Origin of the sequence: Pseudomonas moraviensis (genome assembly GCF_900105805.1) — a bacterium.
GTDB lineage: Bacteria > Pseudomonadota > Gammaproteobacteria > Pseudomonadales > Pseudomonadaceae > Aquipseudomonas > Aquipseudomonas moraviensis_A.
In genome coordinates this window covers 4058766-4114134 of sequence record NZ_LT629788.1, presented here as the reverse complement: position 1 = coordinate 4114134, position 55369 = coordinate 4058766, and the positions used below count along the sequence as shown (strand labels likewise).

The following is a 55369-nucleotide window of genomic DNA, read 5'->3' as shown; positions in this document are numbered from 1 at the left end:
GCAAACTGTCGCCGAACGTGCAGCTCGAGACCCTGGTCCCGGACTACCGTGGCCGCATGGACATCGCGCTGGAAATCACCGCCGCCGAGCCACCGGATGTGTTCAACCACAACCTGGAAACCGTGCCGCGCCTGTACAAGGCTGCGCGCCCGGGTTCGGATTACCAGTGGTCGCTGACACTGCTGCAGCGCTTCAAGCAGATGATGCCGCACATTCCGACCAAGTCCGGCCTGATGCTGGGCTTGGGCGAGACCGACGAGGAAGTCATCGAAGTCATGAAGCGCATGCGCGAACACGACATCGACATGCTGACTCTCGGCCAGTACCTGCAACCGTCGCGCAGCCACTTGCCGGTGCAGCGTTTCGTGCACCCGGACACCTTCGCCTGGTTCGCCGAAGAAGGTTACAAGATGGGCTTCAAGAACGTTGCATCGGGCCCGCTGGTACGTTCCTCGTACCACGCCGACGAGCAGGCGAAGCTGGTCAAGGCCGAGCTGCTGGGTTCCTGATTCAGCGCCGAGGAAAAATGCCCGCCGAGGTCTGATAGCCCGGCGGGCATTTTTTTGCCCGACTTACATTCGCTGCTGATTTTTCCTTCAATGCACGGCGTGGCTGATCCTCTTCTGTTTGTTCACGTTCCTGACTAATGTGTGAGCATCAATTCACAGGGAGATCCAAGGATGACCGTTCGACCGACCCATACACTCTGCCCGCACACAGCCGTGCCCGCACTGCCCTCGGAAGGGCTGATCGGCGTCATTGCGCCTGCCGGCCCGGGTGCTCTGGACACCGATAAGGCGCTGCAGTGGATGCGCGCACGCGGCTATGGGCTGAAGGTGTTTCCCGGCGTCTACGAGAAGGACGGCTATCTGGCCGGCAGTGATGACGTGCGTCTGCGCGATCTGCACGCGGCGTTCGCTGATCCCGACGTCGACGCGATCATTTGCCTGCGCGGCGGCTACGGCACGCCGCGTCTGCTCGACCGAATCGATTACGACCTGCTGAGCCGTCACGCCAAACCTTTTGTCGGCTACAGCGATATCACCGCGCTGCATCTGGCCATCAGTCGCTACGCCGGATTCGTGACCTTTCACGGGCCGTTGCTCAATGCCGACCTGCTGGGCGACAAGGAGCCGCCGACCGTCACTTCATTCTTCGCCATGCTCCGCGGGCAAATGAAGACGGGCAGTGTGCTGAGCCATCCGGCGGCTTATCCGCTATCAACCGTCGAGCCGGGCGTTGCCCACGGGCGTTTGCTGGGAGGCAATCTGGCGATGATCGCCGCGACCCTCGGCACGCCTTACGAGATCGATGTCGACGGCGCGGTTCTGTTCATCGAGGATATCAACGAGCCGCTGTATCGTATCGACCGTCTGCTGACCCAGATGCGTCTGGCTGGCAAGTTGGCCAGGCTGCGCGGTGTGCTGGTCGGTGATATCGCCGGGGTCGATGTCGAGGCGCTGAATCGCTTGCTCAAGCAGACGTTTGAGCCGTTGCGGATCCCAGTGTTGTCGGGCTGGCGCAGTGGCCATTGTGATCCGAACCTGACGCTGCCGTTGGGCGCGCTGGTGCGGCTGGATGCGGGGAAGCAGGAGTTGATGCTGGAGCAGGATGTGGTCATCCGGTAATTCGGGTGGGGCAAAAAAGATCGCAGCCTTCGGCAGCTCCTACATGGATTGACGAGCATCCTGGAGGAGCTGCCGAAGGCTGCGATCTTTTGATTTGTTCTATTGGCTACGCAGGCTCTCAAGCAACTTGTGCGTCGGATAACCATCCGCCGGCCAGCCCAGCGCTTGCTGCGCGCTGCGAATCGCTTTGCGGGTGTTGGCGCCGATAATCCCGTCAGCCGTGCCGGCGTCGTAATTACGCGCGCTCAACAGCGTCTGCAGTTCGATGCGCTCGGTACGGCTCAGCGGCAGGTCATCTTTCGGCCAGTTGCCATTGATCAGGCCTGCACCTTCGAAACGCTCGGACAACAGACTCACTGCCAGCGCATAGGACGACGAATTGTTGTACTTGAGAATCGCCCGGAAGTTGTCGAGGATCAGAAACGCCGGGCCACGATAGCCGGCGGGCAGCAGCAGGGCGGCGGACAGTTGTTCTGAACCTGCCGGAACCTGAGCGCCGTTCGGCAGGTTCACGCCCAGTTGCCGCCATTCAGCCACGCTTTTACGAATCGCGCCGTCCGCCAGGGTGTAGTTGAAACCGCTCGGCAGCTGCACTTCGAAGCCCCATGGCTGGCCACGCTGCCAGCCCGAGCTTTGCAGGTAATGCGCAGTCGAAGCCAGCGCATCCGCCGGGCTGCCCCAGATGTCGCGGCGACCGTCACCGTCAAAGTCCACCGCATGGGTGTTGTAGGTGGTGGGAATGAACTGCGTCTGGCCCATTGCACCGGCCCAGGAACCCAGCATCTTCTCCGGTGTGATATCGCCCTGTTGCAGAATCTGCAGGGCGGCGATCAATTGCGCGTGAGCAAAGCCCGGGCGACGCCCCTCGTAGGCGAGCGTGGCCAGCGAGTTGATCACCGACTTGCTGCCCTGGAACTGGCCGAAATTGCTTTCCATGCCCCACACCGACACCAACGCCTGGCGATCAACGCCATAACGCTGCTCGATGCTTTGCAGAATGTCGGCGTACTGGCTGATCAACGCCTGGCCTTTGCGTACGCGCAGTGGCGACAGCGCGCCATCGAGGTATTCCCACACCGGGCGGGAGAACTCTGGCTGACTGCGATCGGCGCGAATCACGCTGGCGTCGAAGCTGACATTGGCAAATGCCTGATCGAACAGCTCGGCACGAATCCCCGCGGCGAGGGCATCCTTGCGGAAACCGGCCTGCCATTCGGCAAAGGTCTGGGTCGGTTGAATATCGAGCGGGTCGGTGGACGGCACTACCGGCGGAATGATCGCTGGGGCCGTGGTGACCGGGGCGGCTTGAAGCGGTTGTGCATCGGCGGCGGTGGGTTTTTCCGCGCAGGCGACAAGCAGAATGAAGCTGGAGGCAGCGATCAATTGGCGAACAGGCCAACGACGGGAAAGACTTGGGGGCATGCACAGTTCCAGGGGAAACGAATCAGGTGCAGACCTTAACATGAGCGGGGGGTAGTGCGCTTCAGGCAGCCAGAAAACAAGAAGCCTCCCAGTTGTCAGGCTGGAAGGCTTCGCGGCGGTAGCTGCCTTTGCCCTTGGAAGGTCGTTCCTGGCGGCTGCGGAACAAGGGCTGGGCGACGATGGATTTGGCCTTGTTGGGGCCATGCTTTGCAGGCTTTTTGCTCATGAGGGTTCTCTCGGTGAGGTGAGTTTTGCGGGGGGAATAATCTGCCGATGTCGGGCATCTGTCTATAGGACAAATATGGGCAGTGTTTGTAGGAAAACAAGATCAAAAGATCGCAGCGTGCCGCAGCTCCTACAGGGATCGGTGTAGGAGCTGCCGAAGGCTGCGATCTTTTGATCTTATTCAGCAGGCAATGACAGTCGCTGGCCTGACATCAATAAAGCCAGGCGGCTAAGGCTCATCCACGGCGAACCCGCCGCCTGACCCTTGATCTGCGCATCGATACGCTGGGCTTCGAGCAGCAGTTGCGCCCAGCGTTGCGCCGAATAGCGTTGCAGGGCCTTGCTCATCAGCGGCTTGCGCTTGTCCCAGACCGGCGGTTTCGACTGGCTGAAGCACTTGTCCAGCGGTGTGCCCTGGCTGTATTGCAGGGAAATATTGGCCAGCAGGCGCAACTCCCGCGCCAGCGCCCAAAGGATCACAGGCGGCTCGACGCCTTCACCGCGCAGACCTTCGAGCATGCGCAGGGCGTGAGCCGGTTCGCCGTTGAGCACCGCGTCGGTCAGGCCGAACACGTCAAACCGCGCACTGTCGGCCACGGCGGCCTGCACGGTTTCGACGGTGATCTGCCCACCTTCGGCCATCAACTTCAGCTTTTCGATTTCCTGGGCGGCGGCGAGCAGGTTGCCTTCGACACGTGCGGCAATCAATTCGACAGCGTCCTGACTGGCCGACAGGCCTGCCTGTGACAATCGCTGACGAATCCAGCTCGGCAGCTGATTGGCATCCACCGGCCAGATCTGCACGAACTGAGTTTGCTGGCCTTCGACCAGGGCCTTGCCCCACTTGGTTTTCTGCGCACTGCCATCGAGCTTCGGCAAGCTGATCAGCAGCAGCGTATCTTCGGCGGGGCGCGAGCAATATTCGATCAGCGCGGCCGCGCCTTTGTCGCCCGGTTTGCCCGACGGCAGACGCAGCTCCAACAGGCGTTTTTCGGCGAACAGCGACATGCTGGCACCGGCCTGCAGCAACGTCCCCCAATCGAAATTGGCGTCGGCGGCGAAGACCTGACGTTCGTCAAAACCTTGCTGGCGAGCAGCACTGCGGATGGCATCGGCGGCTTCCTGACACAGCAACGGATCATCGCCGCTGATGATGTAGACCGGCGCGAGTGCGCCTTGCAGGTGTTTGCCGAGTTGCGCGGGGGTGAGCTTCATAAGGAAGGGCGAGCGGGGCGCCTGAGCGCCCCGGCCGTCTTACTGCTGCGGGATTTCGAGCGGCGACTGACGCGGAGTTTCCGCTTCAGCCTTTTGTGCCGCTTCCAGCGCGTCGGCTTCGGCCTTGGCGCGGTCATTGGCGGCTTGCTGCAGTTGCTGCAATTGCCCCGGAGTCAGCTGTTGCAGGCGCAGCATCATGCGCTGTACCAGTTCGCGGCGGATTTCGCGACGGGCATCGTTGGCTTCCTGATCGGAACCGACGAGGTTGTTGCCGTCATGAATGAAGACTTTCTGCACTTCGAGCTTGTCGCTGAGCAGCGACAGGTTCTTCTCGCCGCGGATATCGTAGCTCAGCACTGTGCTGACCTGATATTCGCCTGTACGACCGGCACCGGCGTAGCTGAGGATGCGCTGGCTTTCCTGCTCGTCAGCCAGAAACAGCTTGTACGGCGCGCCGCTGTAGATCTTGACGCCACTGGACTCAAGCACCTGACGCAGTTGCGTCACGGTTTCGCCGTAGGCGTTGCGCGCGCTCAGGTCGAGTTCCTTGATCGACAGTTCGTTGGTGCCGGTACCACGCAACTGGAAACCGCAGGCGCTCAGCAGAACGGCGAGGCCCATCACCAGCAGATTGCGTTTGATCATTGTGTTGCTCCCCTTGAAACCAGGTGAGCCGACTCTGCGGCCCGAAAGGTTTTACTGGGTGCCAGGCGAACCCGACACCCGATCCAATTTAGCTGGCGACGATGTTGACCAGTTTGCCCGGCACCACAATCACTTTGCGAATGGTCAGACCGTCGACAAACCGCAGCACGTTCTCGTTGACGCGCGCGGCGGCTTCGATTTCCTCGCGGGTGGCGCTGGCCGGCATTTCGATCTGGCCGCGCAGTTTACCGTTGACCTGAATGACCAGGGTCAGGTTGTCCTGCACCAGAGCGCTTTCGTCCACCGCCGGCCAGCCGGCATCGATCACCGCATCGGCGTGACCCAACTGTTTCCACAATTCATGGCTGATATGCGGGGTGATCGGTGCCAGCAGCAAAGTGACCGCTTCGAGACCTTCGTGCAGCAGCGCGCGATCCTGTTCGGTGCCTTGGGCGGCTTTTTCCAGCACGTTCATCAGCGTCATGACTTGCGCGATGGCGGTGTTGAATTTGTGGTTCTGGCCGACGTCATGGCTGGCCTGCTTGATCGCCAGGTGGATCGCGCGACGCACGGATTTCTGCTCGTCGCTCAGAGCGCCAACCTCAAGCTTGCCCGGCAAGCCTTGGGTGACGTGGGCTTGCGCCAGACGCCAGACACGCTTGAGGAAGCGGTGCGAGCCTTCAACGCCGGAGTCCGACCATTCCGCACTCATGTCAGGCGGCGAGGCGAACATCATGAACAGGCGGCAAGTGTCGGCACCGAACTGGTCGATCATCGACTGCGGATCGACGCCGTTGTTCTTCGACTTGGCCATCTTCTCGGTGCCGCCGATTTCCACCGGCAGGCCGTCGGATTTCAGCCTGGCGCTGATGACCTTGGCTTTGCTGTCGCGTTCGAGTTCGACGTCGGCCGGGTTGAACCAGGTGTAGGCGCCGTTGGCTTCGCGACGATAGTAGGTTTCGGCGATCACCATGCCTTGGGTCAGCAGGTTCTTGAACGGCTCGTTGGAGCTGACCAGGCCTTCATCGCGCATCAGCTTGTGGAAGAAGCGCGCATAGAGCAGGTGAAGAATGGCGTGTTCGATGCCACCGATGTACTGATCCACCGGCAGCCAGTGATCGGCGGCGGATTTCTCGACCAGACCACCCTCGAAGTGCGGGGAGGCGTAACGGGCGTAGTACCACGACGACTCGACGAAGGTGTCCATGGTGTCGGTTTCACGCTTGGCAGGCTCGCCGCATTTCGGGCAAGTGCACTCGTAGAACTCGGGCATGCGCGCCAGCGGCGAACCGGCGCCGTCCGGCACCACGTCTTCAGGCAATACGACCGGCAGTTGATCTTCCGGCACCGGTACGTCACCGCACGCAGCGCAGTGGATGATCGGGATCGGGCAGCCCCAGTAGCGCTGGCGGCTGATGCCCCAGTCGCGCAGGCGGAACTGGGTGCGCGAGGCGCCCAGCTCTTTCTTGATCAGGGCCACTTCCATGGCGTCGAACGCGCCAGCGAAGTCGAGGCCGTCGAACTCACCGGAGTTGATCAGCGTGCCGTGCTCGCCATAGGCGTCTTGCCACGGCGCTTGGTTGGTGTCACCGGAGCTGGTGCGCACTACCGATTTCACCGGCAGGTTGTACTTGTGGGCGAATTCGAAATCGCGCTCGTCGTGCGCCGGGACCGCCATGACTGCGCCGTCGCCGTAGTGCATCAGCACGTAGTTGGCGACCCACACCGGCAGTTTTTCACCGGTCAGCGGGTGCTCGACGAACAGGCCGGTCGGCAGGCCTTTCTTTTCCTGGGTGGCGACGTCGGCTTCAGCGACGCTGCCGCCCTTGCATTCAGCGATGAACGCTTGCAGCTCGGGGTTGTTTTGCGCGGCCAGGGTCGCCAGCGGGTGCTCGGCCGCCACGGCGACGTAGGTCGCGCCCATCAGGGTGTCCGGACGGGTGGTGAAGACTTTCAGGGTGCCGGCTTCGCCGATCGAGTCGACGTTGTACGGAAACTGCACTTCCATGCCGCGGGACTTGCCGATCCAGTTGCGCTGCATGGTCTTGACCTGCTCCGGCCAGCCAGTCAGCTCGTCGAGGCTCTCCAGCAGCTCGTCCGCATAGGCAGTGATCTTGAAGTAGTACATCGGGATTTCGCGCTTTTCGATCAGCGCGCCGGAGCGCCAGCCGCGTCCGTCGATGACTTGCTCGTTGGCCAGCACGGTCTGGTCGACCGGGTCCCAGTTCACGGTGCCGTTCTTGCGGTAGATCACGCCTTTTTCGAACAGGCGAGTGAACAGCCATTGTTCCCAGCGGTAGTAGTCGGGCTTGCAGGTGGTCACTTCACGGGACCAGTCGACCGCGAGGCCGAGGCTGCGCAGCTGCGACTTCATGTAGGCGATGTTCTCGTAGGTCCACTTGGCGGGCGCCACGTTGTTCTTCATCGCGGCGTTTTCCGCCGGCATGCCGAACGCATCCCAACCCATTGGCTGCAGAACATTCTTGCCTTGCATGCGCTGGTAGCGCGAGATCACGTCGCCGATGGTGTAGTTGCGCACGTGGCCCATGTGCAGCTTGCCGCTGGGGTACGGGAACATCGACAGGCAGTAGTAGGTTTCCTTGCCTGGCTGTTCACTGACTTCAAAGGACTTTTGCTCATCCCAGAACGACTGGGCGGCGGCTTCGATCTCACGTGGCTGATATTGTTCGTGCATGGCTACTTTTGTACTGGATAGGGGTGGCCTAATCCGCTTCGACGGCTGCATTCGGGATCGCCCGAGTGCGCTGGAAGTGGAATGACAGGAAGCGCCGTAGCATACATGACCGCGCTTGGCCGAGGGAAACCCTGATTACAGCTGTTTGCCAGAGGGTTTGCGTGGCGAGGGCCGTTGGTCGCGGCGTGTAGCCGGTTCGTGCAGCGAAGCTAAGCTCTAACTGGGGAGTGAGTCTTATCTTCAATGAGGTGAGGGATGGTGGAGCAACGGAAAAAAAACGTAACGAAACCCGAGTTGTACGAAAGGTTGATCGATCGTCTGGGCATGGCGCTGGACGCCGTGAAAACCGCTGACCGGCTGCGCGACGAGCGCCCCCTGGAACTGGAATTGCGTGGCTTGAGCCCCGCCGAGTTCAAACTGGTCAAGGCCTATCTGGATCGCAGTGAACGTGAAACGCAGGGATGCCTGTCTCAAGCAGTGAAGCAGCTCGATGCAGCACATTCGGCCAAGGTCATCTGGCTCAAGGACAAGGCGCCGCGCAGAGACACCGGCAAGGTTCGCTCTGTGCAGGCCAAGTAAGCGCATGGCAGGTCGGGAACGGATCTTTTGCAACAGGATCCCGCCTATTGGTTGTAACCCTTGATTAACACTCTTAGGCTTCGGGCATCTTTGGAGATGCCCGATGCCCTTTCGATATTTCATCAAACAACTTTTATTGCCGCCCGGCATTCTCTTGCTGCTGTTGCTGGCCGCCTGGTGGCTGCGCCGCTCGCGACCGCGTCTGGCTGGCGTGTGTTTTGCCCTTGGCTTTGGCGGCCTGTGGCTGATGAGCCTGCCGGTGGTGGTGCAATGGAGCGCCAAGGCATTGGAGCGCGAGCCGCCGCTGGCCCGGCAGGAATGGGCGACGCTTGGGCAACGCGCCGAAGCTATTGTGGTGTTGGGCTCGGGACGTGAGCGCGGTGATCTCGCCTGGGGCGAAGACCAGCCAACCGGCGTCGGTCTCGAGCGTCAGCGTTACGCGGCGCGCCTGGCCAAGGCCTCGGGCTTGCCGATCCTGACCAGCGGCGGCCTGCATTACGGCACGCCACCGACCGAGGCGAAATTGATGGCGGATTCGTTGCGTGATGACTTCGACGTGAGCGTGCGCTGGCAGGAAGGCGAGAGCCGCACCACATGGGAAAACGCGCGGTTCACGGCGGATATTCTCTTGCCGCAGGGGATCAAGCGGGTCGTCGTGGTGACACAGGCGTGGCATATGCCGCGCGCGGTGTGGAGTTTTCAACAGGCGGGATTCGAAGTAGTGCCAGCGCCGGTGGGTTTTCTTGGCACCGATAACGCCCGGCCTTTCGGTGGCTGGCTGCCGGAGTTCAAGTCGATCTGGCAGAGCGGGCAGTTGCTCAATGAAGCGGTGGGGCAGGTGGGGTATTCGCTGTTTTACCGAGGTGAAGCCAACCACGATTGACTCGCTGCTGCTAATGCCCTCTTCGCGAGCAGGCTCGCTCCCACATTGAAATGCATTCCAACTGTGGGAGCGAGCCTGCTCGCGAAGCTTTTAAAGGGTTTTCGACATCCGGTTCGCCATCAGCGCCCAGCCAAACAGCAGCAGGCACAGCACAATCAATGGCCATGAACGCCATTGCAGATAAGGCGTCAGGTTATGCATCGGCACCACTTCGCCGTACAGCACGCCCTGTTCGAACTGCGGAATCTGCTCGGTGATCTGCCCGAACGGGTTGATCAGGCCGGTAACGCCGTTGTTGGTCGCGCGGATCATCCAGCGTCCGGCTTCCAGTGCGCGCATCTGCGCCATTTGCAGATGTTGCAGCGGCCCGATGGAAGTGCCGAACCAGGTGTCATTGCTGATCGTCAGCAGCAGATCGCTGCGTGCCGATAGCCCGGCGGCGAATTCCGGATAGACCACTTCGTAGCAGATGAACGGTGCGATCTGGTAACCCTTGGCCTGCAACAGCGCCTGATCGGAAGGGCCGCGAGCGAAGTCCGACATGGGCAGGTCGAAGAACGCGATCAAACCACGCAACACATCCTGCAACGGCACGTATTCGCCGAACGGCACCAGTTTCTGCTTCAGATAAGTGCCGTCGCCTTCGCCGACCACGGTGATGCCGTTGAAGAAGCGTCTCTCTTTATGCACGGTCTGGCGGATCGGTACACCGGTGATCAGCGCTGATTTACGCTCGGCGGCGAAGCTGCCCATCATCGTCAGGTAGCCCTCGGCGGACTCCTTCAGAACCGGCACGGCGGTTTCCGGCCAGATCAGCAGGTCGACCGGTTTGGAACGGAAACTCAAGTCGCGGTACAGCGCCAGTTGTGCGTTGAGCTCGGCCGGGTCCCATTTCATGCTTTGCGCGACGTTGCCCTGAATCGCAGCCACCGTCAGCGGTGCGCCGGACGGGCTGGTCCAGGCGTGGCCTTTGAGGGCGACGCCCGCTATCCAGGGGCCCAGCAGAAGTACCAGGCCGGCAGCGATAAAACCCTTGCGCCGCGCCTGCAACAAGCGCGGCGCGTTGTAGATCAGTGCCGCCGTCAGTGCCAGAACAAATGACACCAGCCACATTCCGCCCAGCGGTGCGAGCCCGGCCAGCGGGCCGTCGAGCTGACTGTAACCGGAGTAAAGCCACGGGAAACCGGTGAGGAACCAGCCGCGAAACGCTTCCTGCCCGACCCACAGCGCAGCAAAAGCCAGGGCATCCGCCAGCGGCGCCTCGTTACGGCGCAACCAGCGCGCCCACAGCCAGGCGGGCAAGGCGAAGAACCAGGCAATCGCCGCTGTGAACAGCAGCATCAGGAACCCGGCGAGCAACACCGAAGCGCCGCCAAAATGGTGAATGCTGTAATAGATCCAACTGGTGCCGGCGCCAAACAGGCCGAAGCCGAAGCACCAGCCACGACCCAGCGCCTGACGAGGGCTCAGCTCACGCAAACCGGCATAGAACAGACCGACCGCCAGCAACGCCAGCGGCCAGATGTTGAACGGGGCGAGAGCGAAAGTGGTGATTGCACCGGCCGCCACGGCCAGCAGGTTACCGGGCCAGCCGGGGCGGGTAGTCCAGCGCATTTCAGTCCTTAGCGAGCAATAGGTGTCAGACGCAGCAAATGAATCCGACGGCTGTCGGCGTTCAGGATGCGGAAACGATAGGCGCCGATTTCAGTGATTTCGTTGCGTTTTGGCAAGTGGCCGAACGCGCTCATCACCAGACCGCCGACGGTGTCGAATTCGTCGTCGGAGAATTCGCTGTCGAAAAACTCGTTGAAGTTTTCGATCGGCGTCAGCGCCTTGATCAGGAAATCACCGCTGGGCAGCGGCTTGATGTAGCTGTCTTCCTCGACGTCGTGCTCGTCCTCGATATCGCCAACGATCTGTTCGAGCACGTCTTCGATGGTCACCAGACCGGCCACGCCGCCGTACTCGTCGATGACGATGGCCATGTGGTTGTGGTTGGCGCGGAATTCACGCAGCAACACGTTCAGACGCTTGGACTCCGGTACAAACGTGGCAGGGCGCAGCAAATCCTTGATGTTGAAGCTGTCGCCGTTCTCTTTGAAGATCAACGGCAGCAGATCCTTGACCAGCAGCACGCCCATCACGTCGTCATGGCTTTCGCCGATGACCGGATAGCGTGAGTGGGCCGAGTCGACCACGGCCGGGAGAAATTCGCGGGGTGTCTGGGTCGCCTTGATGCTGATCACTTGCGAGCGCGGCACCATGATGTCGCGCACTTGCAGGTCAGCCACCTGAATGGCGCCTTCGACGATGGCCAGCGCTTCGCTGTCCAGCAGTTTGTTCTGATGTGCATCGCGCAGCAGCTCAAGGAGCTCCTGGCGGTTCTTCGGCTCGTGGGCAAAAGCCTGGGTCAGTTTACCCAGCCATGACTTCTGCCCGTTGCTCGATCGATCTTCGCTCATAGCGATTACTCTGAATCCTTTGTTGTAACGATGGGGGAGTGTTCGGTTTCGTCGTCCGCGTACGGATCGCGATAGCCCAGTTCGGCAAGCAACTCGCGTTCCAGTGCTTCCATTTCCTCGGCTTCGTCGTCATCTATATGGTCGTAACCCAGCAGATGCAAGCAGCCGTGAATGACCAGATGTGCCCAGTGGGCCTTTAGTTCCTTGCCCTGCTCGGCGGCTTCGCGTTCGACCACGGCCACGCAGATCACCAGATCGCCGAGCAGCGGGATATCGAGAAACTCGTCAGGCACTTCCGCCGGGAACGACAACACATTGGTCGCGTAATCCTTGTGGCGCCAGGTGTGGTTGAGCTCGCGGCCTTCTTGCTCATCGACCAGACGAATGGTCATTTCCGAATCAGCGGTGCGCTGGCGCAGGGCCAGTTCGCACCACTGACGGAACTCGGCTTCACTGGGCGCGCTGGCCTCGGTGGCGATTTGCAGATCCAGCTCAAGCATCGCGCGAGGCTTCCTTCGCGGCTTCGGCACGGGTCTCGAAGCGCTCGTAGGCCTCGACAATCCGCTGCACCAACGGGTGGCGCACGACGTCTTTGGGCTGGAAGTGGGTGAAGCTGATGCCGGGCACGTCTTTCAGCACTTCGATCACATGGTGCAGGCCGGATTTGGTGCCGCGCGGCAGGTCGACCTGGGTGATGTCGCCGGTGATCACGGCGGTGGAGCCAAAACCGATGCGCGTGAGGAACATCTTCATCTGCTCGACGGTGGTGTTCTGGCTTTCGTCGAGAATGATGAAGCTGTTGTTCAGCGTGCGACCGCGCATGTAGGCCAGCGGCGCGACTTCAATCACTTGTTTCTCGATCAGCTTGGCGACGTATTCGAAGCCGAGCATTTCGTACAGTGCGTCATACAGCGGGCGCAGGTACGGGTCGATCTTCTGCGACAGGTCGCCGGGCAGGAAGCCGAGTTTTTCACCCGCTTCGACCGCCGGACGCACCAGCAGGATGCGGCGGATCTGCTCGCGTTCCAGTGCATCAACCGCGCAGGCCACGGCCAGATAGGTCTTGCCGGTACCGGCCGGGCCGATGCCGAAGTTGATGTCGTTGCCGAGGATTTCCTTCACGTAGCGCTGCTGATTCAAGCCGCGTGGGCGAATCATGCCTTTTTTCGTACGCAGGGCGACAGTCGGTTCGGCAGGGGCCGGATTGTCGAGATCCGCGCCGGCCGATTCCTGGATGAACAGGTGCACCAGGTCTGGCGACAGCTCGGTACCCTTGGTTTCCCGGTACAGGCGGCGCAGCAGGTTTTCCGCGGACGTGGTGAGTTTGGGGTCGCCAATCAGCTCGAACTGGTTTCCGCGATTGCGGATCTCGATGGCCAGGCGCTGCTCGATCAAGCGCAAATGCTCGTCGAATTGCCCGCACAGATTGGCGAAGCGGCGAGCCTCAAAAGGCTCGAGGAGAAAACGATGTGGTTCGATGGGTGCGTTCAAGGTCGTATTTAGCCGCCCTGGGGCAATTAGGATGAAATCAAGGATAACGCCAGTGGCGTGGGTGCGAAAGCTCTTAAATATTCTCGGCGTCGAGACCGTCAAGATCGCAGCCTTCGGCAGCTCCTACAGGGGAATGTAATCCATGTAGGAGCTGCCGAAGGCTGCGATCTTTTGCATTTACTGGATCAGCGAGCCGCGCAGCGAGTGCGGTTGCGCCGCGTCGATGTGCACGTCGGCGAACTGGCCGATCAGGGTCGGATTGTCGCAGCGGAAGTTGACGATACGATTATTCTCGGTACGGCCTTGCAGCTCGCCCGGGTCTTTCTTCGAATAATCGGTCACCAGAATGCGCTGGATCGAACCGACCATTTGTCGGCTGATCTCGAAGCCTTGCTGATTCAAGCGATGTTGCAGCGCATTCAGACGTTCTTTTTTCAATTCTTCCGGGGTGTCATCGGCCAGATCGGCGGCGGGCGTGCCCGGGCGCTGGCTGTAAACGAAGGAGTAGGAGAAATCGAAGCCGACATCTGCAATCAGCTTCATGGTCTGTTCGAAGTCTTTTTCGGTCTCGCCGGGGAAGCCGACGATGAAGTCCGAGCTGATGCAGATTCCCGGCACGGCCGCGCGCAGTTTGCGCAGCTTGGATTTGTACTCCAGCGCCGTGTGGTTGCGCTTCATCGCCGCGAGGATCCGGTCCGAGCCCGACTGCACCGGCAAGTGCAGGTGCTTGACCAGTTCCGGCACCTCGGCGTGGGCCTGGATCAGGCTGTCGGAGAACTCCAGCGGATGTGACGTGGTGTAGCGGATGCGGTCGATGCCATCGACAGCGGCGACCACACGAATCAGCTCAGCCAGATCGGCCAGGCGACCGTCGTGAGTCGAGCCGCGATAGCCGTTGACGTTCTGCCCCAGCAAGGTCACTTCGCGCACGCCGTTTTCGGCAAGGTGAATGATTTCCGCGATCACGTCATCGAACGGCCGGCTGACCTCTTCACCACGGGTGTACGGCACCACGCAGAACGTGCAGTACTTGCTGCAACCCTCCATGACCGACACATAGGCACTCGGGCCGTCGATGCGTGGCTCGGGCAGGTGGTCGAATTTTTCGATTTCCGGGAACGAGACGTCAACCTGCGGCAGCTTGCTGCTGCGCGCGGCGTCGATCATCTCGGGCAGACGGTGCAGGGTCTGTGGGCCGAACACCACGTCAACATACGGAGCGCGATCGCGGATCGCCGCGCCTTCCTGACTGGCCACACAACCGCCGACGGCGATGACCATGTCCGGGTTGGCCAGCTTCAGCTCGCGCCAGCGGCCGAGCTGCGAGTACACGCGATCCTGCGCGCGCTCACGGATCGAGCAGGTGTTGAGCAGAATCACGTCGGCGTCTTCCGCGCGGGCGGTGACTTCCAGGGCCTGATGTTCGCCCAGCAGATCGACCATGCGCGAGCTGTCGTACTCGTTCATCTGGCAACCGTGGGTTTCGATGTATAGCTTCTTGGCCATGGATTCGGGTCGTCACGTGATTCAAAGAACCGCGCATTATAGGGAACAAGCCGTCAGGTTCCTACCGCTGTGCGTCCGGTGGCTATGCTATAGTTCGCGCCCTCATTTTTACCCCGATGTTATCCGCCCGCCATGACCAAACGCGAAGCTCCAATCTACAAGGTGATTTTCCTCAACCAGGGCCAGGTGTTCGAAATGTACGCCAAGCAGATCTATCAAAGTGATCTGTGGGGTTTCCTGGAAGTTGAAGAATTCGTCTTTGGCGAGCGCACGCAGATGGTCGTCGATCCGAGCGAAGAAAAGCTCAAGGCGCAATTCGAAGGCGTGGTGCGCAGCTTTGTGCCGATGCATTCGATTGTGCGCATCGACGAAGTGGAACGTCTGGGCACGCCGAAAATCAGCGAAGCCCGCGGCGCGGTCGGCAATGTCATGCCGTTTCCGATGCCGATGCCTGAGAAGTAAAAAACAGATTCAAAGCTGGAATGATGTTGTGGCGAGGGAACTTGCTCCCGTGCGGCTGCGCAGCAGTCGTCAGACCAGAAAATGCATTGTGTCAGCCAGATCGGGATTGCAGGGTTTAGGGCTGCTTCGCACCCCGGCGGGAGCAAGCTCCCTCGCCACAGGGGGCTTACGGAAGAGGTGAAAACGGCGTACGCCCATCAGCGCTCTGCAGTTCCATCAGGTATTTGCGGAAAATCTGTCCGAGCACCTGAGTGGCGGTTTCCAGATCTTCGCGGGACATCTTTTCCGAGACTTCGTCGGCCGTGTCCAATGCCTCTTCGGCACCGTTGACCGCCGCCATCTTCAGCACGATGTACGCCTGGATATTGTTGGCCTGCACGCCTTCACCATGGAAAAACATGCTGCCGAGCTTGAATTGCGCCTGGGCGTGGCCTTGCAACGAGGCCTTTTCGAAATAGCTCAGGGCTTGATTGAGGTCGCGCGGCGCGTTCTTGCCGTCGTAGTAGAACTCACCCAACTCGTACTGCGCTTGCGCATCCCCTTCATCCGCCGCTTTCTGGCAGGCGGCCAATGCCTGCGTGACGTCTTGCGGCTGAGTATTGAGGGTGCAACGACCCATCGCCGGGATCAACAACGAGTTGCCGCCTGCTTGTGCATGCGCGAGCAGGGGCTGAAGGAGCAACAGGCAGCCCAATGCAAGGGTGCGGCCGGTGCGGTTCATGGGAATCGACTTACCTCTGAAGGGCACGCGGACCCGTCGAGGGATCCAATAAGCGCGCATTATGAAATAAGCAGGGCCAACCTTACAAAGTCTTTACTCGTTTTTCTGCTGCGTGGGGAATATATCGCCCGATTCGGGCAGGATTTGCGCAGGCACGTCGGAAAAACCGAGGCTATGTAGGTGAAAGCTGACGCTGGCCATAGCCAACGTCAGCGGTGTGGCGATTATTTCAATGCGGCGAAGGCGCGCTCGGCAGCGTCCAGCGTCAGTTGCAACTCGGCTTCGCCATGGGCGATCGAGGTGAAACCGGCTTCGAACGCACTCGGCGCCAGGTACACGCCACCTTCCAGCATCAGGTGGAAGAATCGACCGAACAGGGCCGCGTCGCTGGCCATCACGTCGTCGAAAGTGACGATGTCGTCGGCCCCACTGAAATACAGGCCAAACATGCCGCCGGCCTGAGTGGTCACGAACGGAATGCCCGCAGCATCGGCGCGTTCTTGCAGGCCATCGAGCAGGCGCGTGGTGTAGTCGGTCAATTCGGCGTGGAAACCCGGGCGGCTGATCAAACGCAGAGTCGTCAGGCCGGCCGCCATCGCCAGCGGATTACCCGACAGCGTACCTGCCTGATACACCGGCCCCAGCGGGGCGATGCGCTGCATGATCTCGCGCTTGCCACCGAAGCAGCCCACCGGCATGCCGCCGCCGATGATCTTGCCGAAGGTGGTCAGGTCTGGCGTCACGCCGTAGTGCGCCTGGGCACCGCCGAGGGCGACGCGGAAACCGGTCATCACTTCGTCGAAGATCAGCACCACGCCGTGTTTGTCGCACAGCGAACGCAGGCCTTCGAGAAAGCCCGGCGCTGGCGGCACGCAGTTCATGTTGCCAGCCACTGGCTCAACGATGATGCACGCCACCTCCTCACCCACTTCGGCGAGCATCGCTTCAACCGCGTCGATGTCGTTGAACGGCAGGGTCAGGGTGTGTTTGGCGAACGCTGCCGGCACGCCGGCCGAGCTCGGTACGCCCTGGGTCAGTGCGCCGGAACCGGCCTTGACCAGCAGGCTGTCGGAATGGCCGTGGTAGCAGCCTTCGAACTTGATGATGCTGTCGCGGCCGGTGAAACCACGGGCCAGACGGATCGCACTCATGGTCGCTTCGGTGCCGGAGCTGACCATGCGCACCATGTCCATCGACGGCACCAGCGAGCAGACCAGATCGGCCATCTCGGTTTCCATCGAGGTCGGCGCGCCATAGGACAGGCCGTGTTGCAGCTGATTGCGCACCGCATCGAGCACATCCGGATGGCTGTGGCCAAGGATCATCGGACCCCACGACCCAACATAATCCACATAACGCTTGTCGTCTTCGTCGGTGACGTAAGCGCCTTCGGCGTGTTTGAAGAACAGCGGGGTGCCGCCGACGCTCTTGAACGCGCGAACCGGCGAGTTGACGCCACCGGGAATGTGTTTCTGAGCATTGGCAAACAGGGTTTCGGAACGAGACATGATCGGGCTCTCAAATCAGATTTTCAGAAGTTCGTTGAAGGCGCGAGCGCGGCGGGTCACTTCAGCGCTGCTGTCAGCACCGAACAGGCCATGGACCACGGCGAGCAGATCGACACCGTGTTCGACCAGCGGCGCGGCGTTATCGAGGGTGATGCCGCCAATCGCGCAGATCGGCAAGTGCAGCTTGCGTCTGGCTTCGTCGAGCAGGTCGAGGCTGCAACTCGGCGCACCGGGTTTGGTGGTGGAATTGAAGAAGCGCCCGAAGGCGACGTAACTCGCGCCTTCTTTGGCGGCTTGTTCGGCCAGGGCGATCTGCCCGTGGCAGGTCGAACCGATGATGGCTTTCGAACCGAGCAGGGCGCGGGTCGGCGAGAGCGGGCCGTCGGTCTGGCCGAGATGCACGCCGACGTTGAGGCGCGCGGCCAATTCGGCGTCGTCGTTGATGATCAACTGCGTTTTATAGCGCTCGCACAAGTTGCGCAGCGCTTCGGCCTCGCGCAAGCGGCGGGCCTCATCACTGCTCTTGTCGCGGTATTGCAGCAGGGTGACGCCGCCGTCGAGCGCCGCCTCCACGTAAGACAGAAACTTGCCGGCCAGCAACTGGCTGTCGGTGATGGCATACAGGCCACGGAGTTTCATCGGGCAGACCTCACGACGTTACGAGCAGAAATCCAGTGGCAGACGGCGCGGCACGAACTGGCCTTTGCCCAGTTGTTCGGCGTCGCGCAGGGTCCGCCAGGTGTAATCCAGCGCAGTGCGCACGGCACTGGCCAAGTGTTCGCCCTGGGCCAGTCGACCGGCGAGGGCGCTGGCCAGCGTGCAACCGGAGCCGTGATAGCTGCCCGGCAGGCGCTGGCAGATAAAGGTTTCGCGCAGACCGTCGCGGCTGTACACGCGGTTGTGGATCTCCGTTTCGTCGCCGTGGCCGCCGGTGATCAGCAGGTTCTTGACGAACGGCAGGAGTTTTTCTGCGCATTCGTCGGCAGTGCCGTCAGGCAATTCGGCGAGGATCCGCGCTTCAGGAAGATTGGGCGTGGCAATGATCGACAGCGGCAGCAGACGCTCGCGCATCGCGTAGCCGACCTCGTCCTTGCCCAGGCGTCCGCCGCCACCGGCTCGCAGCACCGGGTCGCAGACCACCGGCAAGTGCGGGTGCGCCGAGAGCAGCTCGACGACGGTGTCGACCATTTCCAGCGAACCGAGCATGCCCAGTTTCACCGCCGCGACTTCGGAGTCGTTGAGCACGGCATTGGCCTGGGCCAGCACCCACTCACGGTCGAGAACGCGAAAGTCAGTGACGTTGACGGTGTCTTGCACGGTCAGGGCGGTGACGGCCGGAGCCGCATGGCAACCCTGCGCGAGCAGGGCTTCGATATCTGCCTGCAAGCCGGCGCCACCACTGGGGTCGTGGCCGGAGAGACAGAGGACAACGGGGCGGGAGCTGTAGATATTCATGGTGCGCGAGCTTACCACCAAAGCTGATTTGCGGGTTCACTCCTGACTGCGTTTGCGAGCAGATTGTCGGACAACACTGCAGCTACCATTGTGGCGAGGGAGCTTGCTCCCGCTGGGTTGCGCAGCAGCCCCCTGCATTTATTCAGGCGCAGCGCATTTACAGGTTTTACGACTGCTGCGCAGCCGAGCGGGAGCAAGCTCCCTCGCCACAAAAGCGGATCGCATTGATCTTCCTGACCAATGCAACAGCTCTAGGCCGCTGCTTTGCTCTGGAACGCCCGTTCTAGAGCCGTTGTAGGAAAAATTTCCATGGTGCTTAATGGCCATCAACGGCTATGCTAGGCTGGATCCAAACAATCACAGGTAATACCGGTTTTACGTCTACTCAAAGGGAATGGGGGGCTTCCTGACACAACCGGACGAGCCACGCTGGGGCTTCAATGCGCTATTTGCTGATGTTGCTGTTCTGCTTGCCCCTCATGGCGAGCGCTGTCGAATTCGACGAATTCACCCAGAGCCTGCCGCTGGGCCGATCGCTGCAAGTGTTCGAAGACCCGAGCGGTCAGGCGACGATTGCCGACGTCCGTGCGCAAGATGCTACCGGCCAGTTCAAAACCCACGATAAAGCCACGCTCAATGCCGGTTACTCGCGTTCGGCGTTCTGGCTGAAGATCGATCTGCATTACCGTCCGAGCAATCCGGCCGCCCAGCGCACCTGGCTGCTGGAGCTGGCGTATCCGCCGCTCGATCACCTCGATCTCTATTTGCCCGACGCCAGCGGCTCATACCGACTGGTGCGCCAGACCGGCGATGCCTTGCCTTTCGCCAGCCGCGAGATCCGCCAGAACAATTACCTGTTCGACCTGCCGTTCAAACCGAACCAACAACAGACGCTGTATCTGCGACTGGCCAGCGAAGGCTCGATCCAGGCGCCGGTAACGTTGTGGTCAAGTACCGCGTACCTGGAAGACCAACCGGTGCGCCTGTATGTGCTCGGCATTATTTATGGCGTGCTGCTGGGGATGCTGGTCTACAACCTGTTCATCTACCTGAGCGTGCGCGACACCAGTTATCTCTATTACATCTTCTATATCGGCTCGTTCGGCCTTTATCAATTGTCGGTAAACGGTGCAGCGGTCGAGTATTTCTGGCCGGACAACCCATGGTGGGCCAACGCTGCGACGCCGTTCTTCATTGGATGCGCCGGACTGTTCGGCAGCCAGTTCGCCCGCAGTTTCCTGCAGACCAAAACCCACAGCCCTTGGCTGGATCGTTTGCTGATCGGTCTGATTGCCTTCAGTGCAATGGTGATCGGTCTGTCGCTGATGACCAGTTACGCCTTGGCCCTGCGCCTGGCGACCACACTGGCGCTGACCTTCACCGTGGTGATCTTCGCCGCCGGGATCCTCGCCTGGTGGCGCGGCTTGCGCGTGGCGCGTTATTTCATCATCGCCTGGTCGGCATTCCTGCTCGGCGGCATCGTCAATACGCTGATGGTGCTGGGCCTTCTGCCCAACGTGTTCCTGACCATGTACGCCAGCCAGATCGGCTCGGCGATCGAGGTCGCGCTGCTGTCGCTGGCGCTGGCCGATCGCATCAACGCCATGCGCGAACAACAGGCGCAGACCTTATACGACGCCGGGCAGAAGCTCGAGGTGCTCAACCAGCAACTGGCCCACAGCAACAAGCTCAAGGATGAATTCCTCGCCACCCTGACCCATGAACTGCGCACGCCGATGAACGGGGTGATCGGTTCGCTGGAGCTGATGCAGACCGTCGACCTCGATCCCGAACTGGAGCAGTACCAGCAGACCGCCGCCGGATCCGCCCGCGACATGATGCGCATGGTCAATGGCATCCTCACCCTGACTGAATTGCAGGCCGGCAAGCTCAAGGCCACGCCGGGCAGTTTCAGCCTGCGCGCAGTGGTCGAAGCGCTGCGCGTGCAGTTCGAGGGGAATGCGGCGAGCAAGTCGCTGGACTTCAAGGTCGACGTGCTGCCGATCCTGCCGGATCGCTTGCTTGGCGACAGCGCGAAACTGGCGCAGTGCCTGGAATGCCTGTTGGACAACGCCATCAAGTTCACCCGTGTCGGCGGCCTTGCGCTACGCGTCACCGGGCGGCCGTCGATGGATAACCGCATGGCGCTGTCATTCGCGGTGATCGACACCGGCATCGGTTTCACCGATCTCGGCGAGGCGACCCTGTATCAGCGCTTCTTCCAGCTCGACGGTTCGATGACTCGCGAATACGGCGGCCTGGGAGTGGGTCTGGCGATCTGTCGGCAACTGGTCGAATTGCTCGACGGCAAACTCACCCACCGCTCCGAGCCCGGACGCGGTAGCCGTTTCCAGCTCGATGTCGAATTCGAGCTGCCGGTTATCGAAGCTCCTGCGGATCAGCCGCCCCGCGATTGCATTCGTGCGCCGCAGGATTGCACGGTGCTGCTGGTGGATGACAACAGCGTCAATCAACTGGTGATGCGCGGCATGTTGCTCAAGCTCGGTTTCCGCGTGCGCAGCGCTGACAACGGCGCCGCCGCGCTGGACTGCCTGCAACGGGAAAGCTTCGATGCGGTGCTGATCGATTGCCAACTGCCCAGCCACGAAGGCGCATCGTTGTGCTGCCAGATCCATGCGCTGCCGGGCTGTGCGCACCTGCCGGTATTCATGCTGGCGTTGACCGCTGACCGCGAACACTGCACCCCGGGCGCGGCCATCGACTATCTGCCCAAACCGGTGAAATTCGAGGATCTGCAGGCTGCGTTGCAGCGCCGCGTGCTCAGCTGTTGAGGGGGTAAAAGCGCCGCAAAAACGGCGCGTATGACACTTTGTTCAAAAAAGCACCAGTGCTTAACTGGTGCCAATGCTGAACAAGGAGCGCCGTCATGAACCTGCATCAGTTCGCCGAAACCCATGAAGTCACCAACCAGCCACCGTCGCTGGACGGCACCAACCTGTACCGCATCGATCTGCCGCTGCAGGAGTGGTCGCGGCGTTTTGGCGCCGGTTGGGCCGAGTCGCGGATCGATGCCTATGGCGCACTGGCGGGTGGGCCTTTGATGGAGGCGGGGTTTCTCGCCAACCAGAACAAACCGGTATTTGCCAGCCATGATCGCTACGGTCATCGCATTGATCTGGTCGAGTTTCATCCGGCTTATCACGAACTCATGCGCACCGCGATCGAACATGGCCTGACCTCGCTGCCGTGGGCGCACCCGCAGGACGGCGCCCATGTCGCCCGCGCGTCGATGACTTATCTGCACAGCCAGGCTGAAGCGGGCAGTGGGTGCCCGTTGACCATGACCTTCGCCAGCGTGCCGGCCCTGCGCTTGCAGCCGGACCTGGCTAAACAGTGGCTGCCCAAAGTCCTCGCCACCGAATATGATCCGCGCAATGTCGGCATGGCGCACAAGGCCGGCGTGACCATCGGCATGGCGATGACCGAGAAGCAGGGCGGCACCGACGTTCGTGCCAATACCACCAAGGCTTATCCGGTCGGCGCCAGCGGCCCGGGGCAGGCGTACGAACTGGTCGGGCACAAGTGGTTCTGTTCGGCGCCGATGTGCGACGCCTTCCTCACGCTGGCGCAGACCGACAAGGGCTTGAGCTGCTTCCTGCTGCCGCGCCATCGCCCGGACGACACGCGCAATCAGTTCTACATCCAGCGTCTGAAAAACAAACTCGGCAACCAGTCCAACGCCTCCAGCGAAGTGGAATTTCGTGGCGCACTGGCGTGGATGGTCGGCGAAGAAGGGCGCGGCGTGCCGACCATTATCGAGATGGTGGCGATGACCCGTTTCGATTGCATGGTCGGTTCCAGTTCGCTGATGCGCCAGGCGCTGACCCAGGCCAGCCATCACTGCGCTCATCGCAAGGTCGGCGGCAAATTGCTCAGCGAGCAGCCGCTGATGCAAAACGTGCTGGCGGATCTGGCGCTGGAAAGCGAAGCCGCGCTGGCCCTGAGTCTGCGCATGGGCAGGGCGCTGGATAACCTGAATGATCGCCACGAAGCGCAGTTCGCGCGGCTGGTGACGGCGGTGGGCAAATACTGGATCTGCAAACGCGCGCCGGGGATGATCAACGAAGCCGCCGAATGCATGGGCGGCGCCGGCTACGTCGAAGACAGCATCCTGCCGCGCCTGTACCGCGAAGCGCCGGTGAATTCGACGTGGGAAGGTTCGGGGAACGTGCAGTGTCTTGACGTGCTGCGCGCATTGTCGAAAGAGCCGGGCGTGCTGGATGTGCTGTTCAGCGAACTGGGCGACGGCCATGGCGACAAGCGTCTGGCTGCGCATATCCAGCAGTTGCAGGCGCAGTTCAAGGACACCAGTGATATTCAGTACCGGGCGCGACAGTTGACCGAAGACATCGCGCTTGGGTTGCAGGCCAAGCTACTGTTGGAGGCGGGGAATTCAACCGTCAGCGATGCCTTCATTGCCAGTCGCCTGAGCGGTGGAGGCCGCGTCTACGGCGCATTGCCCCGTGGGCTGGACGTCGAAGCCGTCGTCGCCCGCTCGACTCCACAGCTTTTCTGACCCCACGAAACCCTTGTAGGAGTGAGCCTGCTCGCGATAGCGGTGCATCAGTCGATGCAAATGTCGACCGGTAGACCGCTATCGCGAGCAGGCTCACTCCTACAGGGATCGTATGTGACCGACATAATGTGCGGTTGCCAACATGCCACTGTTCCCGTGCGACCACGATGCAGGCAAGATGAAGCTCTGCAAGTCAGAACACAGGAAGCTGATCGTGACCGAAGCGTTTATTGTCGTTCAAACCGCCGAACAAGCCGTGGATCGTCTGGCCGAGCTGCATGAGCGGGCCACCACTGCGCTGAATTCTGCCCTCAAGCGTTACCTCAAGGACCGCGTCGAACCCGACGCCGAACAGCGTGCCCTGTTTCGCTATCCCGAACTGCGTCTGACCTATCACTGCCAGGGCGAAGTGCCGCAGACCACCCGCGCTTACGCCAAAGTGCAGTTGCCGGGCACTTACAGCGTCACCGTCACCCACCCGGCGGCGTTTCGCAAATACCTGCTCGAACAACTGACACCGTTGATGCACGACTTCACCGTGACCGTCGAAGTCGGCGTCAGCCAGCAGAACATTCCGTATCCGTATGTGGTCGAGCAGGGCGATGAACTGGCCGGTTCCGGCGTCACCGCCGCCGTGCTGGCGCGGGTGTTCCCGAGTACCGATCTGTCCGCTGCCACTGATGGCATTGCCGACGGTCTCTACGACTGGGAAAACACCGATCCGCTGCCGCTGGCGCTGTTCGATGCCGCGCGGGTCGACTTCTCGCTGCGCCGTCTGGTGCATTACACCGGCAGTGACTGGCGTCATGTGCAGCCGTGGATTCTGCTGACCAACTATCACCGCTACGTCGACCAGTTCATCGTTCATGGCCTGGAGCAACTGCGCAATGACCCGCGGTTCGTGCGCATGGTCCTGCCGGGCAACGTGATCATCGAGAAGAGCATGGATCACGGCGAAGCGTCAGCCATCGCCGCCGGTGTGGTCTGGCACCGTTACCAGATGCCGGCCTATCACCTGATCGCCAACGACGGCCATGGCGTCACGCTGGTGAACATCGGCGTCGGCCCGTCCAACGCCAAGAACATTACCGACCACCTCGCCGTGCTGCGTCCGCATTGCTGGCTGATGATCGGCCACTGCGGCGGCCTGCGTCAGTCGCAGACCATCGGCGACTACGTGCTGGCCCACGCCTACATGCGTCGCGACGGCATTCTCGACCGCGTGGTGCCGCCGAACATTCCGATCCCGGCCCTGGCCGAAGTGCAGCTTGCCCTGCAACAGGCAGCCGCGAACGTCACCGGCGAGAAGGGCGACGACCTGAAGAAACGCCTGCGCACCGGCACGGTTCTGACCTATGACGACCGTAACTGGGAACTGCGCTGGGCGCAGGAGCGGCCGTTGATCAACCTGTCCCGCGCGGTCGCAGTGGACATGGAAAGCGGCACGATCGCAGCGCAAGGTTATCGCCTGCGAGTGCCGTACGGCACGCTGCTCTGCGTCTCGGACAAACCGCTGCACAGCGAAATCAAATTGCCGGGCTCGGCCAACGCCTTCTATGAGCGTGCGGTCAGCCAGCATTTGAAGATCGGTATCGAAGCGGTGGATCTGCTGCGCACTGAACTCAACTCGCTGCACTCGCGCAAACTGCGCAGCTTCGACGAACCGCCGTTCCGCTAACGGTTATTCGTGGTCATTTGGCGGTCAGGGCACTAGCATTAACAGCCCTGATCGTTAGATGTCCTGTTCGCCATGTCCCGTCCTCCACGTCCACCTTCGCGCCGTCCCGGTGTGAAACCGCAATCGTCCTCGCCACGCCGTGTCGCAAAAGCGCCGCCGGCCGAGCCGAAACTGATCCTGTTCAACAAACCTTTCGACGTGCTGACGCAGTTCAGCGACGGTGAAGGCCGGGCGACGCTCAAGGATTACATCGATGTGCCGGGGATTTATCCGGCCGGACGTCTGGATCGCGACAGCGAAGGTTTATTGCTGCTGACCAACGACGGTCAGTTGCAGGCGCGCATCGCCGATCCGAAACACAAACTGGCGAAGACCTATTGGGTGCAGGTGGAGGGCGAACCGACGGTCGAGCAGTTACAGCGCCTGCGTGATGGCGTTGAGCTGAATGACGGCATGACTTTGCCGGCCGAAGCGCGGCAGCTGGACGAGCCTGAGTTGTGGCCGCGCAATCCGCCGGTGCGCTTTCGTAAAAGCGTGCCGACGAGCTGGCTGGAACTGGTGATTCGCGAAGGACGCAACCGTCAGGTGCGGCGCATGACCGCGGCGGTCGGGTTGCCGACGTTGCGCCTGGTGCGGGTCAGGATTGGTGACTGGACGATTGAAGGGCTGGATCAGGGCCAGTGGCAGCAAGTGCCGGCGCGCTTATAAAGCGCCGGATTCGATCAGGCCGATCACTACGCTTTTGATGATGAACGCGGCCACGCCCAGCCCCAGCACGAAAAACAGAATCAACGAGCCAAACCGCCCGGCCTTGGACTTCTTTGCCAGATCCCAGACGATGAAACCCATGAAAATGATCAGGATGCTGACCAGACCGGTCATCATCCACTCTTCAAATACGGCTGGATCCATTGGGTTTCTCCGGCATGGGCGCGGCTAAAAAGGCGCGGCGAGTATACGTCAAGGTGTGTGGGGTGGCATTGATCTGGGTCTGATCTGACGACTGACCCTCACCCTAACCCGCTCCCGGAGGGAGAGGGGACTGACCGAGGTGTCTGGCGTCTTACATCGACCTGAAATATCGAGTCGATTATGGATTCACAACAGAACTTTCAGGTCGGCGTACTTCTAGAGCATCTCTCGGTCGGCTCCCTCTCCCTCCGGGAGAGGGCTGGGGTGAGGGCTTTTGATCAGCTACGCAAATGAGTCAACGGCAATTCAGTGCTGTTGAGCACCTGATTCAACACAAAGCTCGAGCGCACGCTGGTCACCCCTTCAATCCGGGTCAGATGCCCCAGCAGCAACTTCTGATAGTGATCCATATCCGGCACCACCACTTTCAACTGGTAATCGGCATCCACCCCGGTCACCAGACTGCACTCCAGCACCTGCGGCAACGTGCGAATCGCCGCTTCGAAATTCTCGAAGCGTTCCGGCGTATGCCGGTCCATGCCGATCAGCACATACGCCGTCAGGCTCAAGCCGAGCATCTTGCGATCGAGCAACGCCACCTGACGGGAGATATAGCCGTCGTCCTCCAGTTGCTTGACCCGGCGCGAGCAGGGCGAGGGCGACAGACCGATGCGCTCGGCCAGTTCCTGGTTGGAGATACGGGCGTCACGCTGCAATTCCGCCAAAATACTCAGGTCGTACCGGTCGAGTTTGCTCATCAATCTGTCCTTGGTCGTAACTATTGCGGCGGATTATCTATCCAGGGTTAAAAATTGCGCAAGCAGTGTTTAATTGAGCAATTTTCGCAATCATCTGTCGCGGCCTCAGGCCTATTCTTATCACCAGAATCACTGCTCGGTAACACAGTCCACGCGGCCCGCCCAATCAGGCCCGCCGCGGCCGCCACCCCCACCGGGGATGTGCCGGCCCCCGAGCTGCACACTGTCCAGAAGACGGCGTGAGGTGAGCCGACGTCAAAAGCGTCGAGCCAGGACGAAGTTCTCTAGAAGGGAGGCCGACGGGTCTCCCTTTTTTCTTGCCTGCGATTTCATGTGCGCGCCTCAATAAATAAGTCCCGCGACTGATAACCTGTTGCAGAACCCGGTAGGCCAGTTTCGAGTCTCAGCAACAGGCCCTCCCAACGACTGGCTCCCACAGTGAGGAAAAGCATGAATTCGCGCATCTGGCGTCTGGCCGGTGTTGGTTTGCTGTGTGTGGGGGTCAGTGCGCAAGCGCTGGCCGATGAGCCGCAGAATCGCGGGCCGGGCAACGGGCCGCAGAACGACGGGATCATCCGTGGCGACAACAGCCGTCAGTTCGAACACAACGGCCAGCCGCCCAACAATGACGGGCAATGGCAGAATCGCAACCGTGTCGATGATCGTCCGCAACCGCCTCGGCAACCGGGCAACAACTTGCCGATCCAGCCGCGGCCCGACGCCGTGCGCCAGACGCAGGAGCCGCGTCAGGGTTACTACCGCGACGAACGCCCGCAGAACGGTTATCACAATCAGCAATGGCAGACGCGGCCGCGTCCCGATGACAACCGCTGGCCGGGTCGTCCGAACGGTCACGGCAATGGCTGGGGCCCCGGCCCGCAGTATCGACCGGGTCATGTAATCGACCGCTTCCCGGATCGCGATTACCGCGTGCCGTATCGCGGTCAGGATTACTTCTATTCCGGCGGCTACTGGTACCGCCCGCAAGGCCCGCGCTACATCGTCGTGCAGCCACCGCGCGGGATCCGCATCCAGTATTTGCCGGATTACGCCCGTGAGGTGTGGATCGGTGGTTCGCTGCTGTTCCTCGCCGCCGGCTCGTATTACGCCTATCAGGAGGCGACGCAGGATTACGTGGTGGTCGAGCCGCCGCTGCAGCAACAGCCGCAACCGCAACCGCAATCCCAAGGCTATGACGTCGAAGCCTACCCGGCCAACGGCCAGTCGCCGCAGCAAGTGCAGCAGGACGGTTATCAGTGCTATCAGTACGCCGTGCAGCAAAGCGGTTTCGACCCGCGCACCGCGACTTATCAACCCGCGCCCGAGGTGGTTCAGGCCTATCGCCAGGCGCAGGGCAACTGCCTGAGCAGTCGCGGTTACCAAGTCAATTATTGAGTGCGGGCGGCGAGCACCACTTCCTGTGGGTCGGCGTGCACCAGCACTTCGGCCTTCGGATAAGCCCTGTGAATCGCCGCTGCCGCTTGATCGCTGATGCCATGGGCGACTGACAGGGTCAGTTCGCCCGGCAGTTCCAGATGCAATTGTACGAACCAGTGATTGCCGGAAATCCGCGTGCGCAGGTCATGTGCGCCGAGCACGCCCGGCACGCTGCAGGCCAGTTCGAGCATGTGCTGGCTGACATCGGTCGGCAGTTCTTCGTCCATCAACACCGAAAAACTCTCGCGGGCAATCTGAATCGCGCTCCAGAAAATATACGCTGCGATCCCCAGGCCGAACCACGCATCCAGTTGCGCGAAACCCATTCCGGCCAGCACCAGCGCGATCAGGATGCTGCCGTTGAGCAGCATGTCCGAACGGTAATGCAGCGAGTCGGCGCGTACGGCGTTGGAGCCGGTCTGCTTGATCACCCGATGCTGCAACATCAGCAGCGCCGCCGTCAGCAGCAGCGAAAACACGATCACACCGATGCTCAGCCACGGCGCGCCAAGCGGCTCCGGCGTCTGCAAGCGCTGGTAAGCCTGGAACGCGATCAACACCGCACTGCCACCGATGAACAACGCCTGCGCCATCCCGGCCAGCGACTCGGCTTTGCCGTGCCCATAACGGTGATCGTCATCCGCCGGGCGCAGCGCGTAATGCACCGCCAGCAGATTGAGCATCGAGGTGACGCCATCCAGCGCCGAGTCGGTGAGGCCGGCAAGCATGCTCACCGATCCGCTGAGCCACCAGGCAATGGCCTTGGCCACGATCAACGTGCAGGCGACCGCCACCGAAGCGCGGGTCGCCAGCCGCAGTAGACGGGCGTGTTCGGGGCTGGAGGTCATTGAACGTCCTTTTTCAGGCGGCCGGTTGCAGGCCGAACATCGCCAGTTGCTGAGTGCTGCCCTTGTGCTGAATCAGACGCGGGTCGTCGAGAGGAAAGTCTTTACCCAGTTCGCTCTCAAGAATCGCCTGCAACTTGTGATTGTCGACCTGCCCGTCCGGGCCGATGGCTTGCTTGAGCTTGGCCGGATCGATCTGCGCGGTGTGGCCCGGTTCGAAATAGATCGCCCCGGTGGCGAAGTCGACGGCAAACGCGATCAGCCCGGGAATGATGTAGAACAGCAGGCCGACGGCATCGAGCACGGCAATCGCCGGGTCGATCTTGCCATCGATCTGGCCACGGCGGTCCGGGTAGAAGATCGAACCGCACGCCGACAGTTGCGTGAGCAGGGTGGCAACCAGAACACCGCCAATCAGGCGAGAGGGTAAGCGCATGGAAATGTCTCCTGAGTCATCAAATAACGAAGCTTCGTCTTGTGAAGTTAAGACCCTGACGAACGCGTTGCAGTTCGCCGTTATACTCGCGCCTCTGTTTGGGAGCCAGCATGATTTCTTTGCCGATCGACGATGTTTTACCCGCCCTGCGTGAAGCCCTCGCGTCTCGCCACGAAGCCGTGCTCGAAGCACCGCCCGGCGCCGGTAAAACCACCCGCGTGCCCTTGGCCTTGCTCAATGAAGCCTGGCTGGCCGGGCAGACCATCGTCATGCTTGAGCCTCGGCGTCTGGCTGCGCGGGCGGCGGCGGAGCGTTTGGCCAGCGAGCTCGGCGAGCAGGTCGGTGAAACCGTCGGTTATCGCATCCGCCTCGACAGCAAGGTCGGCCCGAAGACGCGTATCGAGGTAGTCACCGAAGGCATCCTCACCCGGCGCTTGCAGGACGACCCGGCGCTGGAAGGCGTGGGCCTGCTGATCTTCGACGAATTTCATGAACGCAGTCTCGACGCCGATCTGGCGCTGGCCCTCAGTCTGAACGGTCGCGAGCTGTTTCGCGCTGAACAGCCGCTGAAGATTCTGCTGATGTCGGCCACCCTCGAAGGCGAGCGCCTTTCCGGCTTGCTCGATGACGCGCCGATTCTGCGCAGCGAAGGGCGCATGTTCCCGGTGACGATGCGCTGGGGCCGGCCGTTTCAGCCGGGTGAATACATCGATCAGCGCGTCACGCAAACCGTGCTTGAGGCGCTGCACGACGAGACCGGCAGCCTGTTGGTGTTCCTGCCCGGGCAAGCAGAGATCCGTCGCGTGCATCAGCAATTGGCCGACGCCATTGGCGAGCGCGTAGACGTCTTGCTGTGCCCGCTGCACGGCGAACTCGACCTCAATGCGCAACGCGCGGCGATCGATCCGGCGCCGTCCGGTCAGCGCAAAGTGGTGCTGGCGACCAACATCGCCGAGACCAGCCTGACCATCAACGGCGTGCGCGTGGTCATCGATGCCGGGCTGGCGCGCGTGCCGCGTTTCGACCCGGGCAGCGGCATGACCCGTCTCGACACGCAACGAATCTCCAAGGCCAGCGCCACCCAGCGTGCCGGCCGCGCCGGGCGTTTGGAGCCGGGCGTGTGTTATCGCCTGTGGTCGCAGGATCAGCATGAACAACTCGCGGCTTATGGCAGCGCGGAAATTCTCTCGGCGGATCTGGCCAGCCTCGCTTTGCAACTGGGGCGCTGGGGCGTCACGCCGAGCGAACTGGTCTGGCTCGACGTGCCGCCTGCCGCCGCGTATGCCCAGGCGCAGGATCTGCTGCAACGTCTTGGCGCCTTGCACGGCGACACGCTGACGGCCCACGGCCAGGCCATGGCTGAACTGCCGGCGCATCCACGCATCGCGCACTTGTTGTTGCGCGGTCAGGCGCTGGGCCTGGCGGCGATGGCCTGCGATGTGACGGCACTGCTCGGCGAGCGCGATATCCTGCGCGGCGCAGGTGCGGATTTGCACAGCCGATTGGTCCTGCTTTCCGGCGAAGAGCGCGCCGGTCGAGGTGCGCAGGGCGGGGTGCAACGCGCCCGGCAACTGGCCCGGCAGTATCGCGGCTACCTGCGTGGCAAGCCGAGCGAACCGGTAAACGAGCCCGAGCATCCGCGCTGGCTCGGCGCACTGCTGGCGCTGGCCTACCCGGATCGCGTCGCTCAGCAACGGCGCGCCGGTGGTGCCGAATACCGTTTGGCCAACGGTCGCGCTGCGCTGTTCGCCGAGGCCGACAGCCTGATGAAGCATGAGTGGATCGTCATCGCCGACCTCGGAAGCCGTCAGGGCCAGCGCGAAGAACGCATTTATCTGGCGGCGGATTTCGATTCGGCACTGTTCGATTCGGTGCTCGCCGAACAAGTGCGCAGTGTCGATCAACTGGATTGGGATGAGCGCGAAGGCGTGCTGCGCGCCGAGCGTCAGCGCAAGGTCGGCGAGCTGATTCTCAGCCGTGAACCGTTGACCGGTCTTGATGAAAACGCACGCAGTCAGGCCCTGGTCAATCTGGTCCGGCGCAAGGGGTTGGAGTTGCTGCCGTGGACGCCGGAACTGCGCCAGTGGCAGGCGCGGGTGGCGCTGTTGCGCCAGCTCGATCTGAGCACTCAGGACGACAGCCAGTGGCCGGATGTCAGCGATGCGGCGCTGCTCGATTCGCTGGAAGACTGGTTGATGCCGTATCTGGGCAAGGTCTCGCGGCTCAGCCATTTCGCCAACCTCGATCTGTCGAGCATCGTGCGCAACCTGCTGCCGTGGCCGCTGCCACAGAAGCTCGACGAACTGGCACCGCATCATTTGAGCGTGCCGTCGGGCTCATCGATTCGACTGGATTACAGCGAACAGCCACCGATTCTCGCGGTACGTCTGCAAGAGCTGTTCGGCTTGGCTGATACGCCACGGATTGCCGGCGGCCGGCAAGTGGTCAAGCTGCATCTGCTCTCGCCAGCGCGGCGCCCGGTGCAGGTCACTCAGGATCTGGCCAACTTCTGGCGCAGCACCTATGCCGAGGTAAAGAAAGATTTGAAGGGGCGTTATCCGAAGCATTATTGGCCGGATGATCCCTTGGTCGCCGAAGCCACCGCACGGGCAAAACCACGGGGCACCTGACCTGCAATGGCAGCGCGCCATTAGCCCATCCGTGCTAATTGCCCTCGTTAGTTCAGGCTCCCAAAATCGCGGCCTGAACAATAACAAGTGTTGCTGCCTGCAACTTGTGCCCAAGGAACGGAACTGCCCATGACCTCTTTCTTCAAGTTCAAGAAGTTGATCTTCTTGTCGGCTGCGCTATTGGCCGCCTCCAGTTCGGCCATGGCCGAGGAGCCCAATCCGATTGGCGACTGGTGGATTATCTACGGCAACGGCGTGCCCCAAAAAAACATCATGTACGTAGCGGACGCGACGTCGGTGGTGCCTTCGCAGAAAACCAAAGGCGCGACCATGGTCGCGGTGACCCTGGTTTATGAAGAGCCCGGCAAACCGATGATCGACGTCTACAACCTCGAAGCCCAGTGCTCTACCGGCAAGGTTCGGTTTATCAATGGCCAGTCCATCGAGCGTCTCGCTTACACCATGCGTCATCTGAAAGTTGCCAACCAATGGCAGACCCCGAAAGAGTTCTGGGTCCAGCAGGCGCTGAAGTTTGCCTGCGCGCCGGGCAGTCGCGCGAAAAACGACATGGCCGCCGTGGGCAAGATGGAATACCTGCAGATGATCGAAATGCTGCAGCAGATGTTCTTCAAGCTCGCGCCGATTCAGCAAAAGAGCCAGATGATGGACAACATCGACAGTCTGCTCGAACTCAAGAAATAAGCCGGGGCGCCAAATGACTTACACACGTTTATGGTTGGCAACCCTGTTGGCGGGGTTGCTGTTGAGCGGCTGTTCCACCATTGCGCAGAACCGCTGGGAAGGCCGCGATCTTCAGGAAGCACTGGACCTGTTCGGCACTCCCGATTCGATGAAAAAGGAAATCGGCGCGAACGGCGAACCTTTGGCTGTGCTGACCTGGTACAAGTCCGCGAGCTGGACCACCACCGAAGCGGCCGGTACTTCAATGAACCATACCGGCAACGGCATGGTGTACACCGAGCACTACCAACAGGTCGGTCATAGTTCTACCTGCAAGTTGCAGGCGAAGATCAATCAGCAGAAGAAGATCGCCCAGTTCCTGATCGAAGACGGGCGAATACTGCACGGCAAGTGCGCCAATGTTCGCTATGTTCCGGGCTACGTTCCGCCGGGGTTCTGAGCCGACCGCAGGCTATCTCGATGCGAACACAGTCTCGGTCCAGCCCTGCAAAGTGTATTTGCGATAGATCGGCGCGGGGATATCGGCGTATGGGGCAGAGACGAACGAAGCCGGAATGACCGGGTCGGCTTCGTCGATCACCAGTATGTTCGCCGGGTTGTAGAAGTCGTAATCCAGCACATGCCTGTTGGTGGTAATGACTTTCTTGCGCGCGGCCATGGCTTCGAAAAAGCGGAAGCTCAAACCGGCCTGGCCGGGCTTGGAAATGTCGAGAATGATGCGCGAACGCTTCACCAGTTCGCCAACCGATTCGAGTGACATCCGCTGCTCGAAAAAGGTGATTCCCGGATGCGCACCGGGAATCGGTTTGCACTGCACCAGAAATTTGTAATCGGTCACACCCAATTGATCGAATGCTCTGGCCAGACCTTCCAGCGCGGGCACTCGATCTTTCCCCGCCATCACCACAAAAGCTGAATATTCGCCGGGATCGCCATCGGCGACATAGTCGTCGTAAATAAAATTGTGCAGTTTTTTCAGACCGTATTGCTCGGCATTCTCCGGGTCGAACGAAAACACCTCGTCGTACACGGCCAGCGCCTCACGGCTCATGGGCCAGCGACTGAAGCTGTCGTAGAGGTAGGCAATCCTGCGTTCGCTTGCGCTCAGCGCTGTCGTCAGTTGCTTCGGCTCGATTTGCGCCGGGTTGATGATCAGGGCAACGTCGAAGCGCCCCCCAGCCGCCACGGCCTTGCTGAACTGGCGCAACTGCGCCCAGCGATTGAGCGGGCGCCGCAAGATCTTCGGTGCGCGGTCGAAGGGTTTCGCCAGCGCAGCAGTGTCGATGAAGCAAACCTGGTCGGCGATACTCAAGTGCTCCGCGAGTTTGCGTGCGTAGCCACCGATGTCCTTGCATACCAATAAAATCTTCATGCTTTTCCATGTCTTGAATTCGGCGCGGTCGGGCCGTGGATTACCGATTGAGCTAGGGTGCCGCTGGCAGCAGGAACCGCGCAATCACGGGTAAGTGGTCGGAGATGCGCAGGGTATCGTCCTGCCGTACTTGCGCTTCCACGCGCTTGAGTCTGGGGCTGTAGAACAGATAATCGACCGTGCGATCCGGGCCGTTGAGGCCGGGGTCGTTGGGGTAATGGGTGAGCCATCTGGCCCGGTCGATGCCGCCGGCTTCGTTGTTGGTCGGGATCATCGGGTACTTGTCCCACAGCAAGTGCAGTTCGCTGTCGGCGGAGTAGGGCGTGCGGCGCTCGACGGGCAGGCGCCGGTACTGGCCCAGCGGCAACAGATTGAAATCACCACCGATCAGCCAGGGCAGGCCTTGGCTTTCGTATTTGTCGAGCACTTTGGCCACGGCGGCCACCTGCGCCTGCAAGTTGCCGTCCGGCTGGCTGGCGCGCTGCAAATGGGTGTTGAACACGGTCAGTTGTCCGCCATCGCTGAGCGGCAGTTTGACTGCCAGCAAGGCGTCTTTGGGCTGGAACTGACGGCTGATGAAGTTGCTCGGGGCGACCGGCAGTTGCAGGCGCTCGGCGTGTTCGATGCGATAGCGACTCAACGTCGCCAACTGGCGGCCGACGCTGCCGTAGATATGGGGCTCGGGGACGAAATCGGCTTTCCAGTCGAAGGCGCTGGCACTGAACGGATACAGGTCGGCGACGCGTTCCTGCAACAGCTTGAGCTGATTCTGGTAATCGCTGGCCTTGGCGCCGTCGTCGAGTTCCTGCAACAGCACCACATCGGGTTGTTCGTCGCGGATCACCCGCGCCACTTCGTCGAGACTGAAGGCCATGTCTTCCAGCGTCGGCGCGTCGTCGTCGCCCTGCGCCAGATCATTCCAGAACACGTAGCGCTTGCCGGCGAGGAACTGCACGTTCCAGGTCATCACTTTCAACGCTTGCCCGGGCACCAGCGTCGGCGCCGTGGTGCTGCAATTGACCGGCAGGGTTTCGCGGGCGTCCGGGCGCCAGGTCAGGCTGAACAGCAGCACGCCGAACAGGACGACGGCGAGGATGACGAGCAACAGGGTGTAGCGCAGCAGACGGGTCATGGCTCGGCTTATAGCGTTACAGAAAGTGGCTCCGAGCATACCTGACGGCAGCGGCGAAGCCCAAGCACGGCGCGGTCAGACTGCTCCGTTACGTTTGTCAGGCAATTCGCTGATCAGCATGAACAGGCGGAACAGCACGACGCTGGTGAACAGTTGCAGGAAGCTGTGGGCGCTGTCGATCAGCCCGGCGATCAGCGGATTCTGTGGCTCGGGGTAGACCGCCAGCGTCGCGCCCTTGAGCAGCCACAGCGGCGTCATCACACAGAGAATGCACAGCAGGATGCGCCAGAAATGCCCGCGGGTCAGACGCAGACTTTCCTTCATCGCCTGCAACGGCCCGAGGCCACGCAGCACAAGCAGGTATTCGGCGAACGCGAGCATGACCATCAGCATCAGGCCCGGCAGGAAGTACAGCGACAGGCCGAGCAGAATCAGCAGGGTATTGAGCGCGGTCAGCACGGCGAAGCGCGGCCACAGGGTTGCAGCCATCGCCAGCAGGTCGCGGTTGCGCGGCGACTCGCCACGGCTGCGTGCATCGAGAAACAGAATCAGCGCGGCGGTGTACAGCGGATATACCAGGAGGCCGACGATGATGCTGACCCCGGCAAAGGTGTCCGGCCCGGTGGCGTGATCGACCGCCTGCTGCAGGAAGGCTTCGACAATCACCAGCGGCAGGCACAACTGCACGATGCTGCCCAGATGGCGTTTGAAAAAATACAAAGAGTCGCGCAGTACTTCGAGGGCATTCATCAGTCGGTATCGCAGGTCGAAAACAGTGGCTCACTTTAACCGATGCAACGCGGGCCGACACAAACGTAAACATTCGGTAAAGGCCATTGAAACGTTTTGTCACTGTCTCCATTACAGGAGAGCACCACACCCGGAGTGGGCGTGGGCACGTTATTACCGGCAATCTACGAGGTCGCCATGAACAGCGAAGAGCAAACCCTGATCGATGGACTGTTTTCCCGGCTGCAGCAGGCCGAAACGGAGGCAGCCCCGCGCGACGCCCAGGCCGAGGCGCGGATCAAGGAACACCTGACACGCCAACCGGCGGCAGGCTATTTCATGACCCAGGCGATTCTGGTGCAAGAGGCCGCGCTGAAAAGCCTCGACGAGCAGAACAAACAGCTGACCCAGCAGGTCCAGCGTCTGCAGGCCGAGCTGCAATCGGCCAAGGCGCAGAGCGGCGCACCGGCAGCGAGCGGCGGCGGTGGGTTTCTGTCGAGTATCTTTGGCGGCGGCAGTTCGCGTCCGGCGCCGAGCCAGAGCGCAGCACCGTCGTCCACCGGCGGCTGGCGCGAACCGCCGCCGCAGCAGGGCTACCAGGCGCCGGCTCCACAACAGAATTTCGCCAACGCGCCGCCCAGCTATGGGCAGCAGGCAGCCCCGCCGGCGGCCAACAGCTTCCTCGGCGGCGCGCTGAAAACCGCCGCGGGCGTGGCCGGCGGTGTAATGCTGGCGCAGGGCATCAGCAGCCTGTTCCACCACAACCAGCAACCGGAAGAAATCGTCGAGATCATCAAGGAAGAACCGGCGCAGGTCGCCGACCAAAGCAACAGTGGCTGGGGCGATGATCAGCGCGTGGCGGACAATGGCTTTACCGGCAATGACCAGAACGGTTTCAGCGACGCCGATTACAGCGATGACAATTCATCGTTCTTCGATGACGACGACTCCTTCGTCTGACCAACGGTCAGCATCGACCCGGGTGGCGAGGGAGCGTGCTCCCGCCGGGGCGCCTAGCGGCCCTTTCCTTTGAAAAGAGGGGCCTGCTGCGCAATCCAGCGCGAGCAAGCTCCCTCGCCACACTGCTATTTACTGGCATACTGGGCGCCTTTTTCGGGCCTGAACGCCTGACCCCGCTTCGTGCGCTTGCGCGCTCACAGGAACTCCGGTGAAAAAAATCGCAGTGTTCGCCGATGTGCAGAACCTCTACTACACCGTGCGTCAGGCCTATGGTTGTCACTTCAACTACGCCGCACTGTGGGCGGACATCAGCAAGAACGGGCAAATCGTCGAGGCCTACGCCTACGCGATCGACCGAGGCGACAGCAAGCAGCAGCAGTTCCAGCAGATCCTGCGCAACCTCGGCTTCACCGTGAAGCTCAAGCCCTACATCCAGCGCAGCGACGGCTCGGCCAAGGGCGACTGGGACGTAGGTATCACGCTGGACATCATGGACGCCGCCGACCATGTCGACGAAGTGGTGCTGGCCTCCGGTGACGGCGATTTCGACATGCTGCTCGAACGCATCATCAACAAACACGGCGTGCAAGCGGTGGCCTACGGCGTACCTGGCCTGACCGCCAACTCGCTGATCCGCGCCGCCAGCCGCTACGTGCCGATCGAAGGCGCGCTGCTGTTGAAGAACTGAGCTGAACCATTGATTTGAACGGAGTACACCCCGGTTTGGAACGCATTGCAGTCATCGACTTTGAAACCACCGGTCTGTCGCCGAACAGCAGCTGCCGCGCTACGGAAATTGCCGTGGTCATGCTGGAAAACGGCCGCATTGTCGAGCGTTACCAGAGCCTGATGAACGCCGGCGTGCGCGTCCCCGCGTTCATCGAGCAACTGACCGGCATCAGCAACGCCATGCTGCGCACCGCGCCGCCCGCCGAACGGGTGATGGAAGAGGTCAACGAATTCGTCGGTTGCACGCCGCTGCTGGCGCACAACGCATCGTTCGACCAGAAGTTCTGGGATTTCGAACTGGGCCGGATCAAACGCACACGCCTGCAGAATTTCGCCTGTTCACTGCTGCTGGCGCGGCGGCTGATGCCGGCGGCGCCGAATCACAAGCTCGGCACGCTCACCACGTTCGCGCGCCTGCCGCACACCGGCCAGGCTCACCGGGCCATGGCCGATGCGGAGATGGCGGCGAACCTGATGGCGCATCTGGCGGATGAGTTGCGGGGCAAGCATGGGGTGCGCGAGTTGAATCACGACCTGCTGTGCAAGTTGCAGAAAGTCCCTGCCGCAAAAGTCGGCGAGCATTTGCAGCGTTATCGCTGATCCCTGGCCCAACACAGAACCCTTGTAGGAGTGAGCCTGCTCGCGATGACGGAGCATCAGTCGATGGAGATATTGACAGACACACCGCCATCGCGAGCAGGCTCGCTCCCACAAGGACCTTATTGGTCTCAGCTGCCTTCATTCAAAAGTGTACCGGCGCGATAAACAGGTTTTGTAACTTATTTTCGCGCGGCGGCCTTTCTAGAATAACCAGTCCACAGAAATCTGACTGTCGAGCTGCCCATGCCTGCCTTGCGCCGTTTTTCCCTGCCGTTGATCGCTGCGTTTTTTGCGTTGTATGTGATTTGGGGATCGACCTATCTGGTGATCCGCATCGGTGTCGAATACTGGCCGCCGCTGTTGCTGGCCGGGGTGCGTTTCGTCATTGCCGGCAGCTTGATGTACGCCTGGCTGCGCTGGCGCGGGGCTCCAGCGCCGAGCTGGGCGCAGTGGAAAGCGGCGGGGCTGGTCGGCATTCTGCTGCTCAGTTTCGGTAACGGCGCGGTCAGCGTCGCCGAGCACAGCGGTGTGGCCTCGGGCGTTGCCGCGTTGGCGGTGGCGACGGTGCCACTGTTCACCTTGCTGTTCGGCTATTTCTGGGGCGCGCGTAATACGCGGCTGGAATGGGCCGGTGTGGCGCTGGGGATCATTGGCATCGCCATGCTCAACATGGGTTCCAACCTGCAATCGAGTCCGCTCGGCGCTGTTTTGCTGATCTTCGCGGCAGCGAGCTGGGCGTTCGGTTCGGTGTGGAGCAAGCATCTGCCGCTGCCCGCAGGGGCGATGGCCAGTGCTGTGGAAATGCTGATTGGCGGCGTGGTCTTGCTGATCGGCAGCGCGCTGAGCGGCGAGCACCTGCAAGCGATGCCGCCGCTCGAGGGTTGGCTGGCGCTGGCCTATCTGATTTTCTTCGGCTCGATCATCGCCTTCAATTCCTACATGTATCTGCTCAAACACGTACGCCCAGCGGCAGCGACCAGTTATGCCTACGTCAACCCGGCAGTGGCGGTGTTGCTCGGCGTGGTGTTTGTCGGCGAGACCATCGGCATCGAAGAGGCGTTGGCGATGCTGGTGATCATCAGCGCCGTACTGCTGATCAGCCTGCCGCAGTGGCGCCGGCCGGCGCAGCCACCGGTGGAAGAGGCGAAAGCCGTTCCGACGGAAGCGCGTACGAATTAGGGTAAACTGCGCGGCATTGCATCCCCGCGTGATTTTTTCCTACGGTACTCCCATGACTTTCGCCTCCCTTGGCCTGATCGAACCCTTGCTGCGCTCCCTCGAGACGCTCGGCTACCAGACCCCGACGCCGGTGCAGGCGCAAGCCATTCCGGCGGTGCTGGCCGGTCGCGACCTGATGGCAGCGGCCCAGACCGGCACCGGCAAAACCGCCGGTTTCGCCTTGCCGCTGCTGCAGTTGCTGGCCATGCAAGGGCCGAAAGTCAACGCCAACTCGGCGCGTGCGCTGATTCTGGTGCCGACCCGCGAGCTCGCCGAACAGGTCCACGAAGCCGTGCGCCAGTACGCGGAAAACCTGCCGCTGCGCACTTATGCGGTGTACGGCGGTGTCAGCATCAACCCACAGATGATGAAGCTGCGCGGCGGCGTCGATGTGCTGGTGGCCACGCCCGGTCGCTTGATCGACCTGTTCCGTCAGAACGCGCTGAAACTGGATCAGTTGCAAACGCTGGTGCTGGATGAAGCCGATCGCATGCTCGATCTGGGCTTCTCCGAAGAACTGGCGAATATCTACCGCATGCTGCCGAAAAAGCGCCAGACCCTGCTGTTTTCCGCAACCTTCTCCGATGACATCCGCCTGCTCGCCGGACAGATGCTCAACGATCCGCTTAGCGTCGAAGTCAGTCCGCGCAATGTCGCCGCCAACACGGTCAAGCAGTGGATCGTGACAGTGGACAAGAAGCGCAAGGCCGAGCTGTTCGTGCACCTGATGCGCAAGAACAAGTGGAAGCAGGTGCTGGTGTTCGCCAAGACCCGTAACGGCGTCGATGCGCTGGTGGAAAAACTTCAAGGTTTGGGCGTGAACGCTGACGGCATCCATGGCGACAAACCGCAGGCTACCCGCCAGCGCGCACTGGACCGTTTCAAACTCAGTGAAGTGCAGATTCTGGTGGCGACAGACGTGGCCGCCCGTGGTCTGGACATCGAAGATCTGCCGCTGGTGGTCAACTTCGATCTGCCGATCGTCGCCGAGGACTACATTCACCGCATCGGCCGCACTGGCCGCGCGGGTGCCACCGGTGAGGCGATCTCGCTGGTGTGTGCCGATGAAGTGAACATGCTCTCGGCGATCGAAATGCTCACGCGCCAGACTCTGAAGCGCCAGAACGAACCGGATTTCGAACCCGAGCACCGCGTGCCGGATACCGATGCCAGCGGTCAGGTGATCAAGAAGCCGAAAAAACCGAAGAAGCCGAAAGTGTCGGGCGGTGGCGGCAAGCGCAATCTGGGCAAGTGGGTCGACAGCGGTGAGACCTCGGCCCCGGAGCCATCGATCAAGCCAGTGCGCAAGGTGCCGGTGTTCAATACCGGGCCGCGCAAGCGCAAGCCTTGAGATCAAAAATCAAAAGCCCCTCACCCTAACCCTCTCCCAAAGGGAGAGGGGACTGATTGGGGATGCTTCACCTCGATCGGCTCCGGGGAGAGGGCTGGGGTGAGGGGGAGGGGCGACTCAGTTTCCGCGCCGTAACCATTCCAACATCCCTAAACCCGCCGCCCGTCCGCTGGCAAAACACCCGGTCAGCAAATAGCCACCGGTTGGCGCTTCCCAGTCAAGCATCTCGCCCGCACAAAAAACGCCCGGTAACGCCTTGAGCATCAAGCGCTCATCCATCGCCTCGAACCGCACCCCACCGGCGCTGCTGATCGCCTCGTCCAGCGGCCGGGTTTTCACCAGGGTGAGTGGCAACGCCTTGATCGCTCGCGCCAACAGCGCCGGATCGGCGAATGTCTCGGCATCGGTCAGCTCGCGCAACAACGCGGCTTTTACCCCATCAACCCCAACCTGACTGTGCAGATGCTTGGCCATTGAGCGCGAGCCGCGGGGTTTGCTCAGCGCCGCCTGCAATTTATCCACAGGGCGGCCGGGCAGCAGGTCGATGTGAATAACCGCCGCGCCGTAGCGATTGATTGCCTCGCGAATCGGCGCCGACAGCGCATAGATCAGGCTGCCTTCAATCCCGGTCGCGGTGATCACGCATTCGCCTAGACGCGGGATATTGTCGTTCAAACCGATGGCGATATTTTTCAGCGGCGCGCCTGCGAATTTGCTCACCATCAGATCGCTCCAGGCCTGGACCTCGAAGCCACAGTTGCTCGGCTGCAGCGGCGCCAGATCCACGCCCCGTTGCTCCAGCGGCAACATCCACGCGCCATCCGAACCCAGGCGCGACCAGCTGCCGCCGCCGAGGGCGAGCAGGGTGGCGTCGGGGTTTACGCTGACTTCACCTTCCGGGCTGGCGATGCGCAGCGCGCCGTTGGCGTCCCAGCCGAGCCAGCGATGGCGGGTGTGGATAACCACGCCGCTGTCGCGCAGGCGTTTGAGCCAGGCGCGCAACAGCGGCGCGGCTTTCATGTCGGTGGGGAATACGCGGCCGGAACTGCCAATGAAGGTTTCGATACCCAATTCGTGAATCCACCGGCACAGCGCGTCGGCATCGAATGCGCGCAGCAGCGGGGCGATTTGCGGCGCGCGTTCGGCGTAGCGCGCGAGGAACGCCGGGTAGGCTTCGGAGTGGGTGATGTTCATGCCGCCGACCCCGGCCAGCAGGAATTTGCGCCCCACCGAAGGCATGCCGTCATATAGATCGACACGGGCTCCGGCCTGGCTCAGCACTTCAGCGGCCATCAGGCCGGCGGGGCCACCGCCGATGATGGCGACGTGGGTGTTGGCGGGGACGGAATTCTGGGTCATGGGCGTGCGCTGCGGTATGGCGGGACAAGGCGCGCATTCTAACAGCCGAGCCCTCTGTAGGAGCTGCCGCAGGCCGCGATCTTTGCTGTGGATTTTGCAGCAAGGTCAAAAGATCGCAGCCTTCGGCAGCTGCTACGGGTTATCCACAGGCAGTTCCACAACGATTGTGGGTCACGCAGCCTGTTTCAGTGACAGCCGTGTGAATCCCAGACCCGTTGCGCGCTGTGATGGAGGATGCCGTGGCGGCGGGCGAGGGCGTCGCGGTCCTTGCTGTAGCCACCGCCGATCACACCGACCACCGGGATGTCCCGGCCCAGGCAATGCCGCATCACTCGTTCATCGCGCTCGGCAACGCCTTCGTCGGTCAGTTGCAGATAACCGAGGGCATCGTCCTTGTGCACATCGACGCCGGCGTCGTAGAGCACCAGATCCGGTTGATACAGCGGCAGCAGGTAGTTGAGTGTGTCATCGACCACCTGCAGATAATCGGCATCGCCCATGCCCTTGGGCAGCGGAATGTCCCAGTCGCTGTCGGCCTTGCGTGCGGGAAAATTCTTCTCGCAGTGCAGGGAAACGGTAACCGCCTCCGGCGTGTCGTGCAGAATCCGCGCGGTGCCGTCGCCCTGATGCACATCGCAGTCGAAGATCAGCACGCGATTGACCCGGCCGCTCTGCAACAGGTACTGACTGATGATTGCCAGGTCATTGAAGATGCAGAAGCCAGCCGGGTAATCGTAATGGGCATGATGGGTGCCGCCGGCCAGATGACAGGCCAGGCCATGCTCAAGGGCTTTCTCTGCCGCGAGGATCGAACCGCCCACCGCACGCACGGTGCGCCGCGCCAGCGCTTCGTTCCACGGCAGGCCGAGGCGCCGTTGGTCTTCGCGGGACAACTCGCCGCTCATGTAGCGTTCGATATAGCTGCGGTCATGGGCGAGGGCGAGGATGTCGTTGGGGCAGATCTGCGGGCGCAGCAGGTCGGCGTCGCGGGTCAGGCCGCTATCGACCAGGTGATCGCGCAACAGACGAAACTTGTCCATGGGGAAGCGGTGATCCGCCGGGAACTCGGGGCTGTAGTCTTCGTGATAGATCAACGGCAAGGGCATGGCTTGTTTCGCGCAGAACCTGGGAACAAGTGAGCGATCCTACCAGCGATGTAGACTCAACGGCATGGAAATGGAGGGGACGATGGAGCCGATACTGGAGCTGCAAAGCGCGCGCTTGTTGATGCGTCAGTGGCAGGACGAGGATTTGCCGGCATTCGCCGCGATGTGCGCCGATCCACAGGTAATGCGCTACTTTCCGGCGCCACTGACCCGGCTGGAAAGTGCCGCGCTGATCGGCCGCGTGCGCGGGCATTTCGCCGAGCATGGCTTTGGCCTGTGGGCGCTGGAGCGCAAGGACACGGGCGAGTTCATCGGTTTCACCGGGCTCGGCGTGGTCGGCTTCGATGCGCCGTTCACCCCGGCGGTGGAGATCGGCTGGCGTCTGGCCAAGGAGCATTGGGGCCTGGGCTACGCCAGTGAAGCGGCGTGGACCGCGCTGCGCGCCGGCTTCGACCGCTTGAAACTGGAGGAAATCGTCTCGTTCACCGCTGAGCAGAATGCCCAGTCGGAAAAGGTCATGCAGGTGATCGGCATGCATCACGACCCGCAGGACGATTTCGATCACCCCAAGCTTGCGCCCGATCACCCGTTGCGCCGACATGTCCTGTATCGCATCAGCCGCGAACAATGGCTGCAAACCTTGCATGAATAAGCCGACCCGGACGTTTACAATGGCCGCCATTGTATTGGCCCGTGCCAGAACCTGAATCGTCCGTCGCAGCCAAGACTGCGCGGCCATTGCGTTGTGTGAGGAGAGTCTGAATGAGCCAAGTGCTGGAAGATCTGGTCGATCTGCTGACCCTGGAGCCGATCGAAGAAAACCTGTTCCGTGGCCGCAGCCAGGATCTGGGGTTCCGCCAGTTGTTCGGCGGTCAGGTGCTCGGACAGTCGCTGTCGGCGGCCAGTCAGACGGTGGAAGAGGCGCGCCACGTGCATTCGCTGCACGGTTATTTCCTGCGCCCGGGCGATGCCAAGTTGCCGGTGGTGTATTCGGTTGATCGCGTCCGTGATGGCGGCAGCTTCAGCACCCGCCGGGTCACGGCGATCCAGAAGGGCCACCCGATCTTCACGTGCAGCGCTTCGTTTCAGTACGACGAGCAAGGCTTCGAGCATCAGGGCCAGATGCCCGTGGTGGTCGGCCCGGAAAACCTGCCGTCGGAACTGGAACTGACCCAGCAGCGTGCGCACCTGATCCCCGAGCACATGCGCGAAAAACTGCTGTGCCCGAAACCGATCGAAGTACGCCCGGTCACCGAAAAAGATCCGTACAACCCGCAACCGGCCGATCCGGTGAAGTACGTGTGGTTCCGCGCTGACGGCGCTCTGGCCGACATCCCGGCGCTGCACAAATATCTGCTGGCCTACGCCTCGGACTTCGGCCTGCTGACCACTTCGATGCTGCCCCACGGCAAATCGGTCTGGCAGAAAGACATGCAGGTCGCCAGCCTCGATCACGCGCTGTGGTTCCACAATGACCTGCGTGCCGATGACTGGTTGCTCTACGCGATGGACAGCCCATGGGCCGGCAATTCCCGCGGTTTTTCCCGTGGCAGCGTGTTCAACCGTGCCGGGCAACTGGTCGCTTCGGTGACTCAGGAAGGCCTGATCCGCCATCGCAAGGACTGGGCATGAGCCTGACCGAGGTTCGCCATTGGGTGTTCGACATGGACGGCACGCTGACCGTGGCCGTGCATGATTTCGCGGCGATTCGCGTGGCGCTGGCGATTCCGCCGGAGGACGACATCCTCAGCCATCTCGCCGCCTTGCCGGCGGATGAAGCAGCGGCCAAACATGCCTGGTTGCTCGAGCATGAACGCGATCTGGCACTGGGCTCGACCCCGGCCACCGGCGCGGTTGAGCTGGTGCGTGACCTGCATGCGCGGGGTTATCGCCTCGGCATTCTCACGCGCAATGCGCGGGAGCTGGCGCACGTGACGCTGGAGGCGATCGGTCTGGCTGACTGTTTCGCGGTCGAGGATGTGTTGGGGCGCGACGAAGCACCGCCAAAGCCGCATCCCGGCGGTTTGCTGAAACTGGCCGAGGCCTGGCAGGTGCCAGCGAGTGACATGGTGATGGTCGGCGATTACCGCTTCGATCTGGATTGCGGTCGCGCGGCGGGGGCGCGGACGGTGTTGGTGAATCTGCCGGATAACCCGTGGCCGGAATTGACCGATTGGCATGCACAGGATTGTGTTGAGTTGCGGCGGATGCTTCAGGCCTGAAAGGTTGGTGATCGTGAGGGCCTCATCGCGAGCAGGCTCACTCCTACAATTTGGAATGCGTTCCCCTGTAGGAGTGAGCCTGCTCGCGATAGCTTCGGCACATTCAGCACAAAACCTACTGATCAAACAAAGCCTTCTGCCCCTCCGCCGACGTCAGCATGCCATCCCCGTCATGCCCTACCCCGGGCACTTCCACCAGCCGCTGATTGATCCCCTCAGGATGGCGGCGCAGCAGATAGCCGAAATACAGCTTGCCGCGCATCAAGCGGTAAGCCCCTTGCGCCTCGGCTGCGCAGCTCTTGTCCAGCGCCGGATGGTCCGGGTCGACATCCTGCTGGCCGAGCAGATAGATCACCTCGCGTTTGACGTAACTGCTCTCGACCTGCAACGGCGTTTGCCCGCCGGCATACACCGGCATGTCCGCCAGTCCATATTTCCAGCGATTGAAACCCGGGCATTGCGCGTGATCGAACGCCACCGGCCGCTGCTCGTTGAAGTACGCATAAGAAGAAGGATTGGCGACTACAAAGCGCAAGCGAATGCCGTTGGCCTTGAGCGCTGGCTGATCCTTGGCCAGCAACGCGTAGCGCTGCACCACCTGACCACCGCCGGAGTGGCCGAAGATCACGATCTGCTTCACGTCCGGAAACTGTTTGCGATCGCTGACCCGCGCGACGATTTCATCCAGCGCGGCATAGGAACTCAGCGGATTCGGCCCGGTGGACAAGCCGCCGCCCATCCACTCGTTGCCTTGCCAGCGCAGCACCGTCGGCGGCAAGGAATACAAAGTGACATCGCTTTCATTGAGAAATTGCGGGGCGATCACCAGCGTGTGCGCGGTCTGCCCGGCGAGTTCGGTGGCGCTTTGCGCGCTTTTGCGATAGGTCTCGGCGTTGCGCAAGCGACCGTGAATGACGATCAGTACGCGCTCGATTTTCTCCGGCGCCGGGCCGATGCCCACTGCCATTTCCCCGGCCTTGAGCTGCAGGCGACCGGGGCTGATCGCATCGACGCCGGCCGCTTGCGCGGTGCCGGCGATGAACAGTAACGCCACAAGCCATTTATGCATTTACAGGGTTTTCGCCGCGAAGGTGTCGCACTGGCTTACCTGGCCTTGCGCGAATCCGGTTTTGAACCAGCGCACCCTTTGCGCCGACGTGCCGTGGGTAAACGAGTCCGGCACCACGCGGCCCTGACCCTGTTGCTGCAGGCGATCATCGCCGATGGCGTTGGCGGCGTTCAAGGCTTCTTCGATGTCGCCGGGTTCCAGCCAGTTCAGGCGCTTCTGCGCGTTATACGCCCAGACGCCCGCGAGGCAGTCGGCCTGCAATTCCTGACGGACCAACAGGCCGCCGTCGCCTTCCATTTGCCGACCTTGCTGACGCGCCGTCTGCATCTTCGCCGACACGCCTAGCAGTGTCTGCACATGGTGACCGACCTCGTGCGCGATCACGTAAGCCTGAGCGAAATCGCCGGCGGCTTTGAAGCGCTGCGACATTTCCTGGAAGAAGGCCATGTCCAGATAGACCTTCTGGTCGGCCGGGCAATAGAACGGGCCGGTGGCAGAAGTGGCCATGCCGCACGCCGAATTCACCCGATTGCTGAACAGCACCAGTGTCGGGTCTTTGTATTGGCGTCCGGCCTGCTGGAAGATCGGACCCCAGGTGTCTTCGGTGTCGCCGAGGATCGAACGGACGAATTCGGCCTGTTCATCATTGGCCGGCGGTGCCTGGCGGGTTTGCGAGGTGGGTGCCGGTTGGTCCATCTGTCCGGTCAACTGACCGAGGATCTGCATCGGGTCCTGGCCGGTGAGCCAGCCGATACCGACGATCAGCACGATGGCCGTCAGGCTCAGGCCCTTGCCGCCACCGAAGCGCATGCCACCGCCACCGCCGGTATCATCACCCCGGGCATCGACGACGTTGTCACTGCGTCGGCCTTTTTTCCATAGCATGTGGGAATCCTCTTTATTGCGGGTGATGAGTCAGGTGATGAGTGTTGCCGCTGTGTGAGTGTGGCGCCAGTCCGGTCGTCCGTCCATTCACACGCGCCCACGTGGTGCAGGCTTGTTATTGACGGTCGGCGGGGCGGCGAATTCAATCCCGAGAAGAATTTATCCCGGCCAGGTCATGAACCGGCTGTTTCGACAGCAGTCTGTGATGTTGCAGACTTGCCGAGAGCCGAAGTGGCGGGAATCTTGCCTCACGGTTTTGCTCAACGGCGGTTTCCCGGCGAAGAAGATGGCAACCTGTGCGGTTGCTGAAAGCTGCGCCGACTATGATTGCCACACCGATTGCCGCCAGCGCGAACGCTCGCCTGGGTATTTTTTCAGAGATTGCCAATGACCGTCAGCACCCCGCTCTCCGGTGTCAACCAGCCCTTCAAGGGGATCCTGCTGATTGTCGTGGCGACGTTCCTGTTTTCCAGCCACGACGCCTTGTCCAAATACCTGTCCGGGTTCTATCCCATCGTGATGGTGGTGTGGGCGCGCTATGTGGTGCACACCCTGTTGATGGCGGGGATTTTTCTGCCGCAATCCGGCTTGCGTGTGCTGCGCACCAAAAAACCGTTATGGCAGCTCGCCCGTGCCCTGTGTCTGCTCGGCACCAGCCTGTTTTTCACCACGGCGCTGTTGTACATCCCGCTGGCGGAAGCCACGGCGGTCAACTTTCTTGCACCGGTGTTGGTCACCGCATTGTCGGTGCCGCTGCTCAAGGAACGGGTGACGCGCGGGCAATGGATCGCGGTGATCTGCGGTTTCATCGGCGTGCTGATCATCGTCCACCCGGGGGGCGAACTGTTCACTCCGGCGATCCTGCTGCCGTTCTGTTCGGCGCTGTTTTTCTGCTTCTACCAACTGCTGACGCGCAAGCTCGCCGAAGTCGACAGCCCGACCACCAGCAACTTCTTCGCCGGGCTGTGCAATACCCTGGTGATGAGCGCGCTGGTGCCGTTCTTCTGGCAAGTGCCGAGTCTGCCACACGCCGCGCTGATGCTGGCGCTGGGCAGCTGCGGGATGACTGCTCACCTGTTTCTGACCCAGGCCTTCCGTCACGCAGCACCAGCCTTGCTGGCGCCGTTCGGCTATTGCCAGATCGTCTTTGCCGGGTTGTTGGGCTGGCTGCTGTTCAGTCACACGCCGAGCGGGCTGACGGTGATTGGTATTGCGGTGATCTGCTGCAGCGGATTGGCGGCGGCGTGGCAGCAGAGCCGGCGCTAAGGGGGAGCAAAGATCCCTTGTAGGAGCTGACGAGTGAAACGAGGCTGCGATCTTTTGATCTTAAACAGCAAGATCAAAAGATCGCAGCGTTCCGCAGCTCCTACAGGGGCGATTTAGCGGGTTATTCGACGGTCGGAATCTTGCGCGGTGCCATGAAGTACATCCACGTCAGTGCGAGGAAGTACATCGCCGGAATCAGCGTGAACAGCACCGTGTAGTTGTTGTTGGTGACGGTGAGGATGTGGCCGACGATCTGGGTCATGAACATCCCGCCGATCGCCGCGCACATGCCGCCGAAGCCGAACACCGTGCTCATCATGTGCTTGGGCGTGTAGTCCATCACCAGGCTCCAGATGTTCGCGGTCCAGGCCTGATGCGCGCCGATGGCCAGGGAGATTGCAGCGACGGCGACCCACAGATTGGCGGAACCAGCGGCCATGACCACGCCGATGATGCAGCAGGCAAACAGCAACATCGACAGCAGCCGCGCCTTGATCGAATTCATTCCGCGACCGATCAGGAACGAGGACAGGATCCCGCCGCCGACACTGCCGAAGTCAGCCGTGACGTAGATGATGATCAGCGGAATACCCATCTGCGTCACATTGATGCCGAGGTTGTATTGCTGATTGAGAAACGGCGGCAGCCAGTACAGATAGAACCAGAACACCGGCGCAGTCAGCGAATAGGCGAGGGCGAAGGCCCAGGTGCCGCGCATGCGCAGGATCTTGCTGAATGGCACGCGGGCCTGTTCCGGTTCGACTTGCTGCTGGATGTAATCGAGTTCCGATTGTTTTACCCGTGGGTGATCTTCCGGGTTGAAGTATTTCAGGCCCCAGAACAACAGCCAGATCCCGCCGAGTGCGGCCATGCACAGGAACGCCGCCTGCCAGCCCCACGCATGCAGGATCAGCGGCAGCAGCATCGGCGTGAACATCGCGCCGACGTTGGTGCCGGCGTTGAAGATGCCGGTAGCGACTGCACGTTCACCGGCCGGGAACCACAGGCGCGTGGTTTTCACGCAGGCCGGGTAATTGGCGGCTTCAGTCAGGCCGAGGATGAAGCGGCAGACCATGAAGCCGGCTGCCGAAGTCGCCAGGCCATGGGCGCCGGTGGCGAGGCTCCAGAGCAGCACGGCGCAGAAGAACACGCGCTTGACGCCGACCCGGTCGATCAACCGTCCTTGCAGGACAAACCCGATCGCGTAGCCGACCTGGAACCAGAAGTTGATGTTGGCGTAATCCATCGCCGTCCAGCTCATTTCCTTGGCGAGGATCGGCTGCATGACGCCTAGGGCGGCGCGGTCGATGTAGTTGAGGGTGGTGGCAAAAAATACCAGCGCCAGCATGCCCCAGCGGGTCTTGCCGACCGCCATGGCGCCGCGGATCTTGTCGCCGATGCCACCCGTGGCAGTGCTCATGGCCGGAGCCATGCGGGAAGTCTGTGAAGGAATCATGTGTTCCACCCGTTTTTGGATTTGTTATTTGGTGTTCTTTACGGTCGAACACCTTGTCCGGTGGTTAGTGGCCGGACTCGATGTGCAACCGATGTTGGGCAGTGAACAAAAAATCGTCAATTCGCCAAATCGCCATAGTGTTCGATAATCGCACGCAAAACTAACCGGGTAGTACACTTTAAATTGCTGCGCGCAGGGATGCAGCCAATAATTTCCCTCACTATAAAAACCCATTCCCTCGTAGGAGCTGCCGAAGGCTGCGATCTTTTGATTTTGCTGTTCAAGTAATCAAGATCAAACGATCGCAGCCTTCGGCAGCTCCTACACAAAAGCGGCGCAGTCCGGGAGTTGAAACATGCAGCGTTCCATTGCCACCGTTTCCTTGAGCGGCACCCTGCCGGAAAAACTCGAAGCCATTGCCGCCGCCGGGTTCGACGGCGTGGAGATTTTTGAAAACGACCTCCTGTACTACGACGGCAGTCCCCGCGAAGTTAAACAGATGTGCGCCGATCTCGGCATCGCCATCACCCTGTTTCAGCCGTTCCGTGATTTCGAAGGCTGCCGCCGTGATCGCCTGGCCCGCAACCTGGAGCGCGCAGAGCGCAAGTTCGACCTGATGCAGGAACTCGGCACCGACCTGGTGCTGGTCTGCAGCAATGCTTCCGCCGACAGCCTGGGCGATCAACAGATTCTCGTCGATGACTTGCGCCTGCTGGCCGAACGCGCCGGCGCCCGCGGCTTGCGCATTGGTTACGAAGCGCTGGCGTGGGGCCGGCACGTCAACACTTATCAACAGGTCTGGGACATCGTCCGTCAGGCCGATCACCCGAGCCTCGGCGTGTTGCTCGACAGCTTCCACACGCTGTCGCTGAAGGGCGATCCAAGCGCCATCGCCGGTATTCCCGGCGACAAGATCTTCTTCGTGCAAATGGCCGACGCGCCGATTCTGCAGATGGATGTGCTGGAGTGGAGCCGGCATTTCCGCTGCTTCCCGGGGCAGGGCGAATTCGATCTGCCGGGTTTTCTCGCGCCGATCATCAAGAGCGGCTATAGCGGGCCGTTGTCGCTGGAAATCTTCAACGACGGCTTCCGTGCCGCACCGCCACGGGCCAACGCCGCCGACGGTTTGCGTTCGCTACTGTATCTGGAAGAGAAAACCCGTCAGCGTCTCGAACAGGAATCGACGCCGGTGGCCAACCGCGACATCCTTTTCGAAACGCCGCAGGCCAGCGAATACAACGGCGTTGAGTTTCTTGAGTTTGCCGTCGACGAAGCGCTCGGGGCTAAGCTCGGTCACTGGCTGCAACGCCTCGGTTTTGCCAAGGCCGGGCAGCATCGCTCCAAGAATGTCAGCCTGCTGCGTCAGGGCGATATCAATCTGATCCTCAACTGCGAACCTTATTCGTTCGCCCACAGCTTCTTCGAAGCCCATGGCCCGTCGCTGTGCGCCACGGCTGTGCGGGTCAGGGACAGCGCCAGTGCGCTGGCCCGCGCGGTCGCTTACAAGGGGCAGCCCTATCGCGGGCTGGTCGGGCCGAATGAACTGGAACTGGCGGCGGTGCGCGCACCGGACGGCAGTCTGATTTATCTGGTCGACGAGGACGCCGACGTTTACGGGACCGATTTCAATCTGCTGCCGGACGCACAGACCGGCGGCGGCCTCAAGCGAATCGATCACATGGCCATGGCGCTGCCGGCCGACAGCCTCGACAGTTGGGTGCTGTTCTACAAGAGCCTGCTGGATTTCGAGGCCGACGACGAAGTGGTGCTGCCCGATCCGTACGGTCTGGTGAAGAGCCGCGCACTGCGCAGCCGCGACAGTTCGATCCGGCTGCCGCTGAATATCTCCGAGAACCGTAACACCGCGATCTCCCACGCGTTGTCGAGTTATCGCGGCTCCGGTGTGCACCACATCGCGTTCGATTGTGACGACATCTTCGCCCAGGTCAGTCGCGCCAAAGAGGCCGGCGTGCCGCTGCTGGACATCCCGCTGAACTACTACGACGACCTCGCCGCGCGTTTCGATTTCGACGATGAGTTTCTCAGCGAGCTGGCCTATTACAACGTGCTCTACGACCGTGACGCCCAGGGCGGCGAGCTGTTTCATGTGTACACCGAGCCGTTCGAAGGGCGCTTCTTTTTCGAGATCATCCAGCGCAAGAACGGTTACGCCGGTTATGGCGCGGCCAACGTTGCCGTAAGGCTGGCGGCGATGGCCAAATCCCGCAGCGGCGCGGCGCGTCAGGCGAAGTTGTAGGGAATTCGTAAACGCGGGATTAAACACGGGCCGCGCGGCTTCCTTCACTGTCCCGCGCGGCCCATAATCGCCAGCTTGTGCAGTGATGGCCGTGAGCCCGCGATGACCATGAATTCAGAACTTTCCGCCGCTGCTGTCGAGTCCGACGCAGTGCCGCGCAAGAGTCGCAAGAACAACCCGGAAAAGACCCGCGAAAACATCCTGCAGGAGGCGATCGTCGAGTTCGTCCAGCAGGGCTTGTCCGGTGCCCGCGTCGACGCGATCGCCGAGCGCATCCACACCTCCAAGCGCATGATCTATTACTACTTCGGCAGCAAGGAGCAGTTGTACGTCGAGGTGCTGGAGAAACTCTACGGCGATATCCGCAGCACGGAAAACCGCCTGCACCTGGACGAACTGCCGCCCGAACTGGCGATCCGCCGACTGGTGGAGTTCACGTTCGATCACCACGACCGCAACGTCGATTTCGTGCGCATCGTCAGCATCGAAAACATCCACAACGCTGAGTACGTGAAACGTTCCGATGCGATCAAGGCGCTGAACAACACGATCCTCGACACCTTGGGCGGGATTCTGCAACGGGGGGCGGACGAAGGTTTGTTCCGGCGTGGCATCGATGCGCTGGACGTGCACCTGCTGATCAGTTCGTTCTGCTTCTATCGCGTGTCGAACCGCCACACGCTGGGGGAAATCTTCCAGATCGATCTGCCGGACGAAACCATCAAGCAGCGCCACCGCGAGATGATCTGCGAATCGGTGTTGCGCTACCTGCAGGCCTGACACATCCCACCCTGTAGGAGTGAGCCTGCTCGCGATGGCATTCCGTCAGCCAATGCATCTATTGGCTGATACACCGCTATCGCGAGCAGGCTCACTCCTACAGGGGGCGGCAGGGCTCAGCCATTCATGCTCTGAAAGTGCTCAAGCATGCGCTGCGTATCCGGCACCACGTCGCTGAACAATTCAAACGCCTTGACCGCCTGAAACACCGCCATGTTGCCGCCATCAAGCGTGCGGCAACCCAGAGCCCGGGCGTCGCGCAGCAGTTCGGTTTCCAGCGGGAAATACACAATCTCTGCGACCCACATTGCCTTGCGCAGCAACTGCGCCGGCACCGGTGTACCTGGCAGCTTGGCCATGCCCATCGGCGTGGTGTTGACCAGGCCGTCGGCCTGCGCCAGCGCCCCGGGCAAATCCCGCCCGGCTTGCGCGCGACCGGTGCCAAAATGTTGATTCAGATTGTTCGCCAGACTTTCCGCGCGCTCGCGATCGACATCAAAAATCGTCAATTGCCGTACGCCTTCACTGAGCAGCGCGTGGGCCACCGCCGCGCCGGCGCCGCCAGCACCCATCTGCACTACTCGTTCGCGGGCAGCGTCTGGCAGACCTCGGCGAAAACCTTCGGCGAAACCGAGACAATCGGTGTTGTGGCCAATACGCTTGCCATCCTTCAGCACCACCGTGTTCACTGCGCCGATCCCTCGCGCTTCCGCCGACAATTCATCGAGCAGCGGGATGATTGCCTGCTTGCATGGAAAAGTGATGTTGAGACCGGTGTAGTTCATCCGCTCGGCCGCTTGCAGCAAGTCGGGCAGCGCCGTGCTGTCGAGGCGCAATTGATCGAGGTCGATGAGTTGGTAGAGATAACGCAGGCCCTGCGCATCGCCCTCGTGTTCGTGCAGTGCCGGCGTGCGCGAAGCCTGAATCCCGGCGCCGATCAGCCCGGCGAGTATCACTCTGGAACGTGACATGGCCTTCACCCCCGCAACCGCTGACTGAAATGTTCCAGCGCCAAGCGATAACCATGGCTGCCGAATCCGCACATCACCGCCGTGGCAATGCCCGAAACAAACGAATGATGACGGAACGGCTCACGGGCGTGGACGTTGGAGGCGACCAAGGCATCGCGAATCGCTACCGACGTATGCGTCCACGCCGCCGGGTTGATCACGATCCCGGCGCAACGACCGCGCGCCGCGTGAATCCAGTCGAGCAGCTCGCCTTCATGATTGGTCTGGCGAAACTCTACGGTCAGGCCAAACTCGTCAGCCGCGCGACCACACAGCGCGGAAATGTCCGCCAGGGTTTCATGACCATAAGTCGCCGGCTCGCGGGTGCCGAGCAGGTTCAGGTTCGGGCCGTTGAGCACCAGAACGATAGGGGACATGGGGTAACTCCACTTATTGTTTTTGGCATCGGCCGAGAGGTTTCAGCCTGTGGAGACAAAATGTACTAGATGGTTACATCGGTCAATTGAACAGAAATGACCTGGGCGTTTTATGTTCGGTGATCGCACAGGCAAATTCAGGCGAGCCCTGATTTCAAGACGTAACGACAGCTTTTCTTACGTTTTTTCCAATCAATTCCCAAGCCCCGCTCCCCATGCCCGCTAGCCTTGGATGACCTCCGACACGTTCGCTCGTGGCAACCGGTTGTCGGACTCGAAAGGAAAATCGAGTTTGGAAATCCATTAACCTAACGGATGGGTTATCATGAAGATATGCAGCTACAAAGGAATGTCGATTCGCATCATGTTGAGAGGCGAACACTGCCCACCCCACGCCCATGTAGATGCGGGTGCCTGGAATGCCCGCATCCGGTTCAGCTTCTGGCACAACGAAGTTGATCTGTGGGACGTCGTGCCGCTGTCCCGTCGACCGCCGCTCGCCGTGCTGAACGGCTTGTGCCTGTCACTTGGACAACCGGCGCACCTGCGTCGAGCACGCGGAATCTGGTGGTCGGGCTTGCAGACCGTTTGTCTCGATAACCAGATATGGGATTGCCAAACAAACGAAGTGCCCGTGATGAAACCAGTCACCGACCAGA

At 61.4% G+C, this 55369-nt stretch carries 53 protein-coding genes (2 of these 53 only partly in view); 25 read left to right on the top strand and 28 right to left on the bottom strand.

Going from position 1 to position 55369, the window contains the following annotated elements:
- Both lipA and BLU71_RS18355 read left to right on the top strand, forming a co-directional pair.
- Window positions 1-509 carry the 3' portion of a lipoyl synthase gene (lipA, locus tag BLU71_RS18360; protein WP_160768663.1) on the top strand. 490 nt of this gene lie to the left of the window's left edge, so only the last 509 of its 999 coding nucleotides appear in the window; its start codon lies beyond the left edge, outside the window; its stop codon occupies window positions 507-509.
- A gap of 171 nt (window positions 510-680) precedes the next feature.
- On the top strand, window positions 681-1628 hold the full coding sequence (locus tag BLU71_RS18355; RefSeq protein WP_083353634.1) for a S66 peptidase family protein: 948 nt from the start codon (window positions 681-683) through the stop codon (window positions 1626-1628).
- A gap of 99 nt (window positions 1629-1727) precedes the next feature.
- Here BLU71_RS18355 and BLU71_RS18350 read toward each other — a convergent pair whose 3' ends face one another.
- The 5 genes from BLU71_RS18350 to leuS form a co-directional block, all read right to left on the bottom strand.
- A complete protein-coding gene (locus tag BLU71_RS18350) occupies window positions 1728-3050 on the bottom strand; it encodes a lytic murein transglycosylase (protein WP_083353633.1) in 1323 nt (440 codons plus the stop codon).
- A gap of 61 nt (window positions 3051-3111) precedes the next feature.
- Window positions 3112-3276, bottom strand: coding sequence for an alternative ribosome rescue factor ArfA (gene arfA / locus BLU71_RS18345; RefSeq protein WP_083353632.1), 165 nt, complete (start codon window positions 3274-3276; stop codon window positions 3112-3114).
- A 176-nt stretch (window positions 3277-3452) separates the two neighbouring features.
- Complete coding sequence (gene holA / locus BLU71_RS18340) at window positions 3453-4490, bottom strand: DNA polymerase III subunit delta (RefSeq protein WP_064364060.1); 1038 nt, start codon at window positions 4488-4490, stop codon at window positions 3453-3455.
- A 39-nt stretch (window positions 4491-4529) separates the two neighbouring features.
- A complete protein-coding gene (gene lptE / locus BLU71_RS18335; protein WP_042610574.1) occupies window positions 4530-5135 on the bottom strand; it encodes an LPS assembly lipoprotein LptE in 606 nt (201 codons plus the stop codon).
- Window positions 5136-5223: 88 nt separating this feature from the next.
- Entirely contained in the window at window positions 5224-7830 is a 2607-nt protein-coding gene (gene leuS, locus BLU71_RS18330; protein ID WP_064364061.1) for a leucine--tRNA ligase, read from the bottom strand.
- Window positions 7831-8085: 255 nt separating this feature from the next.
- Between leuS and BLU71_RS18325 the strand changes: the two genes are divergently transcribed.
- Together BLU71_RS18325 and BLU71_RS18320 are read left to right on the top strand one after the other, a co-directional pair.
- A complete protein-coding gene (locus BLU71_RS18325) occupies window positions 8086-8409 on the top strand; it encodes a hypothetical protein (protein ID WP_024014441.1) in 324 nt (107 codons plus the stop codon).
- A gap of 103 nt (window positions 8410-8512) precedes the next feature.
- Entirely contained in the window at window positions 8513-9292 is a 780-nt protein-coding gene (locus BLU71_RS18320; protein ID WP_042610572.1) for a YdcF family protein, read from the top strand.
- A gap of 90 nt (window positions 9293-9382) precedes the next feature.
- Here the strand turns inward: BLU71_RS18320 and lnt are convergent, their stop codons facing one another.
- From lnt to miaB, 5 genes are all read right to left on the bottom strand, one after another.
- Window positions 9383-10906, bottom strand: a complete 1524-nt coding sequence (lnt, locus tag BLU71_RS18315) for an apolipoprotein N-acyltransferase (protein ID WP_083353631.1) — start codon at window positions 10904-10906, stop codon at window positions 9383-9385.
- 8 nt (window positions 10907-10914) lie between these two features.
- Window positions 10915-11754, bottom strand: a complete 840-nt coding sequence (locus tag BLU71_RS18310) for an HlyC/CorC family transporter (protein ID WP_042610570.1) — start codon at window positions 11752-11754, stop codon at window positions 10915-10917.
- A 5-nt stretch (window positions 11755-11759) separates the two neighbouring features.
- On the bottom strand, window positions 11760-12254 hold the full coding sequence (gene ybeY / locus BLU71_RS18305; protein ID WP_064364063.1) for an rRNA maturation RNase YbeY: 495 nt from the start codon (window positions 12252-12254) through the stop codon (window positions 11760-11762).
- Entirely contained in the window at window positions 12247-13245 is a 999-nt protein-coding gene (locus BLU71_RS18300; RefSeq protein WP_042610568.1) for a PhoH family protein, read from the bottom strand. The genes ybeY and BLU71_RS18300 overlap by 8 nt, the downstream gene beginning before the upstream one ends.
- Window positions 13246-13422: 177 nt before the next feature.
- The gene (miaB, locus tag BLU71_RS18295) at window positions 13423-14751 is read right to left on the bottom strand and encodes a tRNA (N6-isopentenyl adenosine(37)-C2)-methylthiotransferase MiaB (protein WP_064364064.1); all 1329 of its coding nucleotides are present in this window, start codon (window positions 14749-14751) and stop codon (window positions 13423-13425) included.
- Window positions 14752-14883: 132 nt separating this feature from the next.
- On the opposite strand from miaB, the gene BLU71_RS18290 reads away from it, so the two are divergent.
- On the top strand, window positions 14884-15213 hold the full coding sequence (locus tag BLU71_RS18290; protein ID WP_016773045.1) for a DUF1820 family protein: 330 nt from the start codon (window positions 14884-14886) through the stop codon (window positions 15211-15213).
- 166 nt (window positions 15214-15379) lie between these two features.
- Here the strand turns inward: BLU71_RS18290 and BLU71_RS18285 are convergent, their stop codons facing one another.
- The 4 genes from BLU71_RS18285 to BLU71_RS18270 form a co-directional block, all read right to left on the bottom strand.
- Window positions 15380-15934, bottom strand: coding sequence for a tetratricopeptide repeat protein (locus BLU71_RS18285; RefSeq protein WP_064364065.1), 555 nt, complete (start codon window positions 15932-15934; stop codon window positions 15380-15382).
- 224 nt (window positions 15935-16158) lie between these two features.
- Window positions 16159-17442 carry a glutamate-1-semialdehyde 2,1-aminomutase gene (gene hemL / locus BLU71_RS18280; protein WP_042610565.1) on the bottom strand — a complete coding sequence of 428 codons (1284 nt, stop codon included), beginning with the start codon at window positions 17440-17442 and terminating at the stop codon, window positions 16159-16161.
- A 15-nt stretch (window positions 17443-17457) separates the two neighbouring features.
- Window positions 17458-18081, bottom strand: coding sequence for a thiamine phosphate synthase (gene thiE, locus BLU71_RS18275; protein ID WP_083353630.1), 624 nt, complete (start codon window positions 18079-18081; stop codon window positions 17458-17460).
- An 18-nt stretch (window positions 18082-18099) separates the two neighbouring features.
- Window positions 18100-18897, bottom strand: a complete 798-nt coding sequence (locus BLU71_RS18270) for a hydroxymethylpyrimidine/phosphomethylpyrimidine kinase (protein WP_064364151.1) — start codon at window positions 18895-18897, stop codon at window positions 18100-18102.
- 440 nt (window positions 18898-19337) lie between these two features.
- On the opposite strand from BLU71_RS18270, the gene BLU71_RS18265 reads away from it, so the two are divergent.
- The 4 genes from BLU71_RS18265 (at window position 19338) to BLU71_RS18250 (ending at window position 25820) form a co-directional block, all read left to right on the top strand.
- The gene (locus BLU71_RS18265; RefSeq protein ID WP_083353629.1) at window positions 19338-21689 is read left to right on the top strand and encodes a hybrid sensor histidine kinase/response regulator; all 2352 of its coding nucleotides are present in this window, start codon (window positions 19338-19340) and stop codon (window positions 21687-21689) included.
- A gap of 95 nt (window positions 21690-21784) precedes the next feature.
- Window positions 21785-23434, top strand: coding sequence for an acyl-CoA dehydrogenase family protein (locus BLU71_RS18260; RefSeq protein WP_083353628.1), 1650 nt, complete (start codon window positions 21785-21787; stop codon window positions 23432-23434).
- Window positions 23435-23612: 178 nt separating this feature from the next.
- Window positions 23613-25112 (top strand): AMP nucleosidase, encoded by a 1500-nt coding sequence (amn, locus tag BLU71_RS18255; RefSeq protein WP_161806087.1) that lies wholly within the window; start codon window positions 23613-23615, stop codon window positions 25110-25112.
- Window positions 25113-25184: 72 nt separating this feature from the next.
- Complete coding sequence (locus BLU71_RS18250) at window positions 25185-25820, top strand: pseudouridine synthase (protein WP_083353627.1); 636 nt, start codon at window positions 25185-25187, stop codon at window positions 25818-25820.
- Here the strand turns inward: BLU71_RS18250 and BLU71_RS18245 are convergent.
- Together BLU71_RS18245 and BLU71_RS18240 are read right to left on the bottom strand one after the other, a co-directional pair.
- Window positions 25815-26024, bottom strand: a complete 210-nt coding sequence (locus tag BLU71_RS18245) for a DUF2788 domain-containing protein (protein ID WP_042610560.1) — start codon at window positions 26022-26024, stop codon at window positions 25815-25817. The genes BLU71_RS18250 and BLU71_RS18245 overlap by 6 nt on opposite strands.
- 278 nt (window positions 26025-26302) lie before the next feature.
- Window positions 26303-26782 carry an Lrp/AsnC family transcriptional regulator gene (locus BLU71_RS18240; protein ID WP_007909658.1) on the bottom strand — a complete coding sequence of 160 codons (480 nt, stop codon included), beginning with the start codon at window positions 26780-26782 and terminating at the stop codon, window positions 26303-26305.
- 450 nt (window positions 26783-27232) lie between these two features.
- Between BLU71_RS18240 and BLU71_RS18235 the strand changes: the two genes are divergently transcribed.
- Window positions 27233-28177: a DUF6515 family protein gene (locus tag BLU71_RS18235; protein WP_083353626.1), complete on the top strand. Its 945-nt coding sequence runs from the start codon at window positions 27233-27235 to the stop codon at window positions 28175-28177.
- Here the strand turns inward: BLU71_RS18235 and BLU71_RS18230 are convergent.
- Entirely contained in the window at window positions 28171-29067 is an 897-nt protein-coding gene (locus tag BLU71_RS18230; RefSeq protein WP_083353625.1) for a cation diffusion facilitator family transporter, read from the bottom strand. The genes BLU71_RS18235 and BLU71_RS18230 overlap by 7 nt on opposite strands.
- 13 nt (window positions 29068-29080) lie before the next feature.
- Window positions 29081-29500: a hypothetical protein gene (locus BLU71_RS18225; protein WP_042610556.1), complete on the bottom strand. Its 420-nt coding sequence runs from the start codon at window positions 29498-29500 to the stop codon at window positions 29081-29083.
- A gap of 110 nt (window positions 29501-29610) precedes the next feature.
- Here BLU71_RS18225 and hrpB point away from each other — a divergent pair, with 110 nt between their 5' ends.
- From hrpB to BLU71_RS18210, 3 genes are all read left to right on the top strand, one after another.
- Window positions 29611-32130 carry an ATP-dependent helicase HrpB gene (gene hrpB, locus BLU71_RS18220; RefSeq protein WP_083353624.1) on the top strand — a complete coding sequence of 840 codons (2520 nt, stop codon included), beginning with the start codon at window positions 29611-29613 and terminating at the stop codon, window positions 32128-32130.
- A 129-nt stretch (window positions 32131-32259) separates the two neighbouring features.
- Entirely contained in the window at window positions 32260-32832 is a 573-nt protein-coding gene (locus BLU71_RS18215) for a hypothetical protein (protein WP_042610554.1), read from the top strand.
- 13 nt (window positions 32833-32845) lie between these two features.
- On the top strand, window positions 32846-33271 hold the full coding sequence (locus BLU71_RS18210) for a hypothetical protein (RefSeq protein ID WP_064364073.1): 426 nt from the start codon (window positions 32846-32848) through the stop codon (window positions 33269-33271).
- Between the two features lie 12 nt (window positions 33272-33283).
- Here the strand turns inward: BLU71_RS18210 and BLU71_RS18205 are convergent, their stop codons facing one another.
- The 3 genes from BLU71_RS18205 to BLU71_RS18195 all read right to left on the bottom strand — a co-directional run bounded on the left by BLU71_RS18205 (window position 33284) and on the right by BLU71_RS18195 (window position 36086).
- On the bottom strand, window positions 33284-34204 hold the full coding sequence (locus BLU71_RS18205) for a hypothetical protein (RefSeq protein ID WP_083353623.1): 921 nt from the start codon (window positions 34202-34204) through the stop codon (window positions 33284-33286).
- A 52-nt stretch (window positions 34205-34256) separates the two neighbouring features.
- Window positions 34257-35336 (bottom strand): endonuclease/exonuclease/phosphatase family protein, encoded by a 1080-nt coding sequence (locus tag BLU71_RS18200; protein WP_083353622.1) that lies wholly within the window; start codon window positions 35334-35336, stop codon window positions 34257-34259.
- Window positions 35337-35411: 75 nt separating this feature from the next.
- Window positions 35412-36086 (bottom strand): YciC family protein, encoded by a 675-nt coding sequence (locus BLU71_RS18195; RefSeq protein ID WP_016773061.1) that lies wholly within the window; start codon window positions 36084-36086, stop codon window positions 35412-35414.
- A 177-nt stretch (window positions 36087-36263) separates the two neighbouring features.
- Here BLU71_RS18195 and BLU71_RS18190 point away from each other — a divergent pair, with 177 nt between their 5' ends.
- From BLU71_RS18190 to BLU71_RS18170, 5 genes are all read left to right on the top strand, one after another.
- On the top strand, window positions 36264-37025 hold the full coding sequence (locus BLU71_RS18190; RefSeq protein ID WP_065615630.1) for a DUF2076 domain-containing protein: 762 nt from the start codon (window positions 36264-36266) through the stop codon (window positions 37023-37025).
- Window positions 37026-37233: 208 nt separating this feature from the next.
- On the top strand, window positions 37234-37713 hold the full coding sequence (locus BLU71_RS18185; RefSeq protein WP_016773064.1) for an NYN domain-containing protein: 480 nt from the start codon (window positions 37234-37236) through the stop codon (window positions 37711-37713).
- 35 nt (window positions 37714-37748) lie between these two features.
- Window positions 37749-38354 carry a PolC-type DNA polymerase III gene (locus tag BLU71_RS18180; protein ID WP_042610549.1) on the top strand — a complete coding sequence of 202 codons (606 nt, stop codon included), beginning with the start codon at window positions 37749-37751 and terminating at the stop codon, window positions 38352-38354.
- Between the two features lie 243 nt (window positions 38355-38597).
- Window positions 38598-39533: a drug/metabolite exporter YedA gene (gene yedA / locus BLU71_RS18175; RefSeq protein ID WP_083353621.1), complete on the top strand. Its 936-nt coding sequence runs from the start codon at window positions 38598-38600 to the stop codon at window positions 39531-39533.
- A gap of 52 nt (window positions 39534-39585) precedes the next feature.
- Window positions 39586-40923: a DEAD/DEAH box helicase gene (locus BLU71_RS18170; protein WP_042610547.1), complete on the top strand. Its 1338-nt coding sequence runs from the start codon at window positions 39586-39588 to the stop codon at window positions 40921-40923.
- Window positions 40924-41040: 117 nt separating this feature from the next.
- Here the strand turns inward: BLU71_RS18170 and BLU71_RS18165 are convergent, their stop codons facing one another.
- Both BLU71_RS18165 and BLU71_RS18160 read right to left on the bottom strand, forming a co-directional pair.
- On the bottom strand, window positions 41041-42282 hold the full coding sequence (locus BLU71_RS18165) for a TIGR03862 family flavoprotein (RefSeq protein WP_083353620.1): 1242 nt from the start codon (window positions 42280-42282) through the stop codon (window positions 41041-41043).
- Between the two features lie 185 nt (window positions 42283-42467).
- The gene (locus tag BLU71_RS18160; RefSeq protein ID WP_083353619.1) at window positions 42468-43388 is read right to left on the bottom strand and encodes a histone deacetylase; all 921 of its coding nucleotides are present in this window, start codon (window positions 43386-43388) and stop codon (window positions 42468-42470) included.
- Window positions 43389-43470: 82 nt separating this feature from the next.
- Between BLU71_RS18160 and BLU71_RS18155 the strand changes: the two genes are divergently transcribed.
- From BLU71_RS18155 to BLU71_RS18145, 3 genes are all read left to right on the top strand, one after another.
- Complete coding sequence (locus BLU71_RS18155) at window positions 43471-44040, top strand: GNAT family N-acetyltransferase (RefSeq protein WP_083353618.1); 570 nt, start codon at window positions 43471-43473, stop codon at window positions 44038-44040.
- 110 nt (window positions 44041-44150) lie between these two features.
- A complete protein-coding gene (gene tesB / locus BLU71_RS18150) occupies window positions 44151-45020 on the top strand; it encodes an acyl-CoA thioesterase II (protein WP_042610543.1) in 870 nt (289 codons plus the stop codon).
- Window positions 45017-45610 carry an HAD family hydrolase gene (locus BLU71_RS18145; protein ID WP_064364080.1) on the top strand — a complete coding sequence of 198 codons (594 nt, stop codon included), beginning with the start codon at window positions 45017-45019 and terminating at the stop codon, window positions 45608-45610. The genes tesB and BLU71_RS18145 overlap by 4 nt, the downstream gene beginning before the upstream one ends.
- 115 nt (window positions 45611-45725) lie before the next feature.
- On the opposite strand, the gene BLU71_RS18140 is transcribed toward BLU71_RS18145, so the two are convergent.
- Both BLU71_RS18140 and BLU71_RS18135 read right to left on the bottom strand, forming a co-directional pair.
- Window positions 45726-46679: an alpha/beta hydrolase gene (locus BLU71_RS18140; RefSeq protein WP_083353617.1), complete on the bottom strand. Its 954-nt coding sequence runs from the start codon at window positions 46677-46679 to the stop codon at window positions 45726-45728.
- Window positions 46680-47564, bottom strand: coding sequence for a neutral zinc metallopeptidase (locus tag BLU71_RS18135; protein ID WP_083353616.1), 885 nt, complete (start codon window positions 47562-47564; stop codon window positions 46680-46682). It abuts the gene before it with no gap.
- Between the two features lie 387 nt (window positions 47565-47951).
- Here BLU71_RS18135 and BLU71_RS18130 point away from each other — a divergent pair, with 387 nt between their 5' ends.
- Window positions 47952-48830: a DMT family transporter gene (locus BLU71_RS18130; protein WP_064364083.1), complete on the top strand. Its 879-nt coding sequence runs from the start codon at window positions 47952-47954 to the stop codon at window positions 48828-48830.
- A 121-nt stretch (window positions 48831-48951) separates the two neighbouring features.
- Here BLU71_RS18130 and BLU71_RS18125 read toward each other — a convergent pair whose 3' ends face one another.
- A complete protein-coding gene (locus BLU71_RS18125) occupies window positions 48952-50286 on the bottom strand; it encodes an MFS transporter (RefSeq protein ID WP_064364084.1) in 1335 nt (444 codons plus the stop codon).
- A 355-nt stretch (window positions 50287-50641) separates the two neighbouring features.
- Here BLU71_RS18125 and quiC point away from each other — a divergent pair, with 355 nt between their 5' ends.
- The gene (quiC, locus tag BLU71_RS18120; protein ID WP_083353615.1) at window positions 50642-52543 is read left to right on the top strand and encodes a 3-dehydroshikimate dehydratase QuiC; all 1902 of its coding nucleotides are present in this window, start codon (window positions 50642-50644) and stop codon (window positions 52541-52543) included.
- Window positions 52544-52645: 102 nt separating this feature from the next.
- Entirely contained in the window at window positions 52646-53323 is a 678-nt protein-coding gene (locus BLU71_RS18115) for a TetR/AcrR family transcriptional regulator (protein ID WP_042610536.1), read from the top strand.
- Between the two features lie 116 nt (window positions 53324-53439).
- Here the strand turns inward: BLU71_RS18115 and BLU71_RS18110 are convergent, their stop codons facing one another.
- Together BLU71_RS18110 and BLU71_RS18105 are read right to left on the bottom strand one after the other, a co-directional pair.
- Window positions 53440-54294, bottom strand: coding sequence for a shikimate dehydrogenase (locus BLU71_RS18110; protein WP_083353614.1), 855 nt, complete (start codon window positions 54292-54294; stop codon window positions 53440-53442).
- Window positions 54295-54299: 5 nt separating this feature from the next.
- Window positions 54300-54710: a type II 3-dehydroquinate dehydratase gene (locus BLU71_RS18105; protein WP_083353613.1), complete on the bottom strand. Its 411-nt coding sequence runs from the start codon at window positions 54708-54710 to the stop codon at window positions 54300-54302.
- A gap of 325 nt (window positions 54711-55035) precedes the next feature.
- Here BLU71_RS18105 and BLU71_RS18100 point away from each other — a divergent pair, with 325 nt between their 5' ends.
- On the top strand, window positions 55036-55369 hold the 5' portion of the coding sequence (locus tag BLU71_RS18100; RefSeq protein ID WP_083353612.1) for a DUF4160 domain-containing protein. 95 nt of this gene lie beyond the right edge of the window; only the first 334 of its 429 coding nucleotides appear in the window; its start codon is at window positions 55036-55038; its stop codon lies off the right edge, out of view.

What these genes read in the sequence shown, in the direction of transcription:
- BLU71_RS18205 (WP_083353623.1), bottom strand. Translation starts at nt 34,204, where the DNA reads ATGAAGATTTTATTGGTATGCAAGGACATCGGTGGCTACGCACGCAAA.
- BLU71_RS18310 (WP_042610570.1), bottom strand. Translation starts at nt 11,754, where the DNA reads ATGAGCGAAGATCGATCGAGCAACGGGCAGAAGTCATGGCTGGGTAAA.
- BLU71_RS18125 (WP_064364084.1), bottom strand. Translation starts at nt 50,286, where the DNA reads ATGATTCCTTCACAGACTTCCCGCATGGCTCCGGCCATGAGCACTGCC.
- BLU71_RS18195 (WP_016773061.1), bottom strand. Translation starts at nt 36,086, where the DNA reads ATGAATGCCCTCGAAGTACTGCGCGACTCTTTGTATTTTTTCAAACGC.
- tesB (WP_042610543.1), top strand. Translation starts at nt 44,151, where the DNA reads ATGAGCCAAGTGCTGGAAGATCTGGTCGATCTGCTGACCCTGGAGCCG.
- amn (WP_161806087.1), top strand. Translation starts at nt 23,613, where the DNA reads ATGAAGCTCTGCAAGTCAGAACACAGGAAGCTGATCGTGACCGAAGCG.
- hrpB (WP_083353624.1), top strand. Translation starts at nt 29,611, where the DNA reads ATGATTTCTTTGCCGATCGACGATGTTTTACCCGCCCTGCGTGAAGCC.
- thiE (WP_083353630.1), bottom strand. Translation starts at nt 18,081, where the DNA reads ATGAAACTCCGTGGCCTGTATGCCATCACCGACAGCCAGTTGCTGGCC.
- ybeY (WP_064364063.1), bottom strand. Translation starts at nt 12,254, where the DNA reads ATGCTTGAGCTGGATCTGCAAATCGCCACCGAGGCCAGCGCGCCCAGT.
- BLU71_RS18350 (WP_083353633.1), bottom strand. Translation starts at nt 3,050, where the DNA reads ATGCCCCCAAGTCTTTCCCGTCGTTGGCCTGTTCGCCAATTGATCGCT.
- BLU71_RS18155 (WP_083353618.1), top strand. Translation starts at nt 43,471, where the DNA reads ATGGAGCCGATACTGGAGCTGCAAAGCGCGCGCTTGTTGATGCGTCAG.
- miaB (WP_064364064.1), bottom strand. Translation starts at nt 14,751, where the DNA reads ATGGCCAAGAAGCTATACATCGAAACCCACGGTTGCCAGATGAACGAG.
- BLU71_RS18215 (WP_042610554.1), top strand. Translation starts at nt 32,260, where the DNA reads ATGACCTCTTTCTTCAAGTTCAAGAAGTTGATCTTCTTGTCGGCTGCG.
- BLU71_RS18270 (WP_064364151.1), bottom strand. Translation starts at nt 18,897, where the DNA reads ATGAATATCTACAGCTCCCGCCCCGTTGTCCTCTGTCTCTCCGGCCAC.
- BLU71_RS18170 (WP_042610547.1), top strand. Translation starts at nt 39,586, where the DNA reads ATGACTTTCGCCTCCCTTGGCCTGATCGAACCCTTGCTGCGCTCCCTC.
- BLU71_RS18250 (WP_083353627.1), top strand. Translation starts at nt 25,185, where the DNA reads ATGTCCCGTCCTCCACGTCCACCTTCGCGCCGTCCCGGTGTGAAACCG.
- BLU71_RS18260 (WP_083353628.1), top strand. Translation starts at nt 21,785, where the DNA reads ATGAACCTGCATCAGTTCGCCGAAACCCATGAAGTCACCAACCAGCCA.
- BLU71_RS18105 (WP_083353613.1), bottom strand. Translation starts at nt 54,710, where the DNA reads ATGTCCCCTATCGTTCTGGTGCTCAACGGCCCGAACCTGAACCTGCTC.
- BLU71_RS18235 (WP_083353626.1), top strand. Translation starts at nt 27,233, where the DNA reads ATGAATTCGCGCATCTGGCGTCTGGCCGGTGTTGGTTTGCTGTGTGTG.
- BLU71_RS18265 (WP_083353629.1), top strand. Translation starts at nt 19,338, where the DNA reads ATGCGCTATTTGCTGATGTTGCTGTTCTGCTTGCCCCTCATGGCGAGC.
- leuS (WP_064364061.1), bottom strand. Translation starts at nt 7,830, where the DNA reads ATGCACGAACAATATCAGCCACGTGAGATCGAAGCCGCCGCCCAGTCG.
- BLU71_RS18245 (WP_042610560.1), bottom strand. Translation starts at nt 26,024, where the DNA reads ATGGATCCAGCCGTATTTGAAGAGTGGATGATGACCGGTCTGGTCAGC.
- hemL (WP_042610565.1), bottom strand. Translation starts at nt 17,442, where the DNA reads ATGTCTCGTTCCGAAACCCTGTTTGCCAATGCTCAGAAACACATTCCC.
- BLU71_RS18320 (WP_042610572.1), top strand. Translation starts at nt 8,513, where the DNA reads ATGCCCTTTCGATATTTCATCAAACAACTTTTATTGCCGCCCGGCATT.
- quiC (WP_083353615.1), top strand. Translation starts at nt 50,642, where the DNA reads ATGCAGCGTTCCATTGCCACCGTTTCCTTGAGCGGCACCCTGCCGGAA.
- BLU71_RS18240 (WP_007909658.1), bottom strand. Translation starts at nt 26,782, where the DNA reads ATGAGCAAACTCGACCGGTACGACCTGAGTATTTTGGCGGAATTGCAG.
- BLU71_RS18285 (WP_064364065.1), bottom strand. Translation starts at nt 15,934, where the DNA reads ATGAACCGCACCGGCCGCACCCTTGCATTGGGCTGCCTGTTGCTCCTT.
- BLU71_RS18130 (WP_064364083.1), top strand. Translation starts at nt 47,952, where the DNA reads ATGACCGTCAGCACCCCGCTCTCCGGTGTCAACCAGCCCTTCAAGGGG.
- BLU71_RS18160 (WP_083353619.1), bottom strand. Translation starts at nt 43,388, where the DNA reads ATGCCCTTGCCGTTGATCTATCACGAAGACTACAGCCCCGAGTTCCCG.
- BLU71_RS18225 (WP_042610556.1), bottom strand. Translation starts at nt 29,500, where the DNA reads ATGCGCTTACCCTCTCGCCTGATTGGCGGTGTTCTGGTTGCCACCCTG.
- BLU71_RS18290 (WP_016773045.1), top strand. Translation starts at nt 14,884, where the DNA reads ATGACCAAACGCGAAGCTCCAATCTACAAGGTGATTTTCCTCAACCAG.
- BLU71_RS18140 (WP_083353617.1), bottom strand. Translation starts at nt 46,679, where the DNA reads ATGCATAAATGGCTTGTGGCGTTACTGTTCATCGCCGGCACCGCGCAA.
- BLU71_RS18190 (WP_065615630.1), top strand. Translation starts at nt 36,264, where the DNA reads ATGAACAGCGAAGAGCAAACCCTGATCGATGGACTGTTTTCCCGGCTG.
- BLU71_RS18110 (WP_083353614.1), bottom strand. Translation starts at nt 54,294, where the DNA reads ATGTCACGTTCCAGAGTGATACTCGCCGGGCTGATCGGCGCCGGGATT.
- lptE (WP_042610574.1), bottom strand. Translation starts at nt 5,135, where the DNA reads ATGATCAAACGCAATCTGCTGGTGATGGGCCTCGCCGTTCTGCTGAGC.
- arfA (WP_083353632.1), bottom strand. Translation starts at nt 3,276, where the DNA reads ATGAGCAAAAAGCCTGCAAAGCATGGCCCCAACAAGGCCAAATCCATC.
- lnt (WP_083353631.1), bottom strand. Translation starts at nt 10,906, where the DNA reads ATGCGCTGGACTACCCGCCCCGGCTGGCCCGGTAACCTGCTGGCCGTG.
- BLU71_RS18230 (WP_083353625.1), bottom strand. Translation starts at nt 29,067, where the DNA reads ATGACCTCCAGCCCCGAACACGCCCGTCTACTGCGGCTGGCGACCCGC.
- BLU71_RS18355 (WP_083353634.1), top strand. Translation starts at nt 681, where the DNA reads ATGACCGTTCGACCGACCCATACACTCTGCCCGCACACAGCCGTGCCC.
- BLU71_RS18115 (WP_042610536.1), top strand. Translation starts at nt 52,646, where the DNA reads ATGACCATGAATTCAGAACTTTCCGCCGCTGCTGTCGAGTCCGACGCA.
- yedA (WP_083353621.1), top strand. Translation starts at nt 38,598, where the DNA reads ATGCCTGCCTTGCGCCGTTTTTCCCTGCCGTTGATCGCTGCGTTTTTT.
- BLU71_RS18200 (WP_083353622.1), bottom strand. Translation starts at nt 35,336, where the DNA reads ATGACCCGTCTGCTGCGCTACACCCTGTTGCTCGTCATCCTCGCCGTC.
- BLU71_RS18165 (WP_083353620.1), bottom strand. Translation starts at nt 42,282, where the DNA reads ATGACCCAGAATTCCGTCCCCGCCAACACCCACGTCGCCATCATCGGC.
- BLU71_RS18135 (WP_083353616.1), bottom strand. Translation starts at nt 47,564, where the DNA reads ATGCTATGGAAAAAAGGCCGACGCAGTGACAACGTCGTCGATGCCCGG.
- BLU71_RS18145 (WP_064364080.1), top strand. Translation starts at nt 45,017, where the DNA reads ATGAGCCTGACCGAGGTTCGCCATTGGGTGTTCGACATGGACGGCACG.
- BLU71_RS18325 (WP_024014441.1), top strand. Translation starts at nt 8,086, where the DNA reads ATGGTGGAGCAACGGAAAAAAAACGTAACGAAACCCGAGTTGTACGAA.
- holA (WP_064364060.1), bottom strand. Translation starts at nt 4,490, where the DNA reads ATGAAGCTCACCCCCGCGCAACTCGGCAAACACCTGCAAGGCGCACTC.
- BLU71_RS18210 (WP_064364073.1), top strand. Translation starts at nt 32,846, where the DNA reads ATGACTTACACACGTTTATGGTTGGCAACCCTGTTGGCGGGGTTGCTG.